Source organism: Pseudomonas sp. ANT_J28, assembly GCF_008370005.1.
GTDB lineage: Bacteria > Pseudomonadota > Gammaproteobacteria > Pseudomonadales > Pseudomonadaceae > Aquipseudomonas > Aquipseudomonas frigoris.
Window position 1 is genome coordinate 1 of record NZ_VOBM01000035.1, and the last position, 57671, is coordinate 57671.

46 protein-coding genes, 1 rRNA gene and 4 pseudogenes (1 of these 51 running past the window's edge) are annotated in these 57671 nt (G+C 60.2%); 35 read left to right on the forward strand and 16 right to left on the reverse strand.

The window, feature by feature from the left end; all coding sequences use genetic code 11:
• Nucleotides 1-185 precede the first annotated feature (185 nt).
• A 5S ribosomal RNA gene (gene rrf, locus FQ187_RS21885) occupies nt 186-301 on the forward strand.
• Between the two features lie 155 nt (nt 302-456).
• Here the strand turns inward: rrf and FQ187_RS21890 are convergent.
• The 3 pseudogenes from FQ187_RS21890 to FQ187_RS21900 form a co-directional block, all read right to left on the reverse strand.
• Nucleotides 457-1113, reverse strand: a pseudogene (locus FQ187_RS21890) (secretin and TonB N-terminal domain-containing protein); the annotation flags it as partial.
• Between the two features lie 88 nt (nt 1114-1201).
• A pseudogene (locus tag FQ187_RS21895) lies at nt 1202-1822 on the reverse strand (FecR domain-containing protein); the annotation flags it as partial.
• A 26-nt stretch (nt 1823-1848) separates the two neighbouring features.
• A pseudogene (locus FQ187_RS21900) lies at nt 1849-2000 on the reverse strand (sigma factor-like helix-turn-helix DNA-binding protein); the annotation flags it as partial.
• Nucleotides 2001-2271: 271 nt separating this feature from the next.
• On the opposite strand from FQ187_RS21900, the gene FQ187_RS21905 reads away from it, so the two are divergent.
• Nucleotides 2272-4152, forward strand: a complete 1881-nt coding sequence (locus FQ187_RS21905; RefSeq protein ID WP_149631066.1) for a methyl-accepting chemotaxis protein — start codon at nt 2272-2274, stop codon at nt 4150-4152.
• A 57-nt stretch (nt 4153-4209) separates the two neighbouring features.
• On the opposite strand, the gene FQ187_RS21910 is transcribed toward FQ187_RS21905, so the two are convergent.
• The 5 genes from FQ187_RS21910 to FQ187_RS21930 form a co-directional block, all read right to left on the reverse strand.
• A complete protein-coding gene (locus tag FQ187_RS21910; RefSeq protein ID WP_149631067.1) occupies nt 4210-4677 on the reverse strand; it encodes an SRPBCC family protein in 468 nt (155 codons plus the stop codon).
• 22 nt (nt 4678-4699) lie between these two features.
• Nucleotides 4700-8116 carry a non-ribosomal peptide synthetase gene (locus FQ187_RS21915; protein ID WP_149631068.1) on the reverse strand — a complete coding sequence of 1139 codons (3417 nt, stop codon included), beginning with the start codon at nt 8114-8116 and terminating at the stop codon, nt 4700-4702.
• 13 nt (nt 8117-8129) lie between these two features.
• The gene (locus tag FQ187_RS21920; RefSeq protein WP_149631069.1) at nt 8130-9059 is read right to left on the reverse strand and encodes a diiron oxygenase; all 930 of its coding nucleotides are present in this window, start codon (nt 9057-9059) and stop codon (nt 8130-8132) included.
• On the reverse strand, nt 9056-9832 hold the full coding sequence (locus FQ187_RS21925) for a DUF3050 domain-containing protein (RefSeq protein WP_033056172.1): 777 nt from the start codon (nt 9830-9832) through the stop codon (nt 9056-9058). The genes FQ187_RS21920 and FQ187_RS21925 overlap by 4 nt, the downstream gene beginning before the upstream one ends.
• Before the next feature lie 682 nt (nt 9833-10514).
• Nucleotides 10515-11225 carry a GntR family transcriptional regulator gene (locus tag FQ187_RS21930; protein WP_149631070.1) on the reverse strand — a complete coding sequence of 237 codons (711 nt, stop codon included), beginning with the start codon at nt 11223-11225 and terminating at the stop codon, nt 10515-10517.
• 233 nt (nt 11226-11458) lie between these two features.
• Here FQ187_RS21930 and lapG point away from each other — a divergent pair, with 233 nt between their 5' ends.
• Nucleotides 11459-12151, forward strand: coding sequence for a cysteine protease LapG (gene lapG, locus FQ187_RS21935; protein ID WP_149631071.1), 693 nt, complete (start codon nt 11459-11461; stop codon nt 12149-12151).
• A gap of 14 nt (nt 12152-12165) precedes the next feature.
• Nucleotides 12166-14112 (forward strand): cyclic di-GMP receptor LapD, encoded by a 1947-nt coding sequence (gene lapD / locus FQ187_RS21940; RefSeq protein ID WP_149631072.1) that lies wholly within the window; start codon nt 12166-12168, stop codon nt 14110-14112.
• 168 nt (nt 14113-14280) lie between these two features.
• Here lapD and FQ187_RS21945 read toward each other — a convergent pair whose 3' ends face one another.
• Both FQ187_RS21945 and FQ187_RS21950 read right to left on the reverse strand, forming a co-directional pair.
• Nucleotides 14281-14619, reverse strand: a complete 339-nt coding sequence (locus FQ187_RS21945) for a tryptophan synthase subunit beta (RefSeq protein WP_129439553.1) — start codon at nt 14617-14619, stop codon at nt 14281-14283.
• 148 nt (nt 14620-14767) lie between these two features.
• Nucleotides 14768-15663: pseudogene (locus tag FQ187_RS21950) on the reverse strand (type I secretion C-terminal target domain-containing protein); the annotation flags it as partial.
• 701 nt (nt 15664-16364) lie between these two features.
• On the opposite strand from FQ187_RS21950, the gene bcsE reads away from it, so the two are divergent.
• From bcsE to FQ187_RS22045, 18 genes are all read left to right on the forward strand, one after another.
• On the forward strand, nt 16365-17906 hold the full coding sequence (bcsE, locus tag FQ187_RS21955; protein WP_149631073.1) for a cellulose biosynthesis protein BcsE: 1542 nt from the start codon (nt 16365-16367) through the stop codon (nt 17904-17906).
• Nucleotides 17903-18094, forward strand: a complete 192-nt coding sequence (gene bcsF / locus FQ187_RS21960; protein ID WP_149631074.1) for a cellulose biosynthesis protein BcsF — start codon at nt 17903-17905, stop codon at nt 18092-18094. The genes bcsE and bcsF overlap by 4 nt, the downstream gene beginning before the upstream one ends.
• Entirely contained in the window at nt 18081-19709 is a 1629-nt protein-coding gene (bcsG, locus tag FQ187_RS21965) for a cellulose biosynthesis protein BcsG (RefSeq protein ID WP_149631075.1), read from the forward strand. Before bcsF ends, bcsG begins: the two co-directional genes overlap by 14 nt.
• Nucleotides 19679-19921 carry a cellulose biosynthesis protein BcsR gene (gene bcsR, locus FQ187_RS21970; protein ID WP_149631076.1) on the forward strand — a complete coding sequence of 81 codons (243 nt, stop codon included), beginning with the start codon at nt 19679-19681 and terminating at the stop codon, nt 19919-19921. Before bcsG ends, bcsR begins: the two co-directional genes overlap by 31 nt.
• Nucleotides 19918-20640 (forward strand): cellulose biosynthesis protein BcsQ, encoded by a 723-nt coding sequence (gene bcsQ / locus FQ187_RS21975; RefSeq protein WP_149631077.1) that lies wholly within the window; start codon nt 19918-19920, stop codon nt 20638-20640. Before bcsR ends, bcsQ begins: the two co-directional genes overlap by 4 nt.
• Nucleotides 20637-23231 (forward strand): UDP-forming cellulose synthase catalytic subunit, encoded by a 2595-nt coding sequence (bcsA, locus tag FQ187_RS21980; RefSeq protein ID WP_149631078.1) that lies wholly within the window; start codon nt 20637-20639, stop codon nt 23229-23231. Before bcsQ ends, bcsA begins: the two co-directional genes overlap by 4 nt.
• Complete coding sequence (bcsB, locus tag FQ187_RS21985; protein ID WP_149631079.1) at nt 23228-25528, forward strand: cellulose biosynthesis cyclic di-GMP-binding regulatory protein BcsB; 2301 nt, start codon at nt 23228-23230, stop codon at nt 25526-25528. Before bcsA ends, bcsB begins: the two co-directional genes overlap by 4 nt.
• A 4-nt stretch (nt 25529-25532) precedes the next feature.
• Nucleotides 25533-26648 carry a cellulose synthase complex periplasmic endoglucanase BcsZ gene (bcsZ, locus tag FQ187_RS21990; RefSeq protein WP_149631080.1) on the forward strand — a complete coding sequence of 372 codons (1116 nt, stop codon included), beginning with the start codon at nt 25533-25535 and terminating at the stop codon, nt 26646-26648.
• On the forward strand, nt 26636-30112 hold the full coding sequence (bcsC, locus tag FQ187_RS21995; RefSeq protein WP_149631081.1) for a cellulose synthase complex outer membrane protein BcsC: 3477 nt from the start codon (nt 26636-26638) through the stop codon (nt 30110-30112). Before bcsZ ends, bcsC begins: the two co-directional genes overlap by 13 nt.
• 455 nt (nt 30113-30567) lie before the next feature.
• The gene (locus FQ187_RS22000) at nt 30568-31464 is read left to right on the forward strand and encodes a TauD/TfdA family dioxygenase (RefSeq protein WP_149631082.1); all 897 of its coding nucleotides are present in this window, start codon (nt 30568-30570) and stop codon (nt 31462-31464) included.
• An 18-nt stretch (nt 31465-31482) separates the two neighbouring features.
• Nucleotides 31483-32508, forward strand: coding sequence for an ABC transporter substrate-binding protein (locus FQ187_RS22005; RefSeq protein WP_046047244.1), 1026 nt, complete (start codon nt 31483-31485; stop codon nt 32506-32508).
• Between the two features lie 5 nt (nt 32509-32513).
• Nucleotides 32514-33374, forward strand: coding sequence for an ABC transporter ATP-binding protein (locus FQ187_RS22010; RefSeq protein ID WP_149631083.1), 861 nt, complete (start codon nt 32514-32516; stop codon nt 33372-33374).
• Between the two features lie 20 nt (nt 33375-33394).
• A complete protein-coding gene (locus tag FQ187_RS22015; protein WP_149631084.1) occupies nt 33395-34261 on the forward strand; it encodes an ABC transporter permease in 867 nt (288 codons plus the stop codon).
• 61 nt (nt 34262-34322) lie between these two features.
• Complete coding sequence (locus FQ187_RS22020; RefSeq protein ID WP_149631085.1) at nt 34323-35243, forward strand: LysR family transcriptional regulator; 921 nt, start codon at nt 34323-34325, stop codon at nt 35241-35243.
• 219 nt (nt 35244-35462) lie between these two features.
• Nucleotides 35463-36998, forward strand: coding sequence for an MFS transporter (locus FQ187_RS22030; protein ID WP_149631086.1), 1536 nt, complete (start codon nt 35463-35465; stop codon nt 36996-36998).
• Between the two features lie 26 nt (nt 36999-37024).
• Nucleotides 37025-38089 carry an HlyD family secretion protein gene (locus tag FQ187_RS22035; RefSeq protein ID WP_149631087.1) on the forward strand — a complete coding sequence of 355 codons (1065 nt, stop codon included), beginning with the start codon at nt 37025-37027 and terminating at the stop codon, nt 38087-38089.
• Nucleotides 38086-39633, forward strand: a complete 1548-nt coding sequence (locus tag FQ187_RS22040; RefSeq protein ID WP_149631088.1) for an efflux transporter outer membrane subunit — start codon at nt 38086-38088, stop codon at nt 39631-39633. Before FQ187_RS22035 ends, FQ187_RS22040 begins: the two co-directional genes overlap by 4 nt.
• Nucleotides 39634-39897: 264 nt before the next feature.
• Nucleotides 39898-41469 (forward strand): glycosyltransferase family 39 protein, encoded by a 1572-nt coding sequence (locus FQ187_RS22045; RefSeq protein WP_149631089.1) that lies wholly within the window; start codon nt 39898-39900, stop codon nt 41467-41469.
• Between the two features lie 110 nt (nt 41470-41579).
• On the opposite strand, the gene FQ187_RS22050 is transcribed toward FQ187_RS22045, so the two are convergent.
• The 3 genes from FQ187_RS22050 to FQ187_RS22060 form a co-directional block, all read right to left on the reverse strand.
• Complete coding sequence (locus FQ187_RS22050; protein ID WP_149631090.1) at nt 41580-41963, reverse strand: DUF6124 family protein; 384 nt, start codon at nt 41961-41963, stop codon at nt 41580-41582.
• Nucleotides 41964-42287: 324 nt separating this feature from the next.
• Nucleotides 42288-43046 carry a slipin family protein gene (locus tag FQ187_RS22055; protein ID WP_149631091.1) on the reverse strand — a complete coding sequence of 253 codons (759 nt, stop codon included), beginning with the start codon at nt 43044-43046 and terminating at the stop codon, nt 42288-42290.
• Between the two features lie 2 nt (nt 43047-43048).
• The gene (locus tag FQ187_RS22060; RefSeq protein WP_149631092.1) at nt 43049-43579 is read right to left on the reverse strand and encodes an NfeD family protein; all 531 of its coding nucleotides are present in this window, start codon (nt 43577-43579) and stop codon (nt 43049-43051) included.
• A 198-nt stretch (nt 43580-43777) separates the two neighbouring features.
• Between FQ187_RS22060 and FQ187_RS22065 the strand changes: the two genes are divergently transcribed.
• Together FQ187_RS22065 and FQ187_RS22070 are read left to right on the forward strand one after the other, a co-directional pair.
• Complete coding sequence (locus FQ187_RS22065; protein WP_149631093.1) at nt 43778-44239, forward strand: aminoacyl-tRNA deacylase; 462 nt, start codon at nt 43778-43780, stop codon at nt 44237-44239.
• Between the two features lie 154 nt (nt 44240-44393).
• Entirely contained in the window at nt 44394-44639 is a 246-nt protein-coding gene (locus tag FQ187_RS22070; protein WP_149631094.1) for a DUF2789 domain-containing protein, read from the forward strand.
• A gap of 3 nt (nt 44640-44642) precedes the next feature.
• Here the strand turns inward: FQ187_RS22070 and FQ187_RS22075 are convergent, their stop codons facing one another.
• Nucleotides 44643-44924, reverse strand: a complete 282-nt coding sequence (locus tag FQ187_RS22075) for a type II toxin-antitoxin system RelE/ParE family toxin (RefSeq protein WP_149631095.1) — start codon at nt 44922-44924, stop codon at nt 44643-44645.
• Nucleotides 44921-45199 carry an antitoxin of toxin-antitoxin stability system gene (locus FQ187_RS22080; RefSeq protein WP_149631096.1) on the reverse strand — a complete coding sequence of 93 codons (279 nt, stop codon included), beginning with the start codon at nt 45197-45199 and terminating at the stop codon, nt 44921-44923. Before FQ187_RS22080 ends, FQ187_RS22075 begins: the two co-directional genes overlap by 4 nt.
• Nucleotides 45200-45396: 197 nt before the next feature.
• Here FQ187_RS22080 and FQ187_RS22085 point away from each other — a divergent pair, with 197 nt between their 5' ends.
• The 7 genes from FQ187_RS22085 to FQ187_RS22115 all read left to right on the forward strand — a co-directional run bounded on the left by FQ187_RS22085 (nt 45397) and on the right by FQ187_RS22115 (nt 52894).
• Nucleotides 45397-45825 carry a MarR family winged helix-turn-helix transcriptional regulator gene (locus FQ187_RS22085; protein ID WP_149631097.1) on the forward strand — a complete coding sequence of 143 codons (429 nt, stop codon included), beginning with the start codon at nt 45397-45399 and terminating at the stop codon, nt 45823-45825.
• Nucleotides 45822-47894: an FUSC family protein gene (locus tag FQ187_RS22090; RefSeq protein WP_149631098.1), complete on the forward strand. Its 2073-nt coding sequence runs from the start codon at nt 45822-45824 to the stop codon at nt 47892-47894. Before FQ187_RS22085 ends, FQ187_RS22090 begins: the two co-directional genes overlap by 4 nt.
• The gene (locus FQ187_RS22095) at nt 47891-48100 is read left to right on the forward strand and encodes a DUF1656 domain-containing protein (protein ID WP_149631099.1); all 210 of its coding nucleotides are present in this window, start codon (nt 47891-47893) and stop codon (nt 48098-48100) included. The genes FQ187_RS22090 and FQ187_RS22095 overlap by 4 nt, the downstream gene beginning before the upstream one ends.
• Nucleotides 48097-48984: an HlyD family secretion protein gene (locus FQ187_RS22100; protein ID WP_149631100.1), complete on the forward strand. Its 888-nt coding sequence runs from the start codon at nt 48097-48099 to the stop codon at nt 48982-48984. Before FQ187_RS22095 ends, FQ187_RS22100 begins: the two co-directional genes overlap by 4 nt.
• Nucleotides 48981-50429 carry an efflux transporter outer membrane subunit gene (locus FQ187_RS22105; protein ID WP_149631101.1) on the forward strand — a complete coding sequence of 483 codons (1449 nt, stop codon included), beginning with the start codon at nt 48981-48983 and terminating at the stop codon, nt 50427-50429. The genes FQ187_RS22100 and FQ187_RS22105 overlap by 4 nt, the downstream gene beginning before the upstream one ends.
• Nucleotides 50430-50511: 82 nt before the next feature.
• The gene (locus tag FQ187_RS22110) at nt 50512-51150 is read left to right on the forward strand and encodes an NADH:ubiquinone oxidoreductase subunit N (protein ID WP_149631102.1); all 639 of its coding nucleotides are present in this window, start codon (nt 50512-50514) and stop codon (nt 51148-51150) included.
• Between the two features lie 238 nt (nt 51151-51388).
• Nucleotides 51389-52894, forward strand: coding sequence for a YdgA family protein (locus FQ187_RS22115; RefSeq protein WP_149631103.1), 1506 nt, complete (start codon nt 51389-51391; stop codon nt 52892-52894).
• An 89-nt stretch (nt 52895-52983) separates the two neighbouring features.
• Here the strand turns inward: FQ187_RS22115 and FQ187_RS22120 are convergent, their stop codons facing one another.
• On the reverse strand, nt 52984-54513 hold the full coding sequence (locus FQ187_RS22120) for an FAD-dependent oxidoreductase (RefSeq protein WP_149631104.1): 1530 nt from the start codon (nt 54511-54513) through the stop codon (nt 52984-52986).
• 139 nt (nt 54514-54652) lie between these two features.
• On the opposite strand from FQ187_RS22120, the gene FQ187_RS22125 reads away from it, so the two are divergent.
• The 4 genes from FQ187_RS22125 to FQ187_RS22140 form a co-directional block, all read left to right on the forward strand.
• Complete coding sequence (locus FQ187_RS22125; protein WP_149631105.1) at nt 54653-55213, forward strand: YbhB/YbcL family Raf kinase inhibitor-like protein; 561 nt, start codon at nt 54653-54655, stop codon at nt 55211-55213.
• An 87-nt stretch (nt 55214-55300) separates the two neighbouring features.
• Complete coding sequence (locus tag FQ187_RS22130) at nt 55301-57010, forward strand: VWA domain-containing protein (protein ID WP_149631106.1); 1710 nt, start codon at nt 55301-55303, stop codon at nt 57008-57010.
• A 1-nt stretch (nt 57011) separates the two neighbouring features.
• Nucleotides 57012-57578, forward strand: a complete 567-nt coding sequence (locus tag FQ187_RS22135; protein ID WP_149631107.1) for an RNA polymerase sigma factor — start codon at nt 57012-57014, stop codon at nt 57576-57578.
• Nucleotides 57575-57671, forward strand: the 5' portion of a protein-coding gene (locus FQ187_RS22140) for a hypothetical protein (RefSeq protein ID WP_149631108.1). 527 nt of this gene lie beyond the right edge of the window; only the first 97 of its 624 coding nucleotides appear in the window; its start codon is at nt 57575-57577; its stop codon lies beyond the right edge, outside the window. Before FQ187_RS22135 ends, FQ187_RS22140 begins: the two co-directional genes overlap by 4 nt.

The following is a 57671-nucleotide window of genomic DNA, read 5'->3' on the forward strand; positions in this document are numbered from 1 at the left end:
TCCCGAACTCAGCAGTGAAACGATGCATCGCCGATGGTAGTGTGGGGTTTCCCCATGTGAGAGTAGGTCATCGTCAAGATTAAATTCCGAAACCCCTATCTGCGTATGCAGGTAGGGGTTTTGTTTTAGTAGAAGTTACCAATTTTGCTGGCACGTTACGCTGTAACGGGCTGGTCACAGAATTTCTTGACGACCATAGAGCATTGGAACCACCTGATCCCATCCCGAACTCAGCAGTGAAACGATGCATCGCCGATGGTAGTGTGGGGTTTCCCCATGTGAGAGTAGGTCATCGTCAAGATTGAATTCCGAAACCCCTGTCTGTTAACGCAGACAGGGGTTTTGTCGTTCTGGGCTCGCTAAACGCTCAGAAACGCCATCGCCAAACCAGTGGAATGTTCCAGCAGAGACGACAAAGCCAGCCCCCTAATTCAAGCGCTGGCTTTGTTGGAGTGCATCCGCAGGGCCGCTGAAGTCGAAACCCATGCCGCGCTGACCCTGAGTGCCCGCCGTGGCTTGGACTTGGTGGTAGGCCTCATACAGCGGCCTCTTGCTGGTCAGCGTCACATAGTCATAGCGGTGAGTTGCGCCATAAGGGTTGGTCAGCACGCCGGGGGTGTAACGCATGGCCTGGGACACGGTTTGCGAACCTTGATCGTCCATGCTGCCCAGCGCATTGCCGAGGGCAAAGCCTTTGATGTCGGTGGTGGGCAATGCCAGCGCTTCGGTTTCGGCGACCTGGCGCAACACGTAGCTGCTGCCATCCTGACTCACGGCCTCCAAACCCGAACCGCTGAGCAAACGACGCAGTGCCTGATCCGCCGAATACTCGCCCTGCACGCCGGGTTACTGAAGGCCCCCGGTTTGCGAAGGCGTCATGGACAAGGTAATGCCCGCCTGACGCGCAAACTGGTTGAGCACATTGCTTAATGGGTCTGCCGCAATGTTGTAACGGTGGCTGCTGACCTCGCTGCTCGCTGCCGCTACGCCCAGTGTCGGCAACACGCCGATACCCAGCGCGGTATAGAACAGCGCAGCGCGTACGGCGTTGCGCAGGACGCCTGAATCGGCGGCGAAATGAAGAGGGTTCTTACAGGTGGCGCGCACAGTCATTGTAGGTTTCCGTAGGAAGTCGCTGAGTTCAGAATTGAAGTGCTTACTGACTAAGCCGGACTTGCCCGGAAAACCCGCCAAAAATAATTCAGGCCTGTCGCTCCAGCGTCACCCACCAGCGAGTGCGATAACGCAGTTGCACCGGCAGGGTTTGCGCCAGGATGGCCAGCAACCTGTCGGTATTCTCCAGGCGGAAAACCCCGGACAGCCGCAAGTCTGCAATGTCCGCTGAGCACGTCAGATAACCGTGGCGATAGCGTCCGACTTCATCAAGGAAATCCCCCAGCCGCATATTGCGAGTCACGATCAACCCGTCGACCCAAGCGCCTGCATCCATGTTCAGCGGTGGCGCCAACCTCGCTTGGTGATGATCGATCAGATAGTTCTGCCCGGCCTGCACCTGGGTCGGTGTGCCATCCGCGGCAAGTGGCGCATGTATGAGGACCATGCCGCCGGTAACACTGAGGCGCGTGCAGTCGCCGTCCTACCGCAGGATGAAACGTGCCCCCACACCTTCATACACACCCAGGCGACTTTGCACCCGCAGCGGTCGATCAAACGAAGATCCTTCGTCGATTCCGCTGCACGTCACGATGATCTCGCCGCGAGTCAGTTTGATCAGCCGCTGCTGCGCGTTGTAATCCAGATCCACTGCACTGGCGGTGTTGAGTTCCAGTCGTGTGCCGTCGGGCAATTGGAAACCGCGCCGATTCAGCGACAAGTTATCCACAGGCATCACGTTTCATACCGCAGCACGTAGCAGTGATACAGCGCGTCGGCCACATAGCGTTCCACCGAACGCAGAGACAAACCCATCTGCTCGGCGATGTGTTTGTGGGTAAGCCCTCGCACTGCGCAAGCAGAAACGCCTGACGCACTTTCGGTGCACGGGGAGCCTTGAATTCCAGGCGTTCGGTTCTTTGCAGCAGACCACATACAAAAGTGTGGCTCTGGCACGCTGGCACGCCGTTCGGCGGGTATCTGACAGGAATGCCGACCATTTCGTACAAACGCCTAAGTTTTTTCCGGTTTGTGCCGACAGCCTGAGGAGACATGCGTGCACCAAAGTAGAGCAGCCCAAGAGCCCTGCCTGCGCTGTTACATGGAATGTTGCAACCCGGAACGCATCCCCACTTTTTGCATAAGAAGTCCCATGAAATGAATCTCAAATTCAGCCATAAAATCCTTCTGGCCGCCTCCGGCGTCGTGGTGCTGGCTTTTGCGTTGTTCACTTTGTACAACGACTATCTGCAGCGAAACACCATCCGTCAAAACCTTGAATCGAGCGTCCAGCAGGCTGGCGATCTGACCGCCAGCAGCGTGCAGAACTGGATGAGCGGCCGCGTGCTGGTGCTGGAAAACCTCGCGCAAAACGTCGCCCATCAAGGCGCCAATACCGACCTCCCGGGGCTGGTCAATCAACCGGCCCTGACCTCGAACTTCCAGTTCACCTACGTGGGCCAGGCCAACGGCTTGTTTACTCAGCGCCCGGACGCGAAGATGCCTGACGGTTACGATCCGCGTCAGCGTCCCTGGTACAAACAGGCCGTGGCTGCCGACAAGACCATGCTGACCCCGCCTTACATGGCTGCCGTCGGTGGCTTGGTGGTGACCATCGCCCTGCCGGTGAAAAAGAACGGCGAGTTGCTCGGCGTGGTCGGCGGCGACCTGAGCCTGGAAACGCTGGTGAAGATCATCAACTCGGTGGATTTCGGTGGCATCGGCCACGCATTCCTGGTCAGCGCCGACGGTCAGGTGATCGTCAGCCCGGACAAAGATCAGGTGATGAAAAACCTGAAGGACATCTACCCGAACGCCCGCGTGCGCATCGAGAAGGGCAACCAGGAAGTCACCCTGAACAGGCAGGACCGTATCCTTTCGTTCACGCCGGTCAGTGGTTTGCCGAATGCCGAGTGGTACATCGGACTATCGATCGACAAGGACAAGGCCTACGCACCACTCAGCCAATTCCGTACTTCTGCGCTGATCGCGATGTTCATCGCCGTGACGGCCATTGCCGTGCTGCTGAGCCTGCTGATCAACGTGCTGATGCGTCCGCTGACCACCATGAGTCGTGCGATGCAGGACATCGCTCAAGGCGAGGGCGACCTGACCCGACGTCTGGCCGTGGAAAGCAAAGACGAGTTCGGCGAGTTGGGCAGTTCTTTCAATCAGTTCGTGGAGCGAATTCACGCGTCGATTTCCGAAGTGTCGTCGGCAACCCGCCAGGTTCACGACCTGTCGCAGCGGGTGATGGCTTCGTCCAACGCCTCGATCGTCGGGTCCGATGAGCAAAGCGCCCGCACCAACAGTGTGGCCGCGGCGATCAACCAGTTGGGCGCCGCTACCCAGGAAATCGCCCGCAACGCCGCCGATGCTTCCCAGCACGCCAGCGGCGCGAGCGAGCAGGCCGATGACGGTCGTCAGGTGGTGGAGAAAACCATTCTGGCGATGACCGAGTTGTCGCAGAAAATCAGCCTGTCCTGCACGCAGATCGAAACCCTGAACGCCAGCACCGACAACATCGGGCACATCCTGGATGTGATCAAAGGCATCTCCCAGCAGACCAACTTGCTCGCGCTCAACGCGGCCATCGAAGCGGCCCGCGCTGGTGAAGCCGGTCGTGGTTTTGCGGTGGTGGCGGACGAGGTGCGTAACCTCGCTCACCGCACTCAGGAATCGGCGGAGGAGATCCACAAGATGATCACCTCGCTGCAGATCGGTTCTCGTGAAGCGGTGACCACGATGAACGCCAGTCAGGTCTCCAGCGAGCAGAGCGTCGAAGTGGCGAACCAGGCCGGTCTGCGACTGGTCAGCGTGACCCAGCGCATCGGCGAAATCGACGGGATGAACCAGTCGGTGGCCGCGGCGACCGAAGAGCAAACAGCGGTCGTGGAAACCCTCAACGTCGACGTCAACCAGATCAACCTGCTGAACCAACAGAGCGTGGCCAACCTCAATGAAACGTTGAAGGATTGCGATGCGTTGTCCCTGCAGGCAAACCGGTTGAAGCAGTTGGTCGACAGCTTCAAAATCTGATCAAACGATGTAAAACAAGCCCGCGGTGGAGTTATCCACTGCGGGCTTTTTCATGCCCTACGCAAACAGCTTCAAAACATTATTCATTGAGTCATCAGCAAAGCCCTGCACAAAATCCTTGAACCCCGGCAATGCCTCCGCGCCGCCCTGTGCGGGTTCGGCGATGATGGTCCAGGTCGCTCGGGATTTGCCCGCGCCCAGCGGTTCGACGCTCATCGCCGCCCACAAATTGGCCACGCCCAAGGTGTTGTAAATCGTGGTCCAGGTCATGTTCAGCGCCCGGTCATCCCGCGCGTTGAGTTGCTCGACCACCAGGTTGCCGTCCTTGAAGAATTTCTTGCGCAGGGACGACACGCCTTCACCGGTCATCTCGATGTGCGACAGCGCCGGAATGAATTGATCGAAGCCGGCAAAGTTACCGACCACTGCCCAGACCTTCTTGGCATCGGCCGGCACTTCCACTGAAGACACCACGTGGCAGCCTTGAGGGTTTTTGATCAGGGTATCGGGTTGTAGGGTTTTCATGGTTTTGCTCCGGTTGAGTGAGTCAGATGAAGTTGATTTCTTTCAGGTAGTCGCAGCCGCGGCGCAGCAGCGCCGGGGATTTTTCCGGGTAATGCGTGCCCATCTGCCGCACGCCCGCCTGGGCGTTGGCGTGGCCGATCATTGAGATGTCACCGATGTCTTCCTCGAAGCCGTTGAGGTAGAAACCGAGTACGCCGAACAGCGCGTTGTCGCTGTCGACCCGGCCAAGTTGTTGCTGCCAATCGGCGACGCTGACCATGGAAAACTCCCGACCCGTCTCACGGAATGATGCGACGTAGGCATCCCAGCTCAGGGGTTCGGGGTTGTGCAGGTTGAACACCGCTTTTTCGGCTGAATAACGGCTGGCATGGAAGGCGATGAACCGTGCGAGAAAGTCCACCGGCATCAGGTCGAAGTTCAGCGCGAACTCCGGCACCTGGCCGAGCTGGATCGAGCCTTTGAGCATCAGCATCAAGCGGTTTTTGTGCGGCTGGCAGACACCGGTGAGGCTGTTGAAACTGATGTTGCCGGGGCGATAAAGATTGACCCGAACGCCACGTTCGCGAGCCCGTTCAAGGATCCGCTCACCGACCCATTTGGACAGGTTGTAGCCGTTCTTGATGTAGATCGGTGGGGTCTGCGCCGCGGGCAATTCCAGCACCCGGCCATCGGCGGTAATCGTGCTGGAAGCCGAGAGCGTCGAGACGAAGTTGAATACCTTTTTGCTGCGCCCTTCGCACAACCGAAGGCACTCGAAAATCGGCTCGACGTTATCCCGCGCCAGTGACTCGTAATCGAGTACATGATTGACGTTGGCGGCGTTATGCACCAACGCACCGAACTGCCGATCCAGTCGCTCGTAAACGTCCGCCTCAAGCCCCAATGACGGACGCGTAATGTCCGCCGCATAAACCCGCACCCGGCTCAGGTCCAGATGCTCCAAGCGGTTTTCTCGCAGCGCATGGGCAAAACGCTCGGCCGCCGATTGCCCACCGCCATCGCGCACCAGGCAGGCGACTTCGCTGGCGCCCCAGGCGAGCAACGCTTCGACGATGTGCACGCCGACAAAGCTGTTGGCGCCGGTAACGATCACCTTGTGCACATCGCCCATGCGGTTGACCGGCAACGGCTGGATATCCAGTTCGCGGAAGGCATCGGCCAAGGCCTTTTCGCTCAGTACTTCCTCGGTGCCGGAGCCACGCACCAAGGTCGCCAACTTGGCAATGGTCGGCAATTCGATGAAGCGGTTGATCGAGATGCTGCGCCCGAACTCTTCCCGCAACCGCAAGAGCATGCGCGACAGCAGGATTGAGTGGCCGCCCAGGTTGAAGAAACTTTCGTCGGTGGAAATATCGCTGGCCGGCAGCTCCAGCAGCTCGGCCCAGATCTCCAGCAGCAGCGCCTCGTCGGCACTGGCGGGCAAGCGCCGCAGCGTGTTTTCGGACACATTCACGGGCATTGCCAGCAGCGCCTTGCGGTCGACCTTGCCGTTGCTGGCGAACGGCATGCTTGGCAGTTCGGTCCAGGCGGTGGGCTGCATGTAATCCGGCAGAAACTGCATCGAGTGGGCTTTCAGCGCTTCCCGAGCGGTGCCGGGTTGATCCTCCTGAGGCTGTGCGAGGAACGCCAGAATCCGTCGATGGCTGTCGATAACCACTGCCACTTGGCGGTACAACTGACTGTCGCGCAGGCAGCGTTCGATCTCTTCTGGTTCGACCCGAAAGCCGCGAATCTTCACCTGATTGTCTCTTCGCCCGCACAGCTCGATGCCGTCGCGAGTCCACTTCGCCATGTCGCCGGTACGGTAGGCGCGCAGGCTCTGGCCATCCGGCAGGCTCAGGTTCAGATAACGTTCGGCGGTCTGCTGCGGGTTGTTCAGGTAGCCCAGGCACACGCCCGGACCGACGATGTACAGCTCGCCGACGGTTTGTTCGGCCACCGGGTGAAAATCCTCATCGAGAATCAGCACCTGACTGTTAGCGATAGGCGCGCCGAGGGTGCGGTTACTGTCGCCGGTGCGCAGTTGCCGCGCGGTGATCAACACCGTCGCTTCGGTCGGGCCATAGAGGTTGTAGAGGTTGCCCTGACGGGTGAGCTGCTCAATGACGTAGGGTTCGCAGACATCGCCACCGGTCATTACGTGATCGAGGCATTGCAATTGATCCAGCGGCAGGATGCTCAGCAACGCCGGCGGCAAAAAGGCGTGGCTCAGATGCTGATGGCGGATCAGCTCGACCAGTTGCAACGGATCGCGGCGCTGATCATCGCCGGGCACGATCAGCTCGGCGCCCTGGAGCAGGGTCGGGAATATATCGATCAGCGACGAGTCGAAACTCAATGAAGAAAATTGCAGCACCCGACTCTGTTCGGTCAGCTGCACATACTCGGCGTACCACGCGGTGAAGTGCGCGAGGTTGGCCTGGCTGAGCAACACGCCTTTGGGATGGCCGGTGGTGCCCGAGGTGTAGAGCGCCATGCACGGCGCGTCTGGATCGGGTCGTTGGCGCATCAAGGGTTGATCGAGATCCACATCCCCGATGTCGATGCGGCTGATGTCGAGTCCCGGCATTTGCGCCGCGAGCGGGTGGTCACCGTCATGCAGCAGCAACACTGCCCCGGCGTTTTCCAGAATGTACTGTTGACGTTGCAGAGGATGGCTCGGTTCCAGCGGCAGGTACACCGCACCACTGCCAAGAATCGCGAGAATCCCCGCATACAACGCGCTGCATTTTGGCAGGCAGACCCCGATCACCAACGGTCCGTGATGCTGAGCGAGCAACGGCTGCAAACGCTGCTGGATGGCGCGGCTGTGGGCGTGCAAATGCCGATAGCTCAGGGACGCGCCGGCAATGTTCAGCGCGGGTCGTTCGGCACACTGGATGAAGCGCTGCTCAAGGCGCTCGATCATCGGAATTTGGCTGAGCGCCAGCAGCGCAGGTGCCGCCGTGAGATTGAGCCGATGGAAAAACGCGAGATTCTCCAGGTAAAGCAAGTTTTCCACATGCTCGAAGCGAGCGGGAGCAGCAGGGGCGGTCAGCAGAAAATAGTCGGCATCGCGAGAGTAACGGCTGACCAGCAGCGCCACGTGATCGACCAGTTCTGCCACTGCCCGCAGGCGCAATGCCTGGCCGTTGCCCGAAGGTTCGTCGGTGATCGGTACGCGAGTGAACAGCGTCGAACCGTACGTGCACAGCACATCCAGTGGCGGCAGGCCAGAAATCCCAGGCACACCGATACCCAGTTGCAGCGTCAGTCGCGGTGCATGGCCGACGTCTTGAACAGGCAGGCTGGCGTCGTCGATCAGCAAATCAGCGTTACCCAACGGCTGCTCGTCGACGGCTGTCAGGCGCACCAGAGAATGACCGTGTTGTTCAAGTTCCAGCGCCAGGGCGGTCAGGGCCTGGCTTTGACCAATGAGCAGAATGTCGAGACGTCTCATGATGGGCTCCTCGTTAAACCAGGTAATCGCTGAGGGCGTCTTGCACGCACGGCGAATCGAGCAGCGAACTGCTGCGGAAAAACCGCACGATGTTGGCGACCAGCGGGTGATGGCGATTGATCGGGAAGGCCAGCCCCGACACTTCGCTCTTCAGTGCGTGGCGCGTGGCATCGGTGATCTGCAAGGATTCGATCAGGCGGAAGTCGAACGACTTCTGAATGTCGTTGGTCAGGTAATGGCCGATGAACACCGGCAGGATGTGCGCGATGCAGCGGCGGTCGTCTTCGCTCGCTGTGTGCCAGTAGATGCGCACCAGCCGCGCCCAGAATCCGGAGTGGCGACCTTCGTCGAGCAAGTGGTCGGCCATCAGGCCCTTGATCGACTGCTTGACCGTGTCGTCCTTGGCGAACGCCGCGACATCGCCGGTCACGGTGTTCTCGGCGATGGCCACGCAGATCAATTCCACGGCGCTGCGCAAGTGTTCCGGCGCAAGCGCCACGGCCGCTGGAATGGCCCGGCTGAGTTCGATTTCATCGGGCAGTTCGATGGGCGTGATGCCGGTCATGGCGACGGTCTGTTGCATGAAATCCATCGCCACCAGCGCGTGGTAGTCCTCGTCCACCACCACGGTCATGGCGTCGTAGCGGCAGGCGAACGGGAAGGTCACGGCGAAGCGATTCTTGGCGATGCTGCGGGCGGTCTTGTCGACGATTTCGGTTTCGAAAATCACTACGTCGTTGATGAATTTGTAGAGCGTCTGCACCAGCGCAAAGTCGAGTTGTTCTGGGCATTCGCGCAGGAAGGTTTCGCTCAGCACCAACGGTTGACGGCTCAACGGGTAGATCAGCTTGTCGTCGTTTTCCAGCACGCGCCGGGGGCGAGTACGGATGGTCGCGCGGCTTTCCCAGGCATCGGCGAAGGATTGGTAGTCGGCGGCGTTCATGCGTTCACCTCGGCAACAGGTTCGCTCATGCTCAGGCGCAGGCCATCCCACAGGGCGATGCGGCTTTCCACGGCGGCGATGGCGCTGGCGTAGACGTCTTCCTCGCGTTGCGGATCGCCATTGACCAGCCGGGCGAGGAGTTTTTCAGCGGCGGGGCCGTGGTCTTCGGAATCGACTTCGATGTGCCGTTCGAGGTAGTAACGGAAGGTCGGCGCCTGTTCGATGCCGATGCCCCAGTCATCAAGAATTCGCTGGAACATCTGCGGGATGACGCTCTCGCGACCATGCAGAAATGCCGCCGCAACGCTGTGCCCCGGTGCATGCAACGCGGTGTGCAACGTGTTGCGCACGAACTGCGCTGCCGCCGGATCGACGTCCACGCTTTGCAGTGCCACGTCGTAACTCACGCCTTCTTTTTGCAGCGCGACGAAGCGTTCGACCACCGCCGTGCTGGCACCGACCTCGCGCATCGCATCCAGGTACAACTCGAAATGGCTGTAGTGACCCTGGGCTGGGCGATCATCGGACTCCTCACCCAGCACAATTTCATTGATCAGCCGAGCCGCTTGCGGGTCTCTTGGCGGCAACCAGGGCAGTTGCACGCAGGTGAGCTCCTGTTGCAGACGCTTGGTCAGCGACATGAAATCCCACACTGCAAAGACATGGGTTTCCATGAAACGTTGAAGTACCGACAGCGAATGAATTTCGGAGAAAATCGGATGCGCACTAAGTTCTGCTTTTTTCTGGTTGAGGCGGTCTTTATTCGTTTTCATGAGTGAGCCTATAAGTGATTTGGAATGCCGTTATGGGGGCTGTGATCAATAAGTGATTGTCGGTTAAAGTCTTCTATTGGCGAGCGAATGCCTCAAACTAATCGATGTGTGTGCATTCAATTTAAGTTGCCAGATATTGGCTTGTCGCCTGTATTTAGGGGCGGCGGAGAAAAACTAATACACGAATAAAGTGTCGGGCAAGTTATTTTTTAATTAATTTAAAGTTCATATTTATTCGGCGCGAGAAGTTCCAATAAGACTTTTGTTTTAAGTTTTATTTTGGCGTAGTTACTCCTTCCGACTGATAATCGTCAGAATTTAAATAAAGAGTGAATGCCTCACTCGAAGCAACTTTCTAGTTGAATCGCTGAAGTGGTTAGAGGGGGTGGAAGTTGACTGGGATCAACGCCGGTTCTTCCTTTCCCGTGGCAAGACTCCTTCCGTAGGTTCTTGGTGCGGGGACTGCGCCGCTTGTGCGGTGCGTCGCCCGTTCATTATTTGTTGGCAGCCCAAGAGTGAGCGTAAATCACGACAGCCGCTATCACCGGCGCGTCATCGACTCGGAGTCATTGTTGGTCTTGAGAGGGGTAAATCGAGGGCAGGGCTTTGGAGAGGGGCGCAGCGCAGCGCGGCAAGCGAGAACGAGCAGTTCGATCTGCTCGCTCAGGCTTGCCGGCGCGGTTTACTTGGAGGTTTTCTTGTTCAGCGCTTCGGGGCTGTTGAGGTAGCGCGTGATGACCTCGACCCCTCGGTTGAGGTGATGTTCGAGTAACGTCACCGCGGGCTCGATGTCCCTGTCTTCGACGGCCAGCAAGAGAGCCCGGTGGTCTTCCTGGGACAGTTTGCCCAGGCCCATGGCTTCCAGGTTGAAGCGCAGGAAGCGTTCCTCTTCGTTCAATCCGTCTTCCACCAGCCTCAATAGCCGTTGGTTCGGCGCCTTGCAGTACAGCGACATGTGGAAGAGTCGATTGAGCCGGCCGATTTCGGTGTAGTTGTTTTCCGTTTCCAGTTCGTCGATGTAGCGGGCAGCCTGTTCGAGATCCTCACTAACGAGTAACGGGATCGACAGGCGCAACGCTTCGGATTCCAGCAGGATCCGCAGTGCATAGGTTTCCACGGCATCGCCCTGTACCAGCGGCGCGACGACCGCGCCTTTATGAGCGATCACGTTGAGCAACGCCTGGGCTTCGAGTTGGCGCAAGGCTTCGCGCACCGGCATTCGGCTGACACCGAAAAGATCGGCCAAATCTTGCTGACGCAGGGCGGTGCCGCAGGGAATGCGACCGTCGAGAATGGCCGAACGCAGAGTTTCTTCGATCACCGAGCGTGCCAGGTGAGCGGGAATCGGCCCGTTGACCTTGATGCTGTTCAGAGGATTGAGCTTCTGTGTCACAACTACGCACCCTGTTTGACTGAAATAAATTCGGATCCAAGAGGACCGTAGTGACTGCCTGACAGGTTGTCAAACGGACAAAAGATCGCAACTTGACGTGGCCGCGATGTTTTTCATGGCACCCGCCATACAAAGTCTAGCGCGCCAGCAGTGATCTCACCGTGCCATTGTCTTTTGCCGGGCTAACCTACACCATCGACCGATTTCCACCTGTCTGACCTGGATGCCTCGCATTGGCGGTACGTTTCGCGATCCCTCGGACTTTGCGCTGGCTGTGCTGCGCGTTGCTGCTGGCCGGCGTTTTGCTGGGCGGGCTGCATGCCGATTGGGATTTTTCGCTGATCAGCCGTCGCGCGCAGGCATTGTACGGGCCATTGGGCGAAGGGCAGCCACGCATTGATGCCTGGCAGCACTTATTGGCCACGCAAAAGCAGGTCGGCGAGCTGGAACAGCTTAATGTGGTCAACCAGTTCTTCAACAAACAGATGCGTTACGAGGAAGACATCGACCTGTGGCACGAGGTCGATTATTGGGAAACACCCATCGAGGCTCTTTGGAAGGGCGCCGGCGATTGCGAAGATTACGCGATCGCTAAGTATTTCAGCCTGCGTCATCTCGGCGTCGCCAGTGACAAGCTGCGCATCACTTACGTCAAGGCCTTGCGCCTGAATCGGGCGCACATGGTGTTGACCTACTACTCAAGCCCCGAGGCCATGCCGCTGGTACTCGACAGCCTGATCGATGCGATCAAGCCGGCCAGCCAACGAACCGATTTGCTGCCGGTCTACTCTTTTAATGCCGAAGGGTTGTGGTTGCCGGGCGCCAAGGGCAACAAGAAAGTCGGTGACACCAAACGCCTGTCTCGTTGGCAGGATGTGTTGAAGAAAATGCAGGCCGAAGGTTTCCCGGTCGAGACGACTAACTAGGAGCACGCGCTCAGATGTCCTTGTTCAAACAGCTGTTGATCGCTATCTGCCTGATCCTGGTGATCGCCTTCACCGGTAGCTTCGTGGTCAGCCTGGAAAGCTCGCGCACCCAATACGTCAACCAGCTGCGCTCCCACGCCCAGGACGCCGCGACGGCATTGGCGCTGTCGCTGACGCCGAACATCGACGACCCGGCGATGGTCGAGTTGCTGGTCAGTTCGATCTTCGACAGCGGTTATTACGCGAGCATCCGCGTGGTCGACCTCAAGACCGATCAGACCATCGTCGAGCGCAGCGGCATTCCAGCGGTGAATAACGTGCCGGACTGGTTCGTCAAAATGATCGGGCTGGAATCCGCCGGTGGTGATGCCCTCGTCAGCCATGGCTGGGAGCAGGCGGCGCGGGTCGAAGTGGTCAGCCATCCGATGTTCGCGTTGGCCAAACTCTGGCAGAGCGCGCTGGGCAGTCTTGGCTGGTTGCTGATCTGCGGTGCGGTGAGCGCGGTGCTGGGGGCGCTGTTGTTGCGCCGGCAACTGAAGCCGTTGGATTACTTGGTCAAGCAATCCCACGCCATCGCTCGCCGCGAATTCCTCAGCCTGCCGCAACTGCCGCGCACACCGGAACTGCGGCGTGTCGTGCAGGCCATGAACCAGATGGTCGAGAAGCTTAAAGCGCTGTTCCAGGAACAGGCCGAGCGCAGTGAAAAGCTGCGGGCCGAGTCCTATCAGGACAACCTGACGGGGCTGGCCAACCGTCGTTATTTCGAAATGCAATTGAACGCCCGAGTGAGCAATCCGGAGCAGGCGAGTTCCGGTTATCTGCTGCTGTTGCGGGTCAGGGACCTGGCCGGGTTGAACCAGCGGTTGGGCGGTCAGCGCACTGACCAGTTGTTGAAAGCGGTGGGCGAGCAGTTGTCCCGAGAGTGTGCCAAATACCCGGAAACCCTGAACCTTGTGACGCGGATTCGCGGCGGTGAGTTCGCCGTGCTGGCGCCGGGGCTGGTGCGCGAAGAAGCGCTGCAACTGGCGCAGAATCTCGACAGTGCCTTGGCGAGCCTGCACGCGACGGGCGCTACTGACGTAGCCTCGGTGGCCTCGATCGGGCTGGCGTCGTTTGTTTTTGGCGACTCCCCGCAAGCGGTGCTCGGGTTGGGCGATCAGGCGTTGGCTCAGGCGGAAAGTCAGGGTGATTCGAGTTGGGTTTGCCTGGATCACAGCGCGTCGGGCAGCGTCGGCGATGACCATCATACCTGGCATAAATTGCTGGATCAGGCGTTGAGCCAGCAGCGTTTCGAGCTGTATTTCCAACCGGTGGTGGCCGCCCAGGACACGCAGTTGGTGCTGCATTACAAGGTGCTGTCGCGTTTGATCGACGACGAGGGCCAGACCATTCCCGCCGGGCGCTTCCTGCCGTGGCTCGAGCGCTTTGGCTGGACTGCGCGGTTGGACCGTCTGATGTTGGAGCTGGTGCTTGAACAGATGGCCGACCATGAAGAGTCCCTGGCGCTGAACCTGTCTTCAGCGACGCTGGCCGATCCGCAGGCTTTGAATAAAGTCTTTGAAATACTGCGTCAGCATTCGGATCTCGGGGAGCGATTGACCCTGGAAATCGGCGAGGAGCAGCTGCCGGAGCAAGCCATGCTGGAAGAACTGACGCGACGCCTGCACGAACTCGGGTTCTCCCTGAGCCTGCAACGCTTTGGCGGGCGCTTCAGCATGATCGGCAACCTGGCACGGCTTGGGTTGGCGTATCTGAAGATCGACGGCAGTTACATCCGGGCGATTGATCAGGAGAGCGACAAGCGCCTGTTCATCGAGGCGATTCAGCGGGCGGCGCACAGCATCGATTTGCCGTTGATTGCCGAGCGGGTCGAGACGGCAGGGGAGTTGATGGTGATTCGTGAGATGGGGTTGTATGGGGTTCAGGGGCAGTTGTTTGGTGAGCCGAAGCCTTGGAAGTAAGGCTTCATAGCTGAATCGTCAATCAGTCCGCCTTCGCGAGCAAGTCGAATCGTCGCACCGCCGCTCCCACATTGAATCTCGGCTGCTCACACATGCTGTGTTCGCTGAAGATCTAATGTGTCAAGCGGGCTTGCTCGCGAAGGCGTCCGTACAGATAACAACGGGGCGCTAGATCAACCCCGTCTCATCATCATCGATCAATTGACTCAACCCACCCAACGCTTCACGGGCGTGTGACCGGTCCATCAGCTTGGCCTGGGCGGCGGCCGGCAGGTCGGTGACGCGGATCACCCCCTTGCTGGTCAACACCTGGATCAAGTCGTCGAGTACCCGGATCATTTCCAGGTCGCTCTGCTTGAGCTGTTTGAGGCTGGTTTCCACTACCTCGTTGGCGTACCAGGCCTGGATTTCATGGTGGTCGGCTGGCAGCGTTTCCGTGGCCTCGGCGTAGGCCGCGGCTTCCACGCGCACTAACTGACCTTGCGCATCGCGTTGCACGTAGAACATTGAACATCCCTCGGAAATGGACCAGCGTCATGCTGTCAGCAGCATAGGCCAACTGGACGTGAGTATGCGGTGCGGCGAGGAAATCGTCACCGGGGTGTTGGGCGCAAACGTGACGGCCGCCCCATAAGGGCGGCCGTTTTTCGTTGGATCAGCTGTTGTTGTGATCGATTTTGATGGTCGGGTCACTGCCGGCAATCAACGAGTTAATGTTGGCGGTGGACCAGTTGTTGCCTTCCAGCTTGATCGTCACATCCGGTGCTGCCGCTGCGGCGTCGGCGCCGTTGAACTTGCCGGCGGAGCTGACTTGCAGGGACGAAACGCCATCCACGGTGGTGATCTTCAGGAAGTTGTCGATGGTGCTGCCGGATTCACCCTGCAGCAGATCGCGCAAGTCGATGCGGTCGCCCTCGCTGGCCTTGAAGTCCTTGATCACGTCGCTGCCGGTGTCGCCAGTCTTCCAGACGAAGGTGTCGGCACCCGAACCACCCATCAGCGAGTCTTTCCCCGTGCCACCGAGCAGGATGTCATTGCCCTTGCCGCCGTCATTGACCGTGTCGGCGCCAGGCATCGTCGCTTCGGTGTGCCCGATGATCGAGTTGGCCAGGTCTTTCGGATCGATGTTGGTTTGCGGTGTTTTATCCGAGTCGTACGGCTTCAGATCGCCAAGGGTGACATCCTTGTTTATGCCGATGGCTTCTACCGTCTATACCTTGCTTAGCAACGCGAAGCTGTCGGTGGAGTTGTCGATGGCGCTGGAGCCGGTGCTGCTGCCGTTGCCACCGCGGGACGAGAACTCATCCGTACCATCGCCTTGGGCGTGCAGTGTGCCGAAATCTTTATATGACCAGCTGTCGCCGGACTTGGTCCAGACTGTGACGTTGCCCGAAGCGGTGAGATCGATCTGGTGGTTGCTGTCCGGGTACAGGCTGATCGCTTTGCCCCAGTGGGAGTTGCTGGTGGTGATTACGCTGGCGAGTTTGGCGCCGTTATACAGATTCGGGTTGTCGATTCATCACTCTGGTAGTAAGTCGGTTTGCCGTCGGTGATGAAGTACGTGAGGGTCGTCGCGCCCTTTTTGGCAACGGCATCGGCGCTCTGGAACCAGTTGGCCGTGGTTTTGAACACGTCCTTGTAGTGGGTACCGCCGCCGGAAGGCCTCCTATCTGATCAGTGGTAATGCCTATCAGCAGAGCGATAGTCCGTGAGCTGCTCAGGCGCAGGCGTTCAGCACAGCGTTTTTTGCTGTCGCATCGCAGTGACCTATCAACGCGGATCAGCGAGAACACCCTCAATACGGCTCTCAAGCGTATGGGCTACGGATGTCAGCAATCAGCTTGTTGAAATTGGGCTGATCACCTGGTCGCCAATAAAACGGCGAAATGTCATGCGTTACCGTTTGTCCGCAATAATTGACCTCATTGCTTACGACTTATTGACACTGGCAGTCCGACATCATAACAATTGCGCGCCATTTTCGAGGTGTATGAGAGTCCGGGAATGGTGATCGGCGGAGAATATGATGTCTCATCTACTTCCTGCGGCTCTATATTGCTTTGAAAGCTGACGCCCTGAGCACCACGGGGGGTTACCTGGCAGTGCAACATCCTATTTTTGCTGATTAATCCTGACACTGAGCCTGGCTCGGAGTGCTTATTGTTCGTCAGAAAAATGACACTCTTGCAAAGCTTTACCGGAGAGGAGGTGCTGATCGTGCCGCATCCGGTTCAAAGAGAAGGGAACTACGATTGAGTCAGGTCACCTTAGCCATTCGCCATCTGCGTGATGAGCAGATCCTGTTGCGCGACGGCGGGCTTTATTGGGTGGCAGTGGATCAGGCGAGCGATTCTGCCGCGCTGGCGGTCCAGTGCCTGGCAGCGATGCCGGCCAATGCGCGAGGGATGTTAGTGTGCTGCGGACATTCAAGTCAGGACCTGGCCCAGAAGCTGGCGGCAGATACCGGTCCTGGTCAGCTGAAGCTGTTTGACATCAAAAAAGACGATATCGGCCTGACTCTCAAATCGCTGGTCGGCGAGCTGACCCGTGCTGCTCCGGTTGCTGGCACTACCATTGTGCTGATGCTGCCGGACAGCGCTTGGCAGAGCGACGTCGCGCCAGAGCTGCGGTATTGCTGCCTGTCCCTGAGGAAATGGCTGGGCGCACGCCAATGCCCCCTGTTGGTGATCAGTCATGGCCAGACGCCTCAGCTGCATGATCGTTTGTTGCGGCTCAACGATACGATCTCCGGGCTCGCTCAGCTCTATCGCCGTGATGGTGGTATTCGCTATCAATTGCACTACTGGCACAGCGAACTGGGCGTGTGCAGCGGGCAGGAGTTCGAGCTCGAGTTGCAGGTGGACGGTTTTGCGCTATCGGTCAATGAGCAGGCCAATGTGCAACTGACCCATACCGATGACCAGCGGATCTACCTGACCCAGCGTTCTGTGCTTGAGGGCTCGCCGCCGATGTCGGATCAATGGAGGCTGTTCGAGAACCGCGAGGACTTGCTCCAGCAAGCCAGCCACGCTCGTGCTGCCAGCATCATCGTGGCCATCGACAACAACCTGCAGGTCGAAGAGTTAGCCCGTCAGATTCACGCCCTGCGCGAGCGCTGCGGCATCGCGCTGAAGATCATCGTACGCGAGATGGAGCCCTGCCTGCGTTATCGGGACGAACGTCTGCTGGTGTCCTGCGGCGCCAACATCACCGTGCCCTATGGGACTACGCTGGCACACTTCTTCAGCATCATCGACAGTGCCCAGGGCCAGATCTGGCGCCGGAGCCGCACCACCGACTTCCAATCGCTATTCGAACGCCTGCGGCCGCCCGCCGAGCGTGGCCTGTTAGCGCCCCGGGAATTCATCAGCATGGTGGAGCGCGTCTACAGCGGCGCCTCTGGCGAAATCAGCCATCAACTGCTCAAACTGATACCGCGCGGAGGCCTGGAAATCGAGCAGTACTTGAATCAAATCAGCTTGCGTCGTTTCGGTGACGTCGCCTGCGTGGTCAACGGTGCCTTTTATCTGTTCCTGTTTGCCTGTCGCGCGGACGGGCTGGAACCCGCATTGGGGAATATCTGCCGGCTGGCCTGGCGCGATCTGTTCAGCGACTTCGAGATTCTCCCCGGCGTTGAAGCGTTGCCGCGCGAGGACTTCCTCATGGCAGCCTTGCTGCCTCCCGCGTTCCTTCTGGCAGAAGAGCGCACAGCCGGTAGTTCCGCCAAAGCCGCTGGGCGTGGCGCCTATTCGCCTCAACGCACCACACTACCCATTACGGATCCCTGTTCATGAGTTATTCCGAGCTAATCCAGGTGATTGGCCTCAGCAGCCTGCTGACCTTGGCGCTGATCGTGGTACTGATCAGGTTCGGTCGCTATTTTCTGGCCGTCGTGCAGGGCCTCTTGCCCCCGCGTTACCTGAAATCCTGCGGCGTGCGTCGTCGCGTCCCTGCCCAGAGCGAGCCCCATGAGCCGGTATGAAGTCATTAACCCGGCGTCAGTGCGCGTCTGGCCGGGCCTGGGTCCCTGGAATCTGTATTTCATCCTTAAGTTCGTACTGCTGTGGGCTGGCTACCTGAACCTGCAAGTATTGCCCAACCTGGTGTTCGCTGCGGCATTGCTGCTGCCGTTGCCGGATCGTTATTTGCGTATCCTGCGCACGGTCATTGCGATCCCCGTGGGCGTTGCGCTGTTTTACCAGGATACCTGGCTGCCCCCTTTCAGCCGCCTGCTGGCCCAGCCTGGTGTAATGAGTTTCAGCGGCGCATACGTGGTCGAGCTGGCGGGTCGTTTCATCGACTGGAACCTGTGCGCGCTCTTGGCTGTGCTGGCGGTGCTCTATGCCTTCGTCCGTCACTGGCTGCGCCTGACCACTTTGAGCGTGCTGGGTTTGGCCTGGCTGGCCAGCGCCAATGTGCTGGCCCTGCACACCAGCAGCGAGCCGGTCGCGGCGCCGGCCAGTGGCGCCTCCATGGCTGCGGTGAGCACGGCCGTCCCGGACAGCGCGACACTGGAAGCCTACCTGCAGAAGTTCTATAGCAACGAGGCCGGACGTAAGGTGGAGTTCAAGCCTGCGACTTCTGCCGTGCAGCCTTTCGACCTGTTGCTGATCAATATCTGTTCCATGGCCTGGGATGATCTGGAAGCCGTGGACCTGCGCGATAACACGCTGTTCCAGCAGATGGACGTGATTTTCGACAGCTTCAACTCGGCCACTTCCTACAGCGGCCCGGCAGCCATCCGCCTGTTGCGCGCCAGTTGTGGGCAGGTTCCGCACAGCCAGCTCTACGGCACTGCCCCGGAGCAGTGCATGTTGATGGACGATTTGAGCAAGCTGGGCTTTTCCAGCGAAGTGATGCTCAACCACACCGGGCAGTTCGAAGGCTTCCTTGACGAAGTCCGCGCCCAAGGTTCGTTGCCGGCCCCCGCCGTCAGTACCAGCAAATTGCCGCGTGCACTGGTGGGCTTCGACGGTTCGCCGATCCTGCGCGATGCTCAGGTATTGAACACCTGGTGGAAGCACCGCGAAGAAGAAAAGAGCGATCGCGTGGCGCTGTTCTACAACACCACCACGCTGCATGACGGCAACCGTGCGTTGACCGCCGATGGCGGCACCAAGAGCAGTGATTACAAACCGCGTGCCCAAGGGCTGATCGACGACCTCAATGGCTTCATTAAACAACTGGAGCTCAGTGGCCGTCGGGTGGTGGTGGTGATTGTGCCGGAGCATGGCGCGGCGCTGCATGGCGACCGCATGCAGATATCCGGCATGCGCGAGATACCGAGCCAGTCCATCACCCATGTGCCGGTCGGCATCAAGCTGGTGGGCATGGGCCGCAACCCCAATGCCACACCACTGCATATCACCGAGCCAAGTAGTTTCCTGGCCCTGTCGGAAATCATCAGTCGTCTGTACAGCGCCCAACCCCAGGCGGATGGCCAGGGTCCCAACTGGCCGGCACTGCTGAGAAACCTGCCGCAGACGGCGGCAGTCTCCGAAAACGCTGGCACTGTGGTCGTTGACTACGCCGGAAAACCTTACATACGGATCAAGGAGAAAGCAGGATGGCTGCCCTACCCACAGCGCTTCAAGTGAAGGCCGGGGTGCAGTCGCGTGCGGATCGTGCCGATGACATCGCCCGCCTGAAACTGGAGCTTGAGCTGCCCGAACTGGACTACGTGGACATCTCTGCGCAGATCGAATTGCAAAAAGCCCTACATCGCTGGCCGCTGCTGGCGGAGATGGAGCGCCGGCAACCGGCTGTCCTGCCGATGGTGCATGAGTCCGACCTGGAGACGCTGTCGTGACCGCCCTTAGTCTGCGTGGTCTGCGCGGCGGCGTCGGCACCAGCTCACTGCTAGCGGCCACTGGTCATGCATTGCATAGTCTCGGCGAGCGTGTGCTACTGGTCGACATGTGTCCGGAGAACCTGCTTCGCCTGCACTTCGGCGTCAGCGTCAGCGAACCCGGCGGCTGGGCGCGCGCCATGATCGACGGTGTGGGTTGGAACACACAGGCCTGGACCGTGGAGCCGGGATTGAACGTGTTGCCTTATGGTCGCCTGAAACTGGAAGAGCAGGATCAAATCGAGCAACACCTGCTCAGGGAGCCGAAGCTGTGGCGCCGCCGACAGGCCAGCCTTGCCGAACACTTTGACTGGATCCTGTTCGATGTGCCCTTGCGATTGCCCGGTCATGCTCGTATTGGGCCCTGTGCGTTGCGCCTGCGGATAGTCGAGGCGGATGCCGCCTGCCATGTGCTGTTGCAGCAGGGAGAAGTCCCCAGCGAGCATCTGCTGATCAACCGCTTCGACCCGGTCAGCCAATTGCAGCGCGACCTGCTGCTGATCTGGCGCAAACAATATGGTGCCCGCCTGTTGCCACTCAGCGTGCATCAGGATGAAGCCATGCGCGAAGCGTTGGCGTTCAAGAAGCCGGTGGGAGCTTATGCCGAAGCCAGCTTGGCTGCCCAGGATGTGTTGAGTCTGGCCATCTGGTGCCTGACCCGACGCCTGGAGACGGTATGATCGCCCGCGTTTTCCCTTATGTTCACCTGCGGCGGCGCTATGACTGTGCGCCGCCAGTTGCGCTGCTGCTGGCGACAATGAGTGCCCTGGCGTGGCTGCTGTTGCGCCTGGAGTCACCGAACTGGCGCGCTGTGCTCGATCAGCCCAAGCGCTGGTATCCGCAACTGACCAACAAGGCACCGAGCCTGGGCGACCCGTTGCGCTATGCGGTGCAAAGCCTCTGGCTGCTGCTGGTTCGCCCGACCAGGCCGCCGGCGTGGACGCTGGCGACCCCAGCCTGGCTTAAAGCCGTCGGGGCGCTGTACCTGCGGCTGTGGACCCGGATCGGAAAGGCGCTGGAAGAACTGCCCGTGCGCGCCGAGGCCAGCCAGCAGATTCGCCAGAGCAGCCATTGGTGGAAAGGCCTGGACCGTCGCAACCAACGATGGGTCAACTTGGCCATCGGTGTCGTCGCCTTCATTTTTACACTGTTGTGCATCACCGAGCCCTTCGGCTACGTCGCCCAACTGGTGTTCGTCTTGCTGCTGTGGGGGCTGGCCATGCTGGTGCGGCGGGTTCCGGGACGCTTTTCGACGCTGCTGATGGTGGTGTTGTCGACCATCGTCTCGTGCCGTTACCTGTGGTGGCGCTACACCTCGACCCTGAACTGGAACCAGCCTCTGGACCTGGCTTGCGGGATGATCCTGCTGGTGGCCGAAACTTATTCCTGGGTGGTGCTGATCCTGGGGTACATCCAGACTTGCTGGCCCTTGGGCCGCAAACCGGCGCCGCTGCCCCGCGACACGCGCCTGTGGCCCAGCGTCGACCTGTTGATCCCGACCTACAACGAAGACCTGTCAATCGTGCGGGGTACCGTGTACGCGGCCATGGGCATCGATTGGCCGGCCGACAAGCTGAACATCTACATTCTCGACGACGGCAGACGCGAGAGTTTCCGCCAGTTCGCCGCTGAAGTCGGAGTGGGCTACATCACTCGCAACGACAATCGACACGCCAAGGCCGGTAACCTCAACCATGCGCTGAAGCAGCTGAACAGCGAATTGGTCGCCATTTTCGATTGTGACCACATACCTGTGCGCTCATTTCTGCAAATCACCACCGGGGGCTTTTTGCGTGATCCGAAACTGGCGCTGGTGCAGACCCCGCACCATTTCCTGTCACCGGATCCCTTTGAGCGCAACCTCAATGTGTTCCGCGAGCACCCCAACGAAGGCGAGCTGTTCTACGGGTTGATTCAGGATGGCAACGACATGTGGAACGCGGCATTTTTCTGCGGCTCATGCGCGGTGCTGCGGCGCACCGCGCTGGACGCGATCGGCGGCTTTGCCGTCGAGACAGTTACCGAAGACGCCCACACGGCGCTACGCCTGCACCGCAACGGTTGGAACTCGGCCTATATCAAGGTGCCGCAAGCGGCCGGCCTGGCAACCGAGAGTCTGTCAGCACACATCGGCCAGCGCATTCGCTGGGCCCGTGGCATGGCGCAGATATTCCGTACCGACAACCCCTTGCTCGGAAAAGGCCTGACCCTCTTCCAGCGCATCTGCTACGCGAACGCGATGATGCACTTTTTGGCCGGCCTGCCGCGCCTGGTGTTTCTGATGGCGCCGATGGCGTTTTTGTTCCTGCATGCCTACATCATCTACGCCCCGGCGCTGATGATCCTGCTGTACGTGCTGCCGCACATGATTCACGCAAGCCTCACCAACTCGCGGATGCAGGGCGCCTATCGTCGGACGTTCTGGGGTGAGGTGTACGAGACCGTGCTGGCCTGGTACATCGCGCGCCCCACTACCGTGGCACTGTTCAACCCCAGTAAGGGCAAGTTCAACGTCACCGCCAAGGGCGGCCTGATGGAGCACAACCAGTTTGACTGGAAAATCGCCCAACCGTACTTGCTACTGTCGTTGCTGAACATTACCGGCCTGGGTTTTGCCATCTGGCGTCTGATCTGCGGGCCCCGCGACGAGATCGTCACCGTTGTGGTGAGCATTCTCTGGGTGGTCTACAACCTGGTGATCATTGGGGCCGCCATGGCGGTCGCCGCTGAAGCGCGCCAGGTTCGCCAGACCCACCGTGTAAACGTCAAGTTACCCGCTGCAGTGCGCCTTGAAAGTGGTCACTCTTACCCAGGCATGTTGCAGGACTATTCCGACGGTGGCGCAGGCATCCAGCTCGACACCTCGCTGTCGCTAGCGGTGGGCGGGAGCATCTCCCTGATTATGAAGCGCGGCACTCGTGAATTCCTGTTCCCGGGCTATATCTGCCGCAGCCACAAGAACTTCATCGGCATCAGCTTCACCGGCCTCAATGCACAACAGAAAATCGACTTTGTGCAGTGCACGTTCGCCCGCGCCGACGCCTGGCTCAACTGGGACGAGAATTTCACCCCGGATCGCCCGCTGCAGAGCTTTTTGGACATCGTCAAACTGGGCGGCACCGGTTACTACCGCCTCTACGAATACTTGCCTGTCTGGATCCGCCGCATCGCCGGCCCGCCTTTGCGAATGTTGCGCTGGCTGGCCAGTTTTCTGCCGCGCATGCCGGCAGTTGCCTCAACTCCCAACTCTCGATCAGTGAGCGCACCATGAGCCGCTACTTCAGCAAATCCCTTGTTGCCAGTCTGGCGCTCCTGGCTGCCGGTTGCGCCTTGGCCGCCACCGCTCCTGTTCCTGTTCCTGTGCTTGTGCCTGTTGCGCCGGCCGCGGTCAGCAACGTACCGAGCTGGAGCACCGCGTACACCTTCGAACAGCTGGGCCGTCCCGCCGACAGCCTATTGCTGGGCATCCACAATAGCGACCAGATCGAATTCAGCCTGCGCCGTGATCGCATCGCCAGCGACGCGAAACTGCAGCTGGAGTACACGCCGTCGCCTTCGCTGCTGCCACAGATCTCGCATTTACGTGTGTATCTCAATGACGTGCTGATGAGCGTTGTGCCAATCGAGAAGGACCAATTGGGCAAGAGGGTCAACCAATCGGTAGCCCTGGACCCGCGTCTGATTGCGGACTTCAACCGCGTACGCCTGGAGTTCGTCGGTCACTACACCGATATCTGCGAAGATCCGGCCAACAGCACGCTATGGTTGAACGTGGGGCGCAGTAGCCAGATCCAGTTGCAGGAGCAGGCACTGACGCTCAAGAACGACCTGGCCTATTTCCCGATGCCTTTCTTCGATAATCGAGGTCAGGACAAGCCGGTCCTCAATTTGGTCTTCGCCGATGCGCCGACCCTGGGCGAGCAGCGTGCAGCCGGTATCCTGGCGTCCTATTTCGGCAGCCAGGCCGCTTGGCGTGGTGCGCAGTTCCCCGTTCTCTTCGACCAGCTTCCGCCGGCCGATGAACACCATCGCGCCAGGTCGGCCATTGTTTTCGCCACCAACGATCATCGCCCGTCCTTCCTGGCTGACACAAACAAGTTCCCGGTGGTGGATGCGCCCGTTGTACAGATGATCGACAACCCGCAGGATCCCTACAGCAAGGTGTTGCTGGTGTTGGGTCGAAACGACGATGACCTGGCTGTGGCTGCCCGCGCCCTGGCCTTGGGCGCAGGCACGTTTCGTGGTTCGAACGTAACCGTCAACAAGGTCGAGCAGCTCAAACCCCGGGTGCCTTATGACGCTCCGAACTGGATGCGCACGGACCGTTCGGTACGCTTCGCCGAGTTGATCAAGTACCCCGAGCAGCTTCAGGCCAACGGTCTGCAGCCACGGCCCATCACGGTGGACGTGAATCTGCCGCCGGACCTGTTCGTCTGGCGTAACCAAGGGATTCCGCTGCAAACCAAGTTCCGTTATACGCCACCGTCGGTCAACGACGAGTCGCGCTTGACCATCAGCCTGAACAACCAGTTCATCACCAGCCTGCCGCTGCAAAGCAAGACCGACAGTCGTCTGGAGGAGTTGCGCCTGGCAGTGTTGTCCAACGAATCGGCTAACCTCAGCGACAAGCTGCTGGTGCCGGCGCTTAAGATTGGCGACCGTAACACCCTGCGTTTTGACTTCAACTTCGCCAGTACCTATGGCAGTGCCCAGCGCGACCGTTGCCAGACTTCGCTGCCGGTGAATAACCAGGCCGTGATCGATGAAGAGTCGACCATTGACCTGTCCGGCTACTATCACTACATCGCCATGCCAGACCTGCGCGCCTTTGCCCGAGGCGGTTTTCCATACAGCCGGATGGCTGACCTGTCGGAAACCCTGGTGATGGTCCCGGCCCACAGTCGACCTGTGCAACTGAGCACTCTGTTCGAGACCATTGCTGGAATCTCCGCGCGCTCAGGCCTGCCAGCGTTTGACTTGCGGCTGTCGGACAACTGGGACGACGCGAAGGCAGATGTCGATCTGCTGGTCTTCGGCGCCATGGCTGCGGGGGTGGGCGATGGTGCCGATGCCAATCTGGTGCTGGACAAGACGCGTGCCTGGCTACTCAAACCGTCCAATGAGCAGAACGGTAAATCGGCCCGCGTCGGCCAGTTCAGCGATGAGCGCGACCTGGGTGCCAACCGCGTCGACGTCAGCGCCCATGCACCGATCGCCGCCATCGTCGGCTTGCAGTCGCCGTATCACCCACAGCGCAGCATTGTGGCCTTGCTGGCCAGTGATGACGCCGATTACCAACTGCTGCGCGACACCTTGGGCGACACTGGAAAATTAGACGCCGTTACCGGTTCCGTGGCCCTGATCCGCAGCAGTGGCGTTGGCAGCAGTTGGGTGGGCCAGCAGTACTTCGTCGGCCATCTTCCGTGGTGGTTGTTGCTTTGGTACCAATTGTCCGAGCACCCGATCCTGCTGGCGACCATGGCCACCATCAGTGTGCTGCTGACGGCTTTCCTGCTGTGGCGTGCATTACGTTGGGCTGCCCGTCGTCGTCTGGCTGGCCAGGAGTAGTCGGGTGAAAGCCTTCCTCACTCTGGCTTTGACCACGATCATCATAGCGCCTGGCTCTGCTGGTGCTGCGGAATGCGCCTGGCCGGCCTGGCAGAATTATCGCCAGGCCATGCTGAGTCCGGACGGACGGGTAATTGACCACTCCTCGGAGCAGTTGATCTCCACGTCTGAAGGGCAGAGCTACGGGCTGTTTTTCGCCCTGCTGGGCAATGACCGTAAAAGCTTCGCCCAGGTGCTGCGCTGGACCCAGGACAATCTGGCCGACGGAGACCTTAACCGGCAGCTACCGGCGTGGCAGTGGGGCCGCGAAAAAACTGGCCGCTGGCAGGTACTTGATAGCAACAATGCCACCGACGCCGATTTGTGGATCGCCTATAGCCTGCTGGAAGCTGGGCGTCTGTGGCATCAACCGACTTACCTGGCATTGGGCCGTAACCTGCTCTGGCGCAGTGCTGCGCAAAGCCTGCGCAAGCTACCGGGCCTGGGTCTGATGCTGTTGCCCGGCGACGTCGGGTTCGACAATGCCGAGGGTTGGCGTCTGAATGCCAGCTATCTGCCACCACAATTGCTTGCACGCTTCGCCCAGGAAGCTCCGATTTGGGCGGAGCTGGCGAGCAACACCGAGCGCCTGCTGATCGAAAGTTCGCCCAAGGGCCTGGCATCCGACTGGCAACTGTGGAAAGCCGGTCAGGGTTGGGCCGTGGACAGTCAGAAGGGCAGTGTTGGAAGCTATGACGCCATTCGCGTCTACCTCTGGCTGGGCATGCTGGACAAAGATGCGCCGGGGCGCGCCGGGTTGATCGAGCACTTCAAACCCATGCTGGACCTGACTGCGCGGCTGGGCCATGTGCCGGAAAAAGTCGACATCACCACCGGCCTCGACAATGGCATCGCCCCGGTCGGCTTCGGTGCCGCATTGCTGCCGTTGCTGGCCGCAAGCCCGGACAGTGCGGGTGCCCTCAAGGCTGAGCGCCAACGCTTGCAACAACAGCCGCCCTTGGCGGATGCCTATTACAACCAGTCGCTGACGCTGTTCGGGCAGGGCTGGGACCAACAACGTTATCGCTTCGATAAAAACGGGTACCTCGTGCCAAACTGGACTGCCGCATGCACAAAATGACCGGTTTTGGGCTGCTGTTGAGCAGCGTTTATGGGGTCGCCCTGGGTCAGCCTCTCAGTCCGCCCGACCAGCAGCAATGGCTGCTGGAGCAAGTCCGCATTGGTGAGGCTCTGTACCGCGAAGACCTGGTGCATGACTCGTTGGCTCGTCTGGAGCTGATCGCCCCGGACAATCCGCTGGTGAAAGTCGTTGAAGTCCGCCAGGCACTGTTGCAAAAGAACCAGCCGGAAGCCGAACGCCTGGTCGCCCAACTGCGCCAGCAGGCGCCAGGCACTGCGGCCCTGCGTCGGGCCGAGAGCTTGCTGAAAATGAACGGCACCGATGGTCAGAGGGCTCTGCAGGAGGCGCGCCTGCTGGCCGTCGCCGGCCGTTCCGAAGACGCGGTCAAAGCCTATCGGCAATTGTTCGGTGATGACATGCCGGACTTTGCCACGACCCTGGAATACCTGAACGTGCGTAGGGGCATCAAGGCTGAGCGCCCGGTGGTGATAGAGCAGTTGCGCGAGTTGGACCGGCAGTATCCCGGCAATGCCTCGCTGCGCCAGGCTTTGGCCGGCCTGTTGTTTGCCGAAAAACGTGATCCCGAGGCGCTGGACGTCCTGCATCAATTGGCTGGTGATCCGAACGCCAGCAATAACGCTGCCGAGCGCGAATACAACTATTGGCTCAAGCAGCCGGTAGGGCACGAAACCGCGCAGGGCTGGCGGACTTTTCTGAAGTTCTACCCCTACGCCAGCTTGCACGTTGACGCGACCAGACAGTTGCATGAGCAGGAGCAATACCTGGCTGATCCGGCCTGGCAGGCCGGAGTCAAAGGCAAGGCATTGCTCGAAGCCGGCGACAACGTCGGCGCTGAAGCCAGTTTGCGTCGGGCGATCAAACGTTATCCGCAAGACTCCAGCCTGCTCGGTTCGCTGGGTATTTTGCTGATGCGCCAGAACAAGCACGAAGCGGCATACAACACTTTCGTCCAGGCCTCGGCCATCGAGCAGGACACCGACTGGATGACCAAGTGGCAGGATCTCAAGGCTGCCAACTACCAGTGGATGCTGTTGCAAAAGGGTGATGAAGCCCTTGAGCGAAAGGATTATCCCGTCGCGAAAAAGTGGTATCGGCAGGCGGCCAAAGCCAAGCCGGACGATCCTGCGCCGCTGATCGGCCTGTCCTACGCTGCCCGGGGCGAATCAGATGACATCACCGCAGAAGCCCTGTTGGTGCAGGCGCGCAAGCTCGATCCGAACAACGCAAGCGTGGTGCGTGCGATGGTCCGTCTGTACCAGTCGCAATCACCGGAAAAGGCCGAGCACTACCTCGACAGCCTGACGCCCAAGGAGCAGCAAGAGTTCCAAGGCGTGCGTCGGGGACTGACGCTGGATCGCCTCAATGCGCAAGCCGATGACGCCACCCGAGGCAGCGATTGGGCGCAGGTGACGGTAGCCTTGAGCAAGGCTCGAGTGCTGGACCCGGACAATCCCTGGCTGGTGTACCGCTTGGCCAATGCCCAGCGCGAACTGGGCCTCAATACCGAGGCCGATCAAAGCTTCCACTGGCTGTTACAACGTCAGGGCCAGAACACCGAGGCGCGCTATGCCCACGGCCTGTTTCTGGCCAATGGTGATCGTGACGGCGATGCCGTGGGCAGTCTGCAACAGATCCCTCGCGCCGCCTGGAGCGGCAACATGAACGAGCTGTGGGCACGTCTGCAGCGTCGCCAGTTGCTCGCGAAGGCCCGGACACTACGCGACGGCGGCCATGAGGCTCAGGCCGAAGCGCTGCTGATGCGCGCGCCGTCCACTGACGACTACCTGACCCTGGCCGACTGGGCCCAGCAGCGTGGCGACCTCGCGCAGGCCGAAAGCCGCTACCGCAAGGTGCTGGCCAGCGAGCCGAAAAATACCGAGGCCCAACTGGGCCTGAGCGAAGTGCTGATCGCCCGCGGTCAGCCAAACGCCGCCAAGGCCAGCCTTATGACAGTGACTGCGCCAGTACCGGCCGATGCGTCGTTCCAGCGTCGCTTGGCCAATGCCTGGGCGTCGCTGGGCGACAAGACTCGTGCGAACGCGCTGTTCGCGCAGTTGCTCAAGACCCCGCAAAGTAATCCGCTGGTCTACCGGGATGCGGCGCGTCTGCTGTCCCGAGAAGAGCCGCAGCGGGCTCTGGATGACTATGCGCGCAGCATGGGCGCGGCAAGGATGATCGAGCCGCAACAGGCCGAACCGCGCGACAACCGTGCCATGACCTTGGCCAGCCGTGCCAAGGACAGCGATGACTGGTTGCAGCGCAGCATCCGCAGCGACGTCGACGAGCTGTACCAAAAGCAGAACCCGACGGTGAACCTGTACCACGACCTCGCCTGGCGCACCGACAACAGCTCATCGGGGGTTTCGGACCTGACCACCCAAACCACCATCCTGCGCATCGACGCGCCGGTGGCGCAAGGACAGGGTTTCGTTCAGGCCGAAGACATCGATCTGGATGTCAGCAATTTTTCCAGCACCGACCAGTTCGGCTTGTGCGCGGTGGTGCAGGGTGGCTGTGCCACCGCTCCGCAGAGCGTGCGCGGCACCCTGCTGGGCATGGGCTGGCACGATGATCGCTGGGCCTTCGACCTTGGCCATACGCCACAAGAATTCACGGTGTCCAACTGGGTCGGCGGTGTCACCTACAGCGGTGACTGGAGCAGCCTGGGCTACCGCCTCACGGTATCGCGGCGGCCCCTGACCAACTCACTGGTGTCGTATGCCGGTGCGGTCGATCCGGTCACCGGAACCAAGTGGGGCGGGGTTACGGCCAACGGCTTCACCCTGGGACTGAGCCATGACCAAGGCGGCGATGATGGCGTGTGGGCAAGCCTGAGCAGTCATTGGTTAGTGGGCCAGAACGTTGAGAACAATCAGCGACGCACAGCCATGGGCGGCTATTACTATCGCCTGGTGGAACGTGCCGACGAACGTCTGCGCACTGGCCTGACCCTGATGTACATGGGGTACGACAAGGACTTAAGCGAACTCACCCTCGGCCAGGGCGGCTATTACAGCCCACAGCAGTACTACTCGGTCAGCGTGCCGGTGAACTATGCCTGGCGCAACGCTGACTGGTCGGCCTTGCTCGAAAGCTCGGTGGGCTGGTCGTTTGCGAAAATCGACGGCTCTGACCTCTACCCCAAAGACAATCGCGAAGCCGAACTGCAAAACCTGCTAGCGCAATCGAATCAGACCCTGGTGGACAACCCGTCCCAGACCAAGAGTGGCAGTAGCAGCAACGGCATCAATTTCCGTCTCCAGGGCCTCGTGGAGCGTCGCCTTTCCGACAGCCTGGTGCTGGGTACCGGCATCACTTGGCAGCACAGCGAGGGCTATGCACCGAGTCGCGCCTTGCTTTACTTGCGCTACACGTTTGACCCTTGGCAAGGCAACCTGCCGCTACCGGTGGAGCCGATGTCGCCTTATGCGGATATGCGCTAGTCTATTTCTGCTCAAGCGGGACTTGGGCAAGGCACAACCTGATTTTCTCCGAATAATCCCAGCTGCTGGCACAGCCAGACGAACTGACGGCAGACACCTCTAATGGGCTTGCTATTGTCTTTTCGGAGAACGCCTCAAGCAACGCCTCGCGGCGGTCTATTTTGGGGCTGATGGCCCCTTCGCGAGCAAGCCCCACACATTGGATTTGTCGACCACATTACCCCTGTGGGAGCAGGCTTGCTCGCGAAGGCGAAGGCCCAAAAGGCAACACACCTCAAAAGCCATATCGTTATTCGCTAACGGTATTTAAATTCACGTTCTTATACCTATAAAGTCATCCCCCTGCGTACCTGCCGACCAATCGGCGCGCCGCACGACACGAACCAACACGGGACCTCCGTGAGTTTCTTGATCGACGCGCGCGCCTTTGAGCGTGCCGTGCGTGGGAGTGATTTATGTCTGCAGCAACGGCTTCCCCAAGCGCCGCGAACATCGCGCCGCAAACCTTTTACATCCGCCCGTTCAGTGGCGCTGTCGGTGCCGAAATCATCGACCTCGACCTGTCCCGCCCGATCAATGATCAGGACTTCGCCCGCATCCACCGCGCGCACCTGGATCATCAAGTCGTGGTGTTCCGCGATCAACGCATTACCCCCGAGCAGCAGATCGCTTTCAGCCGCCGTTTCGGCGTGTTGCAGATTCATGTGCTCAAGCAATTCCTGCTCGCCGGGCATCCGGAAATCCTCATCGTTTCCAACATCATCGAAAACGGCCAATCCATCGGCCTCGGTGACGCCGGCAAGTTCTGGCATTCCGACCTTTCCTATAAAGAGCTGCCAAGCCTGGGCTCGATGCTGCACGCCCAAGAGCTGCCATCCGAGGGCGGCGACACGCTCTTCGCCGACATGCATAAAGCCTGGGACAACCTGCCCGAAGCGCTGCGCAAAGCCGTCGAAGGCCGCTCGGCCGCGCACTCTTACACCGCGCGCTATAGCGAGACCAAATTCGAAGACAACTGGCGCCCGACGCTGACGCCAGAGCAACTCGCTCAGGTCGCCGAAGTGGTTCATCCGATCGTCCGCACACACCCGGAAAACGGCCGTAAGGCGTTGTTCGTCAGTGAGGGTTTCACCACGCGCATCGTTGGTTTGCCGGAAGACGAAAGCAAGCAACTGCTCGACGAGCTCTACGCCCACAGCGTGCTGCCGCAAAACATCTACCGCCATCAATGGCAGGCCCACGACCTGGTGTTCTGGGACAACCGTTCGCTGATTCATCTCGCCGCCGGATGCCCTGGCTACCTGCGCCGCAAGTTGTATCGCACCACCATCCAGGGCGACGCGCCTTTCTGATTTGTCGGAGAAACTCACATGTCCAAACGTCTTCCATTTGCACCGTTGGCCGCGGCCATCGGCCTGGGTTTCAGCCTGATCGCCGGCAGCCTGGTGGCGCCGACCGTGGCCCACGCCGAAGGTGAAATCCGCATCGCCGAGCAGTTCGGCATTGTTTATCTGTTGCTCAATGTGGTGCGCGATCAGAACCTGATCGAGAAGTACGGCAAGCAGGAAGGCATCGACATCAAGGTCGACTGGACCCAGCTCTCCGGTGGTGCGGCGGTCAACGATGCATTGCTCTCCGGTTCCATTGATATTGCCGGTGCGGGCGTCGGTCCGCTGCTGACCATCTGGGACCGCACCCACGGCAAGCAGAACGTCAAAGCCGTGGCTTCCCTTGGCAACTTCCCTTACTACCTGGTGAGCAACAATCCCAAGGTCAAAACCATCGCTGACTTCACTGAGAAGGACCGCATCGCGGTGCCGGCGGTCGGCGTGTCGGTGCAGTCGCGCATCCTGCAATACGCGGCCGCCAAGCAGTGGGGTGACAAGGAATTCAATCGCCTCGACAAGTACACCATCGCCGTTCCGCACCCCGACGCCACGGCGGCGCTGATTGCCGGCGGCACGGAGTTGACCGGGCACTTTTCCAACCCGCCGTTCCAGGATCAAGAGCTGGCTAACCCTAACGTCCACGTTGTGCTCAATTCCAATGACGTGCTCGGCCCGAACTCGCCGACGGTGCTGTTCGCCACCGAGAAATTCCGCGACGAGAACCCGAAAACCTATAAAGCGTTCGTCCAGGCGCTGACTGAGGCGGCCGAGTTTGCCCAGAACGATAAAGGCGCGGCGGCGGATACGTACATCCGCGTTACCAAGGCCAAAATCGACCGTGCCGCGCTGCTGAAAATCATCGATAACCCGCAGTTCGAATTCAGCGTCACGCCGAAAAACACTTACCCGCTGGCCGAATTCCTCTACCGCGTCGGCGCGATCAAAAACAAACCGGACTCGTGGAAGGACTACTTCTTCCAGGACGCCAAACCGCTGCAAGGGAGCTGACCGAGATGAACGCCCCTTTGCAAGGCCACACGGTCAGCAAACCGATCGCGGCAGCCCAAGCGCTGCTGTCGGTCGACAACGTCAGCCTCGAATACCGCACGCCTCAGCGTGTGGTTCGTGCGACCCATCAGGTCAGTTTTGAAATCGATCCGGCAGACCGCTTTGTGCTGCTCGGTCCGTCCGGTTGCGGCAAGTCAACGTTGCTCAAGGCGGTCGCCGGGTTCATTCAGCCCTGTGAAGGCGAGATTCGTCTTCAGGGGCAAACCGTTCATGCCCCGGGGCCGGACCGGATCGTGGTGTTCCAGGAATTCGATCAACTGCCGCCGTGGAAAACCGTCAAACAGAACGTGATGTTTCCGCTGCTGGCTTCCAGGACGCTCAAGCGCAAAGAGGCCGAGGAGCGGGCGCTGCACTATCTGGACAAGGTCGGTCTGGCGGCGTTTGCCGATGCCTACCCGCATACCTTGTCCGGCGGCATGAAAGCGCGTGTGGCGATTGCTCGTGCGCTGGCCATGCAGCCGAAAATCCTCTTGATGGACGAACCCTTCGCCGCCCTGGACGCGCTGACCCGCCGCAAGATGCAGGAAGAATTGCTACTGCTCTGGGAAGAAGTGCGCTTCACGCTGCTGTTCGTCACGCACTCCATCGAAGAAGCGCTGGTGGTGGGCAATCGAATCCTGCTGCTGTCACCGCATCCGGGGCGGGTGCGGGCGGAAGTCCACAGCCATCAATACGACTTGCACAGCCTAGGTGGCGTGGCCTTTCAGGAGTCGGCGCGGCGCATTCATCGGTTGTTGTTCGATGAAGGTCAGTCCCCGGAAACCGAGCGTGAGCTGGACTTCTCCGACATCCGCATCGCTTATTGAGCCATTGAGAGGAGTGCCCGATGAGCCTTTTATCATCCCCGCGTGAAGAATTTGAAACGGTGTTGCAGCCGCTGACGAGCGTGCCGCTGGAGCGTGAATTACCGCTCGGTCAGCGCCTGTGGCAACAAGGCTGGTTACGCAAAAGCCTGATCCTGATTTTGCTAGCGGTCCTGTGGGAGGTGGTTGCCCGTGTTCAGGACAACGACCTGCTGCTGCCGAGTTTTCTGCAGACCGGGAGCGCGCTGCATGACGGTTTGCTCAGTGGCGAATTGCTGGGCAAGGTGTGGATTTCGCTGGTGGTGTTGCTCAAGGGTTACCTGATCGGCATCGTGCTGGCGTTTGCCCTGACCACCCTGGCGGTGTCGACGCAGTTCGGTCGCGATCTATTGAGTACGTTGACCTCGATGTTCAACCCGCTGCCGGCGATTGCGCTGTTGCCGTTGGCGCTGCTGTGGTTCGGCTTGGGACAGAACAGTCTGATTTTCGTGTTGGTGCATTCGGTGCTCTGGGCCTTGGCGTTGAACACTTATGCCGGGTTCCTCGGTGTCTCGGAAACCCTGCGCATGGCCGGGCGCAATTACGGCCTCAAAGGCATGCGCTTCGTGCTGTTCATTCTGATTCCGGCAGCACTGCCATCGATTCTTGCGGGGCTGAAAATCGGCTGGGCTTTTGCTTGGCGCACATTGATCGCCGCTGAATTGGTGTTCGGTGCCACCAGTGGCAAGGGTGGCTTGGGCTGGTACATCTTCCAGAACCGCAATGAGCTGTACACCGACAAGGTGTTTGCCGGGTTGGCGGTGGTGATCCTGATCGGCTTGCTGGTGGAAAACCTGGTGTTCAGCACGCTGGAGCGGGTCACGGTGAAGCGGTGGGGGATGCAGCGTTGATCGATTTTTGATCTGCTAGCATTGCGTCTGAATCAATCCAAATCAGACACGAGTGCTCAGCATGCAACTCCCGGACATGAACTTGTTGGTCGCCCTCGACGCCTTGCTCGACGAGGGCAGTGTGGTGGGCGCCGCGCGGCGGATGAACCTCAGCCCGGCGGCGATGAGCCGGACGCTGACGCGCATTCGCGAAGCCCTCGGCGATCCGATCCTGGTGCGCGCCGGTCGCGGCCTGGTGCCGACGCCCAAGGCGTTGGCGTTGCGCGAGCAGGTGCGTGACGTGGTGGAGCAGGCCGCGCTGTTGTTTCGTTCGGCCGATGCGGTGGAGCTGGGCACGTTGCGCCGGCGGTTCAGCATTCGCGCCAATGACTTTTTCGTCGGCGTTTACGGCGGAAAACTGTTCGACACCCTGGATCGTCAGGCGCCGCATTGCGAACTGCGTTTTGTGCCGGAAGGCGATGGCGATGATGAGGCGCTGCGCGAAGGGCGGATCGATCTGAGCATCAGCAATACCCGGCCGTTGACCCCGGAAGTTAAGATTCAGAACCTGTTCTCTACTCATTTCGTCGGCCTGGTTCGCCAAGACCATCCGCTGTTCGACGAAGAGATCACGGCTGAGCGTTTCGCCGGGTTTTCCCATATCAGCATGTCCCGTCGCGGCATCGCCCGTGGTCCGATCGATACCGCGCTCAATGCCTTGGGGCTGGAACGGCGGGTAGCGGTGATTGCGCCGAGTTTCCATGCGGCGATGTTTGCCTTGCCTGATTCCGATTTGATTCTGCCGGTGCCCAAGGAGGCATTGCTGAGCGTCCAGCGCCTGGGCCTGAAGCTCCGCTCCTTCACGCTGCCGATTCCGCTGCCGACCATTATGCTGACCCAGTCTTGGCATCCGCGCTTTGACAAAGATCCGGCGCACCGCTGGCTGCGCGAAACCCTCAAGGCCTGTTGCGACGAGACGTGGCTGGCCGCACAACCCACCTGAAGCTGATCACGGATCTACTGTGGGAGCGGGCTTGCTCGCGAAAGCGGTGTATCAGTCACCATTGATGTTGAATGTGATGGCCCCTTCGCGAGCAAGCCCGCTCCCACAGGGTTCTGCATTGCTGCGCTTGATGCACTTATAAGCTGCCAATAAGTCAATTTTCGTAAGCCCCCGCGCTTCTTAAAATGCTTCGGTATTCAAACCCCGGAGCTTGCAGTCATGACTTCCCTCACAGTCACGGCACCTCTCGCCGCGGCCAGCCCGGCTGCCGTCACGCCACCGGTCTTTGGTCCGCGGATCATCATCGGCCTGGTGGGCGTGTTGTTGGCGGTGCTGGTGTCGGGCCTGAACGAGATGGTGACCAAGGTTGCCCTCGCCGACATCCGCGGCGCATTGGCCATCGGCTACGACGAAGGCACCTGGCTGGTCGCCAGTTACACCGCGACCTCGGTAGCGGCCATGGCTTTCGCGCCGTGGTGCTCGGTGACGTTCTCACTGCGACGGTTCACCCTCTGCGCCATCAGCGCATTCACCCTGTTGGGCGTGTTGTGCCCGTTCGCTCCAAACTATGAAAGCCTGCTGGTCATGCGCACCTTGCAAGGCCTGGCCGGCGGCGCGTTGCCGCCGATGCTGATGACCGTCGCGCTGCGCTTTTTGCCGGCCAACGTGAAGCTTTATGGTCTGGCCGGATACGCCCTGACCGCGACGTTCGGCCCGGGGCTCGGCACTCCGCTGGCCGGGTTGTGGACCGAACACGTCGGATGGCAGTGGACCTTCTGGCAAATCATCGCACCGTGCCTGATCGCCATGGTCGCGGTGGCGTATGGCTTGCCCCAGGACCCGTTGCGCCTGGAGCGCTTCAAACAATTCAACTGGCGCGGTTTGCTGCTGGGTTTTCCGGCGATCTGCATGCTGGTGATCGGTATTTTGCAAGGCAATCGGCTGGACTGGTTCGAGTCGAGCCTGATTTGCGGATTGCTCGGCGGTGGGTTGCTGCTGTTGGTGCTGTTCCTGATCAACGAATGGTCGCAACCGATGCCGTTTTTCAAGCTGCAGATGCTCGGCATCCGCAACCTGTCATTCGCTTTGCTGACCCTGGCCGGGGTGCTAGTGGTGTTGTTGGCGGTGATCATCATTCCGTCCAGCTACCTGGCGCAGGTGCAGGGTTATCGCCCGGTTCAGACCGCTCCGATCATGTTGCTGGCGGCGTTACCGCAGTTGATCGCGCTGCCGTTGGTGGCGGCGCTGTGCAACCTGCGTTGGGTCGATTGCCGCTGGGTGCTGGGCATCGGTCTGAGCATGCTGGCGCTGTCCTGCATCGGTGGGTCGCAGCTGACGTCGGTGTGGATTCGCGACGACTTCTACGTGCTGCAACTGCTGCAAATCTTCGGTCAGCCGATGGCGGTGCTGCCGCTGTTGATGCTCTCCACCGGCAGCATCAGCCCGATGGAAGGCCCGTTCGCTTCGGCCTGGTTCAACACCGTAAAAGGCCTGGCAGCGGTGATCGCCACCGGTGTGCTGGAGGCGTTGACCACCTCAAGGCTGCATTTCCACTCGATGATGCTGGTGGACAACCTCGGCAACTCACCTCTGGTCGACAGCGATAGCGCGGGCCTTGCCCACCGGCTGCATGAGCAGGCCGTGATGCTCACGGCATCGGATCTTTATCTGTGCATGGCCGGCGTCGCACTGGCGCTGATCCTGCTGATTTTCTGGCTGCCTACGCGGATCTATCCACCGCGCGCGCCGACTTGAATGCCTCACTGAAACAGAAGGTTTTTATGACGACTCAATTAAAGCAAAAAGTGGCCGTTGGCGTCGCAGCGGTGGTGGCGCTCGGTGTGCTGGTGTATGTGCTGGCGCCCGGCCTGTTTGGCAAGCGCACGCAACAGAACACCAATGACGCCTTTGTCTCGGCAGACTTCACGCTGGTGGTGCCGCGCGTAGCCGGGTTCATCAAGGAAGTGCTGGTGGAGGACAACCAGCAGGTCAAGGCCGGGCAGTTGCTGGCGTTGATTGATGACCGGGATCTGCGCGCCGCCGCCCAGGCGGCAGACGCCGAAACCCAGGTGGCCAGGGCGCAACTGCAAAATGCCCGTGCGACCCTTGAACGCCAGGCTTCGGTGATCGCTCAAGCCCAGGCCACGGTCGTGTCGGCCAAGGCTGAAATAGCCTTCGCCGAGCATGAATTGAACCGCTACAACCATCTCGCCGGAGTGGGCGCCGGCACGGTGCAGAACGCCCAACAAGCGCGGACTCGCATCGATCAGGCCACCGCGCGGCTGGCTAACGTGACGGCGGTGCTGGCGGCGGAGCGCAAGCAGGTGGAGATCCTCACCGCCCAGCGTGACGCGGCGGAAGGAGGATTGAAACGGGCGCAAGCGGCGCTGGAAATGGCCAGCTACGAGCTCTCCTACACACGCATCGTCGCGCCTCAGGACGGTATGGTCGGCGAGCGCGCTGTTCGGGTCGGCGCCTATGTCACGCCGGGGAGCAAAATCCTCGCGGTGGTGCCGCTTGCGCAGGCCTATGTGGTCGCCAATTTTCAGGAGACCCAACTGACCGACGTGCAGCTGGGGCAGGACGTGCAAGTGCGTGTCGACAGCCTCGGCGGCGAGGCCCTGAGCGGTCGCGTCGAGAGCATCGCACCGGCGACGGGTGTGACGTTCGCCTCGGTCAAGCCGGACAACGCCACCGGCAACTTCACCAAGGTGGTGCAGCGGATTCCGGTGAAAATCGTCCTGGATCCGGGTCAGCCATTGGCCGAACGGTTGCGCGTGGGGATGTCGGTTGAGGCGAGTATTGATACGGCTAGCACCGGCGAGCATGAGGTCGTTCAACGATGAAGATCTTGGACGACTGTTCTGACGTCTTCGCGAGCAAGCCCGCTCCCACAGGGGGCCGCATTTCAATGTGGGAGCGGGCTTGCTCGCGAAGAGGCCGGTGGCCTCAACTCACCTTTTGCGCCTTGTTTGTCATGAGCCTTTCAGCCTGTACCGTCGGCCCGGACTTCCAGAAACCTCAGGCACCGCAAGTCGCCGAGTGGTCGAAACCGTCCAAGTCCGCCGCCAGCCAAGCCGTCACTGAAACCATGGAAGAACGCTGGTGGGAAGTGTTCCGCGACCCGAAACTCTCGGCCCTGACTCAACGCGTCCTGACCGATAACCTCGACCTGAAACTCGCCAGCAGCCGCTTGCAGCAAAGCCGCGCTGTGCGTCAGGTGATCACCGCCGACCGTTACCCCAATACCGCCGCCACTGGCAGCTACGGGCGTAAACGCAACAGCGGCGAAGGCTTGAACGATCCGTCGGGACACAGCGGTGACTCGGCGTACAACCTGTGGGACGCGGGCTTCTCCGCATCCTGGGAACTGGATTTCTGGGGCCGTGTGCGCCGTGAAACCGAAGCCGCCGACGCTACCCTGGAAGTCGCGGAAAACGACCGACGCGGCGTGCTGCTGTCGGTGCTCGCCGAAACCGCTCAGGACTACATTCAGCTGCGCGGTGTGCAAAGTACGCGCGCCGTCACCGAGGAGAACCTCGACGTCGCCCGCCACAGCCTGAAGCTTTCGCAGCTGCGCCTGGCCGACGGTGTCGCCACCGACCTGGATGTCGCCGAAGCCGCCGCCCAAGTAGCGGCTATCGAGTCGCGTCTGCCTGCGCTGGAGCAGCGCCAGTCGCAACTGATCAACGCCTTGAGCCTGCTGATGGGCGAGCCGCCGCAAGCGCTGTCTGCCGAGTTATCCACAGACGCGCCGGTGCCGCAAACCCCGCGTCAAGTCGCCATCGGTCTGCCGTCGCAACTGGCCGAACGTCGCCCGGACATCCGCCAGGCCGAAGCCCGCCTGCATGCCGCGACCGCGAGCATCGGCGTGGCCAAGGGCGATTTCTATCCACGGATCACCCTGTCGGGCAACATCGGATCGCAAGCCATGCAACTCAGCGATTTCGGCTCCTGGGGCTCACGGTCTTTCGGTATCGGCCCGCAATTCAGCCTGCCGCTGTTTGATGGCGGACGCTTGCGCGGCGTGCTGCACTTGCGCGAAGCCCAACAACAGGAAGCCGCCATCGCCTACCAGCAAACCGTGCTGCGCGCCTGGCATGAAATCGACAATCAACTGACCGCCTACAACGCCAGCCAACTGCGCCGCGACAGCCTCGCCGAAGCCGTGCGCCAGAACCAGATCGCCCTGCGTACCGCGCAACAGCAATATGTGGAAGGGGTGGTTGATTTCGTTAACGTACTGACGGTGCAAGGCGCGTTGCTGGCGACTCAGGAGCAGTTTGTGGAAAGTTCGACCGGGGTGTCGTTGGCGATGGTCGGGCTGTACAAGGCGTTGGGTGGGGGATGGGAGTCGGTGTATCCGGTGACAGAGACGGCACCGCGTTGACTTGCTTGTATGAATGCGCATGTATGCCATGGGGCATCGATATTGCGCTCCGACAGAGTTCGACACTCAGTCCGATGAACTGGTTGGATAGTGTTGAGGTTGTGCGGGTGGGGCATTTTGTTTGCAGCAGTTTTAACGGGAATTGCGGGGCGTAATCCGCATAGTTAAAGGCGAAAGGTAAGCCAGCATCGACGGCGGCGCTGTGGCTGTCCTACAGTGATTGAAAGTTTCAAGATTTTTCACCGGCAGTATCGAGGGGAGGCAATGGAGGCGCACAGAGAAACGCCGCTTGACGGCACCCAAGGCCCCCACGCGGCACCCGGCGCCTGGGCGAGTGTTCAACGCTTGCTTCGATGGGTGCGCGAGCATTGGCTGCTGCCGATCCTGGCATTGGCCGCGCTGGTGCGTTTTTATGACCTGACCGCGGCGGCGGTCTGGGGCGATGAAGGTTCCAGTCTGCTGCTGAGCCAGTATTCGCTGGCCGGGATCTGGGTGCATGCTGCCCATGATGTGCATCCGCCGCTGTATTTCATGCTGCTGCATGGCTGGATCGAGCTGTTCGGCAATGGCATTTTTTCGATTCGAAGCCTGAGCGCGCTACCGGGGATTGCCACCGTGGCGCTTGGCGTCTGGCTGGTGGACTTGCTCGCCACTCGCCGCGCCGCGTTGTTGGCCGGCGTCCTGTTGGCGCTGCTGCCTACCGCCGTGCGTTACAGCCAGGAAGTGCGCATGTATTCATTGCTGGGGCTGTGGTTGATCGGTGCCACGATTGCCCTGGTTTACTGGATCAAACACCCCGGGCGTATGCGCTATCTGGTGATTTACGCACTGCTGATGAGCGCGGCGTTCTACACCCATTACTTCACGGCCCTGTGCGTGCTGTGTCACTGGCTGTATCTGGGGCTGATCCGCGTACAGCCTGGCTATCGCTTGCGGCATATCCAGCAGCCCGGCTGGTGGTGGGCGAACGTGGCGATTGTGTTGGTGTACTTGCCGTGGGTGCCCAGCCTGATAGATCTGATGCAGCACATGGACCAACTCAAAGCCAATGGCGATGTAGGGTGGGAGACACCGGTCACCTTCGCCTCGTTACCTTCGATGATCTGGTCGTTCCTGACCCAGGACGATGGCGAGACCCTGGCCACACCGCTTTTCATGACGTTGCCCTTGGCGGTGCTGGCCTTGGTGTGTGTGGCGCTGGCGCGGGATCGCAGTGTCATTCGTGGCAGCGCGTTGCTGGTGATCTACACCGTTTTGCCGTTGTTGCTGGTGTTTTCGGTGTCGTTCATCTCGCCGGTGTTCATCGAGCGTTACCTCACCGCGTATGCCCTCGGCCTGCCGATGATTGCCGCACTGGCCATTGACCGCGTGTACGCGGTCTTTCGGGTGGTGGCCCTGACGGTGCTGGTGTTGTTTGTCGGCGTCGAACTGGTGGGCCTTAAGAACAACGCCACGGTCGATACCAACGATCAAATCAGCGTCATGGTGGACTACGTGAACCAGCACTTCGTAGCCGGTGACCGGATCGTCACCAGCGACATGCTCTGGTACCTCAGTTATGTCTATTACAACCGCACTGACGCCAAACCGCTGCTGTACACCCCGCCGTTGGCCAATGGCGCTTCGAGCCGGCCGAATGCCTACGGTTTCGGCACGCTGGTGACTCAGGATATTTACCTCGACAGCCTCGGTAATTTGCCCAAAGGCACCGGTCGGGTGTGGTTGATCGGCACCATCGATTTGCCGAACGAATTCGCTCCGTTGCCCGCAGGCTGGCAGAACGTTGGCCAAACGCAGGCGGGAGGCGCCAACGCGCGCTTATTCGTGTTGAAGTGAGTCTGTAACAAAAAACGCGTTTTCCAGAAGTTGTGTATCGACGGGACTGACGCCATCGCGATCCGACCTGCTCGCGATGGCGGCGGTCAATTCACCCTAAATCTACCTGGCTAAACCTTGACCCGAGCCTGCATGATCTCCGACTCCTCCCAATGATCCAGCGCTCGCTCTACAAGCAACTGCACGCCATCGGCCATGCGGCTGAGCGCCAGGGCTACCGAGCGCCGCGTCCCGTCCACATCGTCCGCCAGATTGGCAGCGATGGCGCTGATGGACAGCAGGTCTTCGGAGGCGTTGGCCAGAAGGGATTCGGTGTTGACATCGGGGGCGACGGTGAAAAGGTTGCCTTTGCGGTGTCTGGGCGGTTTTGCGGTAGTCGGGGGGAAGTAGTGGGCGAAGGCGCGGTCGGCGGCTTCTTTGAGTTTTTCGTCTTCGAAGGATTCTTCGGATGGGGTGCCAGAGTTGTCTGGCGGATTTGGAGATACCTTGAACATATAAAATTCCCTAAACAGTAAGTTGGAACCGTCACCGTTCGTTTGCACGCGAATTGGGTGGCGGCCGTGCGCAGGTGTGCAAGACCGGGACTGTTTAGGACACCCAGCAGATCCGAAGATCTCCTGCGCGCAGCCGCCATAAAGCATGAGCCATGGCAATTGCGCCCTAAACAGTTTCGTCGGACTTGCACGTCCGTGTCACCGTTTATTCAGTGACAAAGCCAGACTAGACCTGGGTTCGGACCGGAACAAGTTCACCAACACCGCTACAACTTGAAGGAAATCTCCGACGCGGTTACCGGACGTTGGTGTCTGTAGGAAAGGTCAGGGCTTGGACGACAAATCCGCCATCCCCTTGAGCAGCTCGATCGGCAGCGGAAAGACGATCGTTGACGTCTTGTCCCCGGCTATCGCGCTCAACGTCTGCATGTAACGCAACTGCATCGCCCCAGGTTGACGGCCAAGCATCTCGGCGGCCTGCATGAGTTTTTCCGAAGCCTGCAATTCGCCTTCGGCGTGGATCACCTTGGCCCGGCGTTCCCGCTCCGCTTCAGCCTGTTTAGCGATGGCGCGGATCATCGATTCGTTGAGGTCCACATGCTTGATCTCGACGTTGGCGACCTTGATGCCCCAGGCGTCGGTCTGGGCGTCGAGCACTTGCTGGATGTCGATGTTCAACCGCTCACGTTCGGCCAGCAGTTCATCGAGCTCATGTTTACCGAGCACTGCCCGCAACGTGGTCTGAGCCAATTGGCTGGTGGCCATGAGAAAGTCTTCGACTTGAATAATCGCTTTCTGCGGATCGAGGACACGGAAATACAGCACCGCGTTGACCTTGACCGAGACGTTGTCGCGGGTGATCACGTCTTGTGGCGGCACGTCGAGGACCACGGTACGCAAGTCGACGCGCACCATTTGCTGCACCACCGGAATCAGCAGGATCAGGCCAGGGCCTTTGACCTGCCAGAAGCGCCCGAGCTGGAAGACCACTCCGCGCTCGTATTCGCGCAGGATGCGGAAGGTCGACCCCGCCAGTGCAATCACCAGTAACAGCAGCGCGGCAAATCCCAGTTGCAGGCCCATGGTTATTCTCCACCCGGCGCCGCGTCAGCCGCGGCCACTTCCAGCAATAATCCCTTGCGTGCCACCACCCGGACCCTTTGCCCGGGTTGCAGCGGCGTGGCGCTGAGCACTTGCCACTTTTCTCCTTGCAGGTGCACCCAACCGTTGTAGGCATTGCCGGCCAGCGACATCACCGGGGTTACGCTACCCACTAGTCCTGCATCGCCACTGACGTTTTCGCGCGGTCGGGTTTTGAGGGCGTGGATCAGCAGGAAAATCAGCAACAGGGCGCTGATCAGTCCCAGGCCGATCATCAACGGAACCGGCACCTCGGTGTTGGTCAGAATCACCGCACCGATCACGAACATCACAATGCCGCCCAGACCGATCACGCCGTAATTGGGCAGCGCCGCCTCGGCGATCAGAAACGCGATGCCGAACGTGATCAGCCAGATCCCGATGGGGTTTGGCACCAGCAGGACGACGGTGTCCGCCGCGAATACCGATCCGCTCAAGGCCAACAGCAGCGCAACTGCACAACAACGAGTGTTCACGTGACCCTCCGGGAGAGTCATTGGTGGTTCTTTATACAGTCTAGCTGAGCTCTTGATTGTACGAATTTTGATCAGTTGTTGACGTTGTTCCGGCGGGCAGATTTCCCGCGCAATTGCGCCAGCGGGCCTAGACTTTTAGTGGAGAGAAAAGGTTTAACCATCGTCCGCGAAACGTTATTGCGGACTCCGAGGTGCATCATGCGTATGGCAAGAACTGTGCAGGAAAGCCTCAATAAGGCTCACTGCGAATTTGACGTCGTCACCCATCCGCACTCGGCCAGCAGCCTTGAAACGGCGCGGGTCGCAGGCATTCCTGCCGAACGGGTGGCCAAATCGGTGATCCTCGACGACCACCACGGTCATTTCCTGATGGCTGTGCTGCCGGCGAGTCGTCACCTGGACCTGAGCAAAGTACGCGGCAGCGGCGAATGGCAGATCACCCGGGAAAGCACCCTGGCGCATCTGTTCCAGGATTGCGAACGCGGCGCGGTGCCTGCGTTGGGTGAATCCTATGGAATGGACATGGTCATCGACCCACTGCTGACCCGGCAAAAAGACATCTACCTGGAGGCTGGTAACCACAACAATCTGGTGCACATGAGCATGCCGGAATTCCTGAAAATGGTTCCGCATGCTGAAGTGTGTGAGTTGAGTCAGTAGTTTTTGCGGCGTCAGTGATGACGCCTTCGCGAGCAAGTCGGATCGCCGCACCGCCGCTCCCACATGGAAACGCGGTCAACTGTGGGAGCGGGCTTGCTCGCGAATGGCCGCGCCGCGGTCACCGATCCCATACGCGATGACGAAGGAGCCCGACATGGAATCCCCAACCCACAGCCTCCCCAACCTGTTCAAACAACTCGGCCTGCCTGACGACGCCGAAAGCATCGACAAATTCATCGCCACCCATTCACCGCTTAAACCCGAATTGCACTTGGCGGATGCGTTCTTCTGGAGCGAGAGCCAAGCGCAGTTTTTGCGCGACGACATTCTGGATGACGCCGATTGGGCGGAGGTGGTGGATCAGCTGGATGTTCTGATGAGGAAGGGGCGGGGGGTGTGAAAATCACCTTTCTGGTGGCCACTGTCGGGATGTATGGGCTAGCGCGAGTATCCAAATTGCATCCGATCCTGGCTGATAAACCACGCGATAACTTTGATGGGGGATCATCTCGCGAGTACCTGCAATGATTCCGGCAGGGCCGCTTTCAGGAAACTGGGAAATACGAGATATCGCATCAATGAATCGGTTGTCCATTTCGAGGGCGGCTATCGGGTTGACGGAATGCAGGTAATCCCAGATGTCTGCACGATCCTGTGCTGCTGCGGGCGTCCAGATTATCTTCATCCTTTCTTGGTTACCTGCGCACGCCTGGCAGCGAATTGTGCTTCAACTTCCTCATTGGTCAAGCCATCACCAGCTCGCATGGAAATACGTGCACTGTCGACTTTGCGTTGCAAGAACGCTTCGTACTCGCGCGACTCTCGTTGTGTTTGAACGAACTGACGCATCATTTCCCTGACGATTTGCGATGCGGGGCGATGAGAAGCTTCAGCTTCGGCCATGAACTCTTCTCGCAGTTCTGGTTCAAGTTTCATCGTGAAAACAGCTTGTTTAGACATTTTCATATCCTCGATTCGAATACTGACGAAGTATATACGTCTTCAGTACCGGCGTTCATTCAGGCAGCCGCCTCGCGACGGATGGCAGCCAAGTTGTTTCAAAACTTGACCAACTTTCCCCTCTAATGCCATATTGATAGTTAGCAAACTAACAGTGTGTATTCCCCCTCGTGCCGAAGAACCTCGACGCTCTCCAGATGAACATCAGCAGCTCCATGGTGGTGGCCGCCAGGCATTGGCGCAGGATCTGCCAGACCACGCTGGTCAACTATGGAATCTCCGAAGCCTGCACCGTTCCGTTGTTGATGATCGGGCGATTGGGCGAGGGTGTGCGGCAGGTGACGGTGGCGCAGGCGGCCGGGATGGAGAGCCCGTCCCTGGTGCGGCTGCTGGATCAGCTGTGTCATGCCGGTTACGTCTGCCGTACCGAAGACGCCCATGACCGGCGCGCCAAATGCCTGAGCCTGACCGAGACCGGTCGTGAGTTGGTGCAAGCCGTCGAAATCGAGCTGGTGCGTTTGCGCCATGAAGTGCTCGAAGGGATCGATCAGAGTGATCTGGAAGCAGCGTTGCGGGTACTGAGAGCTTTTGAATCGGCCAATCATCTGCCGGTGATCAACCCTTGAGCGGATTTTTTACCGGCATGCCCCCGGCGCGGGACTGGTTCTACGGAGTGCGAACGTTCGCGGCATCGATGATCGCGTTGTACATCGCCATGCTCATGCAAATGCCCCGGCCGTATTGGGCGATGGCCACGGTCTACATCGTTTCCAGTCCGTTTGTCGGCCCTACCAGTTCCAAGGCGCTGTACCGCGCAGTCGGCACCCTTCTCGGTGCCGCCGCCGCGGTTTTTTTCGTACCGATGTTTGTCCAGAGCCCTTATGTGCTGGTGGTGGTCATCGCGCTGTGGACCGGGATTCTGCTGTTTCTGTCGCTGCACCTGCGCACCGCCAACAATTACGCGCTGATGCTCGCCGGTTACACCTTGCCGCTGATCGCTCTGCCGGTGGTGGAAAACCCGTTGGGGGTGTGGGACGTGGCCGAAGCGCGGACGGAAGAAATCTTCCTCGGCATTGCGGTGGCGGCGGTGGTCGGCGCCATGTTTTGGCCCCGGCGGCTGGCGCCGGTGTTCAACGATTCGGTGAGCAAATGGTTTGCCGATGCCTCGACTTACAGCCTGCGTTTCCTCAGCCGCAACGTGCAACCGGACGAAGTTAGCGCCCTGCGCTCGGCGATGGTGGCGACGTTCAACAGTCTGGAATTGATGATCGGCCAGTTGCCCCACGAAGGCGCGCGGCCGCAAACGGTGCGAAACACCAAGGAACTGCGCGGTCGCATGATTCACCTGCTGCCAGTGATTGACGCCTTGGACGACGCGCTCTATGCCCTTGAACGGCGCACGCCCGAGCTTGTGGATAAGTTCGCGCCGCTGCTGGCGGCGACCACTGAATGGCTCGGCCACAACGATGCCGACCTCGCCCGCTGGCAGACGCTGAAAGACCAACTCGAAGCCCTGCAACCGTCCGCCGAGGCGCTGGATGATCGCAAGCAGTTGCTGTTCTCCAACGCCCTGTATCGTCTCGGCGAGTGGATCGATGTGTGGCAGGACTGCCGCAGCCTGCAGTACGCCATCCAGCGCGAAAGCCAGGACAGCTGGCGCGCGGTCTATCGGCACTGGCGGCTCGGTCGGCTGTCGCCGTTTCTCGACCGTGGGCTGATGCTCTATTCGGCGGCGTCCACCGTCACCGCCATCATCGTTGCTTCGGTGCTGTGGATTCTGCTCGGCTGGACCGACGGCGGCGCCGCGGTGATTCTGGCGGCGGTGGCGTGCAGCTTTTTCGCTTCGATGGACGACCCGGCACCGCAGATCTTCCGATTCTTTTTCTGGACGGCGATGTCGGTGTTGTTCGCCAGTCTTTATCTGTTTCTGGTCCTGCCCAACCTGCATGACTTCCCGATGCTGGTGCTGGCGTTTGCCGTGCCGTTCATTTGCATCGGCACCCTGACGGTAAAGCCGCAGTTCTATCTGGGCATGCTGCTGACCCTCGTCAACACCTCGTCCTTCATCAGCATTCAGGGTGCCTACGACGCGGATTTCCTCAGCTTCGCCAATTCCAACCTGGCCGGCCCCGTGGGCTTGCTGTTCGCCTTCGTCTGGACCCTGATCGCCCGGCCGTTCGGCTCTGAACTGGCGGCCAAGCGCCTGACCCGTTTCAGCTGGCGCGACATTGTCAGCCTGACCGAGCCGGCCACGTTGTCTGAGCACCGGCACTTGGGTGTGCAGATGCTCGATCGCCTGATGCAGCACTTGCCGCGCCTGGCCATGACCGGCCAGGACACGGGCATCGCCCTGCGGGAAGTGCGCGTGGCGCTGAACCTGCTGGATTTGCTCGCCTATACACCGCGAGTACTCGGCGCGCCGCAAGTGCTGTTGCACCAGGTGGTGGCCGAGGTCGGTGAGTATTTCAAGGCCTGCCTCAAGGCTGGCGAACGTTTGCCGGCGCCGAGTCCGTTGCTGATGACCCTGGATCGCACCCGCCGTGCACTCAACACGGAGTGCGATGAAGGTGCGCGTCTGCATTTGCTGCACGCCTTGAGCGGCCTGCGCCTGTCGCTGCTGCCAGGGGTGGAATTCGTCGGCGCCGGCGAGCTCGAAGAACCGCTGCCCCATGGCATCGATGGAGCGCCTTTATGATCGGTGATCTGGATATCAGCGGGGTGTTTCTGCCCACGCTGCTGGTGCTGATGGGCATTACGTACGTGTTGTTCCTGCTGGTGCACGGGTTGCTGACGCGTCTGCACTTTTACCGTCTGGTCTGGCACCGGTCATTGTTTAACGTGGCTCTCTACGCTGTGCTGCTCGGCGCCGTGGACTCACTCAGTCGATACCTGATGACATGAAAAAACCTTTTTTGACCATCGGTCGCGTAGTGCTGACCCTGCTGATCGTGACCTTCGCCGTTGTCGTGGTCTGGCGCATGGTGATGTATTACATGTTCGCGCCCTGGACCCGGGACGGCCACATCCGTGCCGATATCGTGCAGATCGCGCCGGACGTGTCCGGGCTGATCCAGCGAGTCGACGTGCGTGACAACCAATTAGTGAAGCGTGGCCAAGTGCTGTTCAGCATTGATCAGGACCGTTTCAAACTGGCCCTGCGTCAGGCCAAGGCGGCGGTCGCCGACCGTCAGGAAACCCTGGCGCAGGCGCAACGCGAAGCCAAGCGTAACCGTGGCCTCGGCAATCTGGTGCCGGGTGAGCAACTGGAAGAGAGCCAGTCCCGGGTGGCCCGCGCCGAAGTGGCGCTGATGGAGGCCCAGGTAGCGGTGGACAGCGCCCAGCTCAACCTCGATCGCTCGACCATCCGCAGCCCGGTGGACGGCTACGTCAGCGACCGTGCACCGCGCAACCAGGAATTCGTCACGGCCGGGCGGCCAGTGTTGTCGGTGGTGGACAGCAATTCATTCCACATCGACGGTTATTTTGAAGAAACCAAACTGGACGGCATTCATGTCGGCCAGAGCGTCGATATTCGGGTGATCGGCGACCGTGCTCGCCTGCGCGGGCATGTGGAAAGCATCGTCGCCGGCATCGAAGACCGCGACCGCAGCAGCGGCAGCAACTTGCTGCCCAACGTCAACCCGGCGTTCAGTTGGGTGCGGCTGGCCCAGCGGATTCCGGTGCGGATCGCCTTCGACGACGTGCCGGCGGATTTCCGCATGATCGCCGGTCGCACGGCGACGGTTTCTATTATGGATGACCACCAGCAAGAGCCCGCGAAATGAGCAGGGCCTCGGGTTTGGCAATCGCCGGGTTAGGCCTGTTGCTGTCGGCCTGCCAGGTGGTCGGGCCGGATTATCATTTGCCGGACGAGGCTGCTGTGCATCGTGAAGACTTGCAGGGCGAATTGACGTTGAACGGCAAAAATGTCGTCTCGGCGCCGGTGCCCAGCGATTGGTGGCGCTTGTATCAGGATCCGCGCCTCGATCAATTGGTCCAGCAGGCCATGGCCTCCAACACTGATTTGCGTGTGGCGGCGGCGAACCTTTCCCGAGCGCGCGCGCAGGTCGATGAAGCTCAAGCCGCAGGTGGCTGGAGCGGCGGGGTGAAGATGGGCGCCCAGCGATTGCAGGAGTCCGGCGAAGCGTTCTTGCTACCGGAGAAAGTGCCGGTGGCCAACGTCGGCGACATTGGCATCACCACCTCGTATCAGTTCGACCTGTTTGGCACGTTGCAGCGCGGCATCGAAGCGGCCAAGGCCAATGCCGATGCGACTCAAGCCGCAGCCGATACAGCGCGGATTACCTTGGTGGCTGATGTGGTTCGGGCCTACACCCAAGTCTGCGCGGCCAATGAAGAGCAGGAAATCGCCCAGCATTCCCTCGACCTGCAAGCCCAGAGCACCACGCTGATCCAGCGTCTGCGTGACGCCGGGCGCGGTGATGAAACCCAGGTCACCCGCTCGCAAACCCAATTCAAATCCCTGCGCGCCGACATGCCGCGTTATGAGGCGTTCCGTCAGGCCGGGTTGTTCCGCTTGTCGATGCTATTGGCCAAACCTGTCGACCAATTGCCGCCAGGCACTAGCGACTGTGCGGAACTGCCGAAAATTGCGCAATTGTTGCCGGTCGGTGACGGCGCGACGTTGCTCAAGCGCCGTCCCGATGTGCGGCAGGCCGAGAGACGACTGGCGGCCGCGACCGCCGGCATCGGCATCGCCACCGGCGAGTTGTACCCGGACATCAGCATCGGCGCGACCGTCGGTACCGTCGGCATCCTGGAAAATCTCGGCAAACCGGCGACCAATCGCTGGGGCTTCGGGCCGTTGCTGACCTGGACCGTGCCGTCCAACGGCTCCCGGGCACGAATCCGCGAGGCCGAAGCCGCCACCCAAGGCGCGCTGGCGCATTTCGATGGCGTGGTGCTCAACGCCATCCGCGAAACCCAAACCGGCCTGGCCCAGTACTCCGCGTTACTGCAACGTCGCGACGCACTCGCCGACGCCGAGCAATCGGCGCAACTGGCGGCAGATCAGACTCACCGCTTCTTCCAGGCCGGCCGCGCATCGTTCCTGGCGGACTTGCAGGCAACCCGCACCTACACCGACGTGCGGGCGCAACTGGCTTCCGCCAGCACGCAGGTTGCCATGAGCCAGATTGATTTGTTCCTGGCATTGGGTGGCGGTTGGGAAAGCGGACGAACGCAAGGCACGAACTCCGGCAAACCCTGAGGCCGTTGCTATGCTTTGAGTTGATGAGGTCGCGCGTCGAACTCATCAATCAAGGCTCGCGTTGGTCATGGGGATTCCAATAATGAAAAACCCTTATGCTCCCGGCTTCTGGTGCGCTATTGCGGCATTGGTGTTGCTATCGGCCACTTATTTCTACGGCATCATGCTGGCCCACCAGATCGACAAGGCACTGGTGTTCCTCGACAGCGCCACGGCACTGATTGCCGTGATGGCAATCGTGGTGGTGGCCTGGGCGTCGGTCCAGGGTCAGCGGATCAAAAAAAGACAGCTCGAACAAGGCAAGACCCTGGTGCTGATCTGGGACACCAAGGTCGCGCTGCGCCGTGTCGAAACGGTGTTCGACCGTTATTTTTGGGGCAGTTACTGGCAACCGGGGCGTACGTTCCAGGAAGTCATGGGCGAACTGACCGGCACACCGCTGGAAAAAAGCCTCGAAACCCTGAAAAAACAATGCCAGGCGCTGGACAAGCAAGTGCCCGCGGAAGGCTGGCACTGGCTCAGCAACGCCCATGAACTCTCCGATGTCGCCACCGCCATGGCGCGCGAACGTTATCAACTGGACTTCTGCGACCCGCGCTCGGAATCCCCAAGCGGCACGGCGGTGATCAATCGCGACTTCGAAGTGCTGGTCTATACATGGACTGCACGGCTCAAGAGCTTTGATCATCAATTGGATGAGATCGAGGTTCAGTATTCCTGATCTGTGTTTGCAGGACTGACGCCATCGCGAGCAAGCTCGCGATGGCGATCTCATGTCCGCCGAAACTCTCAACCCCTGCGTACGGTCCATAGACACTCTTTAACCTTTAATCATTGGGCCGCCCGGTGCGCCTGATGCTAATCTCCATCGCACTTTTAGCGCAGTCGTGACCGCAACCCGTCATGGGTTCAGGGAAGACGACCACACCTTCAAACAACGGACATTGATCGGGTCATTCATGAATAAATCAGCAGGCGTGCTTCTTGGAATCGTCGTTGCCATCGGTGCAATCAGCGCCGGCGGTGCCTGGTACACCGGCACCAAACTCGAAGGCGTGCTGAACACCTCGATCGCCGACGCCAACAAAGAGCTGCAAGCCGCGCTGGTTGGCTCCAACGGCACGGCGTCGCTGGAGCTGGTGTCGCTGGAGCGCCATGTGTTCAGCAGCACCGCGCACTACCGCCTCAAGGGCCAAGGCGAGATGTTCGGCGAGACCCCGGTCGAGCTGCTGTTCGTCGATCACATCGAGCACGGTCCGCTGCCGTTTTCGCGCCTGGTGTCGCTGAAGTGGCTGCCGGTCCTGGCCACCAGTCACTACGAACTGGAAAGAACGCCTAACACCGAGAAGTGGTTCGCCGCTGCCAAAGACAAATCCCCACTCACGGGCGTGGTCAACATCGGTTACGACAATGCCACCAACGGCACCCTGCAATTGCTGCCGCTGGACGTGGCGCTGGACGACAAGTCCAACCTGAAATTTTCCGGGCTGAACCTCGATGTCGCCGCCAGCGCTCAAGCGCAGAAGGTCAAGGCCGACGGTTACATGGACAGCCTGACACTGAGCACAGTGGCTGAAGATCAGACGCCGGTGAAGGTCGAACTGAACGGCCTGACCCTGGCCAGCAACCTGACAAAAAGTACCTACGGCTACTACACCGGCGACAACACCGTCGAGCTGACCGACAGCAAGACCACCTTCGGCGCCAAGCAGTCGGTCTTGGGTTTCAAGAAATTTGAAATGAAGAACCAGACCGAGGAATCGGGCACCAGCGCCTCGGGGCGTGCCGATTACAAGGTGGGTGAGGTGTCCTTGAACGGCAAGGCCGTCGGCTCTGCTCAGATGGTCATGAGCCTGAAGAACCTCGACATCCCGGCAACAATGTCGTTGATGCAGATTTACCAGACCAAACTGCAACCGTACGAGAGGGCCGCCGCTGAGGCCGTCGCTGCGGGTGAACCGGCGCCAGAGCTGATCCTGACCCCGGCCGAAGAGGCGCAGGTCAAAACCGGCCTGGAGAAACTGCTGGCCGCTGGCCCGCAGGTCGCTCTGGAGAATCTGTCGTTCAACACCCCCAATGGCGAAAGCCGCGCCAACCTGGTGCTCGACCTGACCAAACCACAATCCATGGACCTGCCGCCCGACCTACTGACCCAACAACTGATCGCGCTGCTGGACGTCAACGTGAAAGTGTCCAAGCCCATGCTCGTTGACCTGCTGAGCGTGCAGTCGCAAATCAACGGTCAGACCGACGCTAAACTCATCGCCGATCAGGCCACTGCTACCGCCGACATGTTTGGCAGCATGGCAGTCGGTACGCAGTTGGCAAAACTGGATGGCAACAACATCGTTTCCAAACTGCATTACGCCAGTAATCAGGTGGAATTCAACGGCCAGAAGATGACCGTCGAAGAGTTTGTCGGGTTTGTCATGAGCAAATTCGGCGGGAATGTCACCGTCCAGTAAAACCAGGGCTTACAGACCGACGCCCGGCCTCTGCGCAACGCAGACGCCGGGCGTTTTGCTGTCTGGCGTTTGAAACGGGGGAACAGCCGTTAATTCAGGTCCCGAATCAACCGCCACGCCTCATCCACCGTCAACGGCTGTTTCATCCGTTCGGCGAGCATCGCCATCGCACGTTCTTCTTCGCAAGCCACCGCGGCTACTACCAACCCGTCCTTGCTGAATAGGCCGATAAAAGGGGGATGGTCAGGGTCGCCTTTGAACTCGACCTTGTCCCAGGTCTCGGCGTGGCCGAGGTAGTCGTAGTTTTTACCGAAGTGCCAGGTCCAGAAATAGGGGACGTCGAGGTAATGCTCGTCGCCGCCGAGCATGTTCATCGCTGCGATCCGTGCCTGTTGCTGTGCCAGGCGCCAATGTTCGATCCGTTGGGGCTGGCCGTTGAGCGGGAAGGTCGCGATATCGCCGGCGGCCCAAAGCCCATCGGTCACGCGCATCCCGCCGTCGACCTTCAGCGACTGGTCTTTTTCCAGGGGAAGGCCGGTAAATGCGCCGGTTGCCGGGCTGACGCCTATGCCGACCAAGACCAAATCCGCCGGTAAACGTTGACCGTTGTCCAGGCGCACCGCTTCGACGCTGGCGGTTCCTTCGATGTGCGTCGCGTTGCCATCCGTATGAAACACCACGCCGTTGGCCTCGTGCAGGGCACGAATCGATTTGCCGACGGCATCGCCAAACTGTTTGGCAAAAGGCACTGCGTGGCGGGCCAGAACGGTGACGTCCAGACCGTATTGGCGCAGGGAGGACGCGGATTCCATGGCAATAAAGCTGTCGCCGATAATCACCGCTCGTTGGCCTGGTTTTGCCGAACTCAGAATTCGCTGCGCCTGATCCTTCGAACGCAGCACGAACACCTGCGGCAGATCGGCGCCAGGCAGCGCAAGCGGGTTGGGTGTGCCACCGGTGGCGAGCAGGGCGGCGTCGTAGTTCAGCGATTGACCATCAGCCAGGCGCAACGTCTTGTTCGCGGCGTCCAGGCTTGTCACTTCAGCGTTTATTCGCTCAATGCGCTGTTCGCGGTAAAAGTGCTCATCACGCAGCGGCGGGACTTCTTCCGGCGGCATCTCCCCGGCAATCACGAATTTGCTCAAGACCGTGCGGTCGTAACCGGCGTCGGTTTCACGGTCGATCAACAGTACTCGGCCACCGAAGCCCTTTTCTCGCAACGCTGCCGCGCCCGCCGTGCCTGCCGCACCGGCACCGATGATCACAAAGGTTCGCGCGTCGTCCGCCGGTGGGGTATGAGCGTCGGACATCGGCTGATCGTCGACCCAGACCTCGCCATCGCGCACTTCCAGCGGGTAGCGCTTGAGGCTGTCCAGGGCCGGCGGTTCGCACAGCGCACCGTCCTCGATCCGATACGCAGCCTTGTGCCACGGGCAGATCAAACGTCCGTGGCACAGAGCACCGTCGGCCAGCGGCGCCCCGGCATGGGGGCATTCGCCCTGAAAGGCGCGCAGATGATCGCCTACCCGCAGCAAGACTATTTTCGTGTCCGCGATCAGGACTTCAAGGCCCCGGGTTTCGGACACATCGGCGAAGCGGGCAACGCGGTGCAGTGCCATGTTCATTCTCCAGGCAAGCGTTTCACTTAAGAGTTTGGCGCTTATCTGGAGGTTCAGCCAATTCCCACTGCCACCGAATGAAGGGTCCGGCTATAGTTTGCACGCCGACGACGGCCCCACCCGCACAAGGTGCTCCGGTATGACCCGATTGACCTCTCTGAACCCTTGGCTGGCGGCCGTTGCAGTCGCCCTTTGCGTGCAATTTCCGGCGCAGGCCCAGGAGCGTTTCACCCTGAACATCCCAGGTGTCACCGACGATCGACTGTTCACCTCGGCTGCCGCCAGCGATGCGCCCAATTGTGGTGGGCACAACCAGTCACCGGCCTTGAATTGGAACGCCGGCCCGGCGGGCACCCTCAGTTACGCCATCGTCATGCACGATCCTGACGGCCAAAAAGGCCAAGGCGTTGATCACTGGGTGCATTACGGCATCAAAGCCACGACTCATCAGATTGCCGCCGGCGTCGGCGCAAAATCCGCCCTAGAAGGCGTCGGCGGCACCAACAGCAAAGGCACTACAGGTTATGTTGGCCCTTGCCCGCCGGTCGGCGACAGTGCGCACCACTACATCATCCAGCTCTACGCCCTGGACCTGGCGCCGGAAGCTTTGCCCACCGGTCTGACACGTGCGCAGCTACTGGAAAAAATCAAAGGCCATGTGCTGAGAAACAGCAGTGTGGTGCGGCGTTATCACCGCTGAAATTAATTTCGGCCGGTTTAACCCGAACCTGAAGAGGGGCTCGTCTCAGAGGATGAATGGATCAACTTCCTCTTGAGGTCAGCCCCCATGTCCCTCCCTCTGCATTTCCTCCGCCCGGCCGCCCAGGGTTTCGCCGCCGGGTTGCTGCTGGCGATTGCCGGTTGCGGCGTTTCATCCAAACCTGATTCCGCCTCGGCTCCGCCACCGGCTCAAGGTGCACTGCCGGCTGAAGTCATGGTGCGCAGCGAGGCTGTCATGGCAGACACTTCGATGGCCAAGCGCAGTGTGCGTCCGGCGCCGACGGCGAGCTATGCGCCGATGCCGGCGGGTGAGGCATCTGCGCAGGGATATCGGGATGAGCAGCGGGAGCAGTATCAAGCGCTGGCGGATAACCCGATTCACAGCGTGGCCGAAGCGCCCGTCTCGACCTTCAGCGCCGACGTCGACACCGGCGCTTACGCCAACGTCCGCCGCTTGCTCAATCAAGGGCGCCTGCCACCGGAAGGTGCGGTGCGACTGGAGGAGATGGTCAACTACTTCCCCTACGACTACGCATTGCCCACCGATGGCTCGCCCTTCGGCGTGACCACCGAGCTGGCGCCGTCGCCGTGGAACCCGCATACCCGATTGCTGCGCATCGGCATCAAGGCCTCGGACCGCGCGGTCGCGGAACTGGCCCCGGCGAACCTGGTGTTTCTGGTGGACGTGTCCGGCTCGATGGACCGACGCGAGGGGTTGCCGCTGGTCAAAAGCACCCTGAAATTGCTGGTCGATCAATTGCGCGAGCAGGACCGGGTTTCATTAGTCGTCTATGCCGGTGATTCGAGAGTGGTGCTGGAGCCAACTTCCGGACGCGAAAAAGTGAAAATTCGTACAGCCATCGATCAATTAACCGCCGGCGGCTCCACCGCGGGGGCGTCAGGCATCGAACTGGCCTATCAGATGGCGCAGCAAGCGTTTATCCACAAGGGCATCAACCGCATCCTGCTGGCCACCGATGGCGACTTCAACGTTGGCATCAGCGACTTCGACAGCCTCAAGCAAATGGCTGTGGATAAACGCAAGACCGGCGTTTCCCTGACCACATTGGGTTTTGGTGTGGATAACTACAATGAACACCTGATGGAACAGTTGGCCGATGCCGGCGACGGCAACTATGCCTACATCGACAACCTGCGCGAGGCGCGCAAGGTGCTGGTGGATCAGTTCGGCTCGACCCTCGCGGTTGTGGCGAAGAACGTGAAGCTGCAAGTGGAGTTCAACCCGGCACTGGTCAGTGAATATCGGCTGTTGGGGTATGAGAACCGTGCGTTGAAGCGTGAGGATTTCAGCAACGACAAAGTCGACGCCGGTGAAATCGGCGCAGGGCATACGGTGACAGCGTTGTACGAAATTGTGCCCAAGGGCGAGAAGGGTTGGCTGGAGCCGTTGCGCTACGGCAATTCCGGGGCAGTTTCTTCCGGGAAATCTGGGGAAATGGCCGTACTGCGCGTGCGATATCAGTTGCCCGAAGGTGGGAACAGTCGCTTGATCGAGCGGCCGATCACTGACAGTGCTGCGCCAGCCAGTGAAGACCTGCGATTTGCAGCGGCCGTGGCCGCGTTTTCCCAGCAGCTCAAGGACGGGCGATATACCGGCGATTTCAGCCTGAAAGACACCGAGGCTTTGGCGCGCGGTGCGCGGGGCGAAGATCGATTGGGTCTGCGGGCAGAGTTCGTGCAATTGGTGGAGTTGGCGCAAAGTCTGCGAACCACGACCGCATCGAATAGTGAGCCGCTTAAAGGAGGCTACAACTGAAATGTCTGCTCCTGAATCGAGCGACGAATCGCTGCTGGCCCGTTATCGCGCAGGCGACGGGCCGGCGTTCGAGATTCTGTACGCCCGTCACCGCCAAGGGCTCTACCGATTCCTGCTCGGCCTGAGCGGCAAGTCCGAGCTGGCCGAAGAGGTTTACCAGGACACCTGGCTGAGCCTGATCCGCAGCACCAGTCAGCCACAAGGCCGGGCGAATTTTCGTACCTGGCTTTACCAGATTGCCCGCAACCGCCTGATCGATCACTGGCGCAAACACGGAATCCACAACCCTTTGCACGACAGCTACGACGAACAAACCCACGCCCTGATCGATGACACTGCCGATCCTGAACAACTGCTGAGGCTGAGCCGCGACAACCAGCGCCTCGAAACGGCCCTGCAAAACCTGCCCGCTGACCAGCGCGAAGTGTTCCTGCTGCGCGCCCATGGCGATCTCGACCTGCCGCAGATCGCCACCCTCACCGAAACACCGCTGGAAACCGTCAAAAGCCGCTTGCGCTACGCCCAGCAAAAACTGCGTCGGCTGCTGGCCGAGGAGGTACTGACATGACTGACGCCCGTCCTACGCCAGAAGACGAAGTGTTGAAGCACTATCGTGACCACGCGACCGGCGAACCACCGACCCATCTCGACGCGTTCCTCC

What these genes read in the sequence shown, in the direction of transcription:
- FQ187_RS22005 (WP_046047244.1), top strand. Translation starts at nt 31,483, where the DNA reads ATGTCCAAACGTCTTCCATTTGCACCGTTGGCCGCGGCCATCGGCCTG.
- FQ187_RS21945 (WP_129439553.1), bottom strand. Translation starts at nt 14,619, where the DNA reads ATGTTCTACGTGCAACGCGATGCGCAAGGTCAGTTAGTGCGCGTGGAA.
- FQ187_RS22125 (WP_149631105.1), top strand. Translation starts at nt 54,653, where the DNA reads ATGACCCGATTGACCTCTCTGAACCCTTGGCTGGCGGCCGTTGCAGTC.
- FQ187_RS22055 (WP_149631091.1), bottom strand. Translation starts at nt 43,046, where the DNA reads ATGGGCCTGCAACTGGGATTTGCCGCGCTGCTGTTACTGGTGATTGCA.
- bcsC (WP_149631081.1), top strand. Translation starts at nt 26,636, where the DNA reads ATGCACAAAATGACCGGTTTTGGGCTGCTGTTGAGCAGCGTTTATGGG.
- FQ187_RS22115 (WP_149631103.1), top strand. Translation starts at nt 51,389, where the DNA reads ATGAATAAATCAGCAGGCGTGCTTCTTGGAATCGTCGTTGCCATCGGT.
- bcsG (WP_149631075.1), top strand. Translation starts at nt 18,081, where the DNA reads ATGAGCCGGTATGAAGTCATTAACCCGGCGTCAGTGCGCGTCTGGCCG.
- FQ187_RS22040 (WP_149631088.1), top strand. Translation starts at nt 38,086, where the DNA reads ATGAAGATCTTGGACGACTGTTCTGACGTCTTCGCGAGCAAGCCCGCT.
- bcsA (WP_149631078.1), top strand. Translation starts at nt 20,637, where the DNA reads ATGATCGCCCGCGTTTTCCCTTATGTTCACCTGCGGCGGCGCTATGAC.
- FQ187_RS22080 (WP_149631096.1), bottom strand. Translation starts at nt 45,199, where the DNA reads ATGTCTAAACAAGCTGTTTTCACGATGAAACTTGAACCAGAACTGCGA.
- FQ187_RS22050 (WP_149631090.1), bottom strand. Translation starts at nt 41,963, where the DNA reads ATGTTCAAGGTATCTCCAAATCCGCCAGACAACTCTGGCACCCCATCC.
- FQ187_RS22045 (WP_149631089.1), top strand. Translation starts at nt 39,898, where the DNA reads ATGGAGGCGCACAGAGAAACGCCGCTTGACGGCACCCAAGGCCCCCAC.
- FQ187_RS22035 (WP_149631087.1), top strand. Translation starts at nt 37,025, where the DNA reads ATGACGACTCAATTAAAGCAAAAAGTGGCCGTTGGCGTCGCAGCGGTG.
- FQ187_RS21910 (WP_149631067.1), bottom strand. Translation starts at nt 4,677, where the DNA reads ATGAAAACCCTACAACCCGATACCCTGATCAAAAACCCTCAAGGCTGC.
- FQ187_RS22000 (WP_149631082.1), top strand. Translation starts at nt 30,568, where the DNA reads ATGTCTGCAGCAACGGCTTCCCCAAGCGCCGCGAACATCGCGCCGCAA.
- bcsB (WP_149631079.1), top strand. Translation starts at nt 23,228, where the DNA reads ATGAGCCGCTACTTCAGCAAATCCCTTGTTGCCAGTCTGGCGCTCCTG.
- FQ187_RS22075 (WP_149631095.1), bottom strand. Translation starts at nt 44,924, where the DNA reads ATGAAGATAATCTGGACGCCCGCAGCAGCACAGGATCGTGCAGACATC.
- FQ187_RS22010 (WP_149631083.1), top strand. Translation starts at nt 32,514, where the DNA reads ATGAACGCCCCTTTGCAAGGCCACACGGTCAGCAAACCGATCGCGGCA.
- lapD (WP_149631072.1), top strand. Translation starts at nt 12,166, where the DNA reads ATGTCCTTGTTCAAACAGCTGTTGATCGCTATCTGCCTGATCCTGGTG.
- FQ187_RS21915 (WP_149631068.1), bottom strand. Translation starts at nt 8,116, where the DNA reads ATGAGACGTCTCGACATTCTGCTCATTGGTCAAAGCCAGGCCCTGACC.
- bcsR (WP_149631076.1), top strand. Translation starts at nt 19,679, where the DNA reads ATGGCTGCCCTACCCACAGCGCTTCAAGTGAAGGCCGGGGTGCAGTCG.
- FQ187_RS22030 (WP_149631086.1), top strand. Translation starts at nt 35,463, where the DNA reads ATGACTTCCCTCACAGTCACGGCACCTCTCGCCGCGGCCAGCCCGGCT.
- FQ187_RS22100 (WP_149631100.1), top strand. Translation starts at nt 48,097, where the DNA reads ATGAAAAAACCTTTTTTGACCATCGGTCGCGTAGTGCTGACCCTGCTG.
- FQ187_RS22110 (WP_149631102.1), top strand. Translation starts at nt 50,512, where the DNA reads ATGAAAAACCCTTATGCTCCCGGCTTCTGGTGCGCTATTGCGGCATTG.
- bcsF (WP_149631074.1), top strand. Translation starts at nt 17,903, where the DNA reads ATGAGTTATTCCGAGCTAATCCAGGTGATTGGCCTCAGCAGCCTGCTG.
- FQ187_RS22120 (WP_149631104.1), bottom strand. Translation starts at nt 54,513, where the DNA reads ATGGCACTGCACCGCGTTGCCCGCTTCGCCGATGTGTCCGAAACCCGG.
- FQ187_RS22065 (WP_149631093.1), top strand. Translation starts at nt 43,778, where the DNA reads ATGCGTATGGCAAGAACTGTGCAGGAAAGCCTCAATAAGGCTCACTGC.
- FQ187_RS22105 (WP_149631101.1), top strand. Translation starts at nt 48,981, where the DNA reads ATGAGCAGGGCCTCGGGTTTGGCAATCGCCGGGTTAGGCCTGTTGCTG.
- FQ187_RS22130 (WP_149631106.1), top strand. Translation starts at nt 55,301, where the DNA reads ATGTCCCTCCCTCTGCATTTCCTCCGCCCGGCCGCCCAGGGTTTCGCC.
- FQ187_RS22095 (WP_149631099.1), top strand. Translation starts at nt 47,891, where the DNA reads ATGATCGGTGATCTGGATATCAGCGGGGTGTTTCTGCCCACGCTGCTG.
- FQ187_RS21905 (WP_149631066.1), top strand. Translation starts at nt 2,272, where the DNA reads ATGAATCTCAAATTCAGCCATAAAATCCTTCTGGCCGCCTCCGGCGTC.
- FQ187_RS21920 (WP_149631069.1), bottom strand. Translation starts at nt 9,059, where the DNA reads ATGAACGCCGCCGACTACCAATCCTTCGCCGATGCCTGGGAAAGCCGC.
- FQ187_RS22085 (WP_149631097.1), top strand. Translation starts at nt 45,397, where the DNA reads ATGAACATCAGCAGCTCCATGGTGGTGGCCGCCAGGCATTGGCGCAGG.
- FQ187_RS22070 (WP_149631094.1), top strand. Translation starts at nt 44,394, where the DNA reads ATGGAATCCCCAACCCACAGCCTCCCCAACCTGTTCAAACAACTCGGC.
- FQ187_RS21925 (WP_033056172.1), bottom strand. Translation starts at nt 9,832, where the DNA reads ATGAAAACGAATAAAGACCGCCTCAACCAGAAAAAAGCAGAACTTAGT.
- FQ187_RS22015 (WP_149631084.1), top strand. Translation starts at nt 33,395, where the DNA reads ATGAGCCTTTTATCATCCCCGCGTGAAGAATTTGAAACGGTGTTGCAG.
- FQ187_RS22020 (WP_149631085.1), top strand. Translation starts at nt 34,323, where the DNA reads ATGCAACTCCCGGACATGAACTTGTTGGTCGCCCTCGACGCCTTGCTC.
- FQ187_RS22135 (WP_149631107.1), top strand. Translation starts at nt 57,012, where the DNA reads ATGTCTGCTCCTGAATCGAGCGACGAATCGCTGCTGGCCCGTTATCGC.